Source organism: Caballeronia sp. J97 (genome assembly GCF_905220305.1).
Lineage (GTDB): Bacteria > Pseudomonadota > Gammaproteobacteria > Burkholderiales > Burkholderiaceae > Caballeronia.
Genome location: NZ_CAJMZL010000012.1, coordinates 1 through 56792 on the forward strand (window position 1 = coordinate 1; position 56792 = coordinate 56792).

The following is a 56792-nucleotide window of genomic DNA, read 5'->3' on the forward strand; positions in this document are numbered from 1 at the left end:
GCGCGAAAACATCTTCGTGACGGATCTGGCCGGCGTGGTCTACAAGGGCCGCGCGGAACTGATGGACCCGGACAAGGAGTTGTTCGCGCGCGAGACCAACGCGCGCACGCTCGCCGAAGTGATGGAAGGCGCGGACGTGTTCCTCGGTTTGTCCGCGGGCGGCGTGCTCAAGCAGGACATGGTCAAGCAAATGGCCGCGAAGCCGCTGATTCTCGCGCTCGCGAATCCGACGCCGGAAATCCTGCCGGAGCTCGCGCTCGAAGTGCGTCCCGACGCCGTGCTCGCCACCGGTCGCACGGACTACCCGAACCAGGTCAACAACGTCCTGTGCTTTCCGTTCATCTTCCGTGGCGCGCTCGACGTGGGCGCGACCGTCATCACAAAGGAAATGGAAATCGCGGCGGTTAATGCGATCGCTGAACTCGCGCGTCAGGAGCAGAGCGATATCGTCGCCACCGCTTACGGCATTCAGGATTTGTCGTTCGGCCCGGAATATCTGATTCCGAAGCCCTTCGATCCGCGCCTGATCGTGAAGATCGCGCCGGCCGTCGCGAAGGCCGCGATGGATTGCGGCGTGGCCACGCGTCCGATCGAGGACATGGAGGCCTACGAGCAGCATCTGCAGCAGTTCGTCTACCACAGCGGCACGACGATGAAGCCCGTGTTCCAGCTCGCGCGCAGCGTGGAGCCGGAGAAGAAGCGCATCGTGTTCGCGGAAGGCGAGGAGGAGCGCGTGCTGCGCGCGGTGCAGATCGCCGTCGATGAAAAGATCGCGAAGCCGATTCTCATCGGCCGTCCGGCGGTGATTCAGCAGCGCATCCAGAAGTTCGGCCTGCGTCTCGCGCCGGGCGTCGATTTCAGCGTGGTCGACACGGATCACGACGAGCGCTATCGCGATTTCTGGCAGTCGTACGCGAAGATGATGGCGCGCAAGGGCATCAGCCAGCAGATGGCGAAGCTCGAAATGCGCCGCCGCACGACGCTGATCGGCGCGATGCTGGTGCAGAAGGGCGAGGCCGACGGCATGATCTGCGGCACGGTGAGCACGACGCATCGTCATCTGCACTTCATCGATCAGGTGATCGGCAAGAAGGAAGGCGCGAAGGTCTACGCGGCGATGAACGCGCTCGTATTGCCGGGGCGTCAGATTTTCCTCGTCGATACGCACGTGAACGTCGATCCGACGCCCGAGCAGCTCGCCGAAATCACGATGCTGGCGGCCGAAGAGGTGAAGCGCTTCGGCATCGCGCCGAAGATCGCGCTGTTGTCGCACTCGAACTTCGGCACGAGCAACGCGCCGACCGCGCAGAAGATGCGCGACGTGCTCGCGATCCTGAAGGAGCGCGCGCCCGATCTCGACGTGGACGGCGAAATGCACGGGGACGTCGCGCTCGATTCGCGGCTTCGCAAGGAAGTGCTGCCCGAATCGACGCTGGAAGGCGACGCGAACCTGCTGATCCTGCCGAACATCGATGCGGCGAACATCTCGTACAACCTGCTGAAGACGGCGGCGGGAAGCGGCATCGCGATCGGGCCGATCCTGCTCGGCGCGGCGAAGCCGGTTCACGTGCTGACGTCGTCGGCGACGGTGCGGCGCATCGTCAACATGACGGCGTTGCTGGTGGCGGATGCGTCGGCGGCGCGCTGATCGCGGCTTTCCGGGTCACGCTGAAACGCGGCGGTTTCCGCCGCGTTTTTTTTGCGCAAAAAAAAAGCGTGCCGTGGGTACACGGCACGCCCGAGAAAAAGCAAGAAGGAATGTCTGCTTTTACCCGCAAAACGCAGGATCGCCGGCGAGCGCGATGCCGTGAAGCTGGCGACCAGTGAGGCGGCTGGTCCAGAGGCTTCGAGATCCCACGAGCCAATTATTATCCCGTGCGAGATAAAAATCCCTCAGATTAAGGCTAATTCATCAGATCATAGTCGTATCGGAATTTGCTCGTTTTCGACAGACTGAGAAAAAATTTCCGATTTTCCGCCGAACGTTGCTTCGCCCTGTCATTAGCGATACCCTTACATCTTTCATGGTCGTCGAATTCTGGTGTAACGCGAGGACAACCGCCCGGTGACACGCGCGAGCGCTTTCTCCTTTTTCGTCGCCTTTTGCGTCCTGCTGGGCGCGTGTGGCAAGGATGAACCTCGAGGCGGCGTTCAGGAAACGGTTGCTTCGGCGAGTCCCGCGCCGGTCTTGCCGGCGGAACCGGTCCGCGAGGCGCAGATGCGTCCGCGCGACGCGACCGGCGGGCAGGCGCGCGACGGGCTGGCCACCGTCCACATTGCGCAACTGCCCAGGCAGGCGGTCGCGACACTGCGGCTGATCGAAGCGGGCGGCCCTTTCCCTTTCGAGAAGGACGGCGTCGTGTTCGGCAATCGCGAGCGTCTGCTACCGCGGCAAGCGCGCGGCTACTACCACGAATACACCGTTCCCACGCCTCGCGCGAGGGATCGCGGCGCGCGCCGGATCGTGTGCGGCGGCCCGAAGAAGCAGCTTGGCGACTGCTACTACACGGACGATCATTACGCCAGTTTCAAACGCATTGCGGACTAACCACGGGATTAACGGCATGAGCGACAACATCTACGCGCACGACCACAGCGTCGCGAGTGATCTTTTCGCCACCGGCGATGGCAACCTGTTTCAGCGAGTATTGCGGCTACGCATGACAGAACACGACAACAGACCCGACGACGAGACCAGGCCCGAGGAGCTGCACCCGCAAGAGGATCCGGAAGCGCTGTTCGCCACCGTGAGGCCGAACATCGTGCAGTCGATCCGCGCTTTTCGCGTGCAGGAGCTCGCCGACGAGGCCAATCGTCTGGGCCAGCATTTTCTCTACGCCTATCTCGGCCAGGCGCAGAGCAAGCAGGAAGTGCTCGAGACCATCGCCACGTCGTTTCTGTTTCCCAAGCACTTTGGCAAGAACTACGACGCGCTCTACGATTCGCTCACCGATCTCGTCCATAAGGCGGGCTCGCAACCGGGCTTTGTGATCGTGCTCGAACAACTGCCGATCGCGCAGAAATTCGACAAGGAAGGCCGCGAGGTGTTGCTCGACGTATTCCGCGACGCGGCGGAATTCTGGGGAGAGAGAAAGGTGGCCTTCCGCGTGTTCTACTCGTTCGTTTGAATCAGCGCGGCCCGCGCGAAGCCGGGTCAGTCAAGATCAGCAACAGCCCGATGTGCGTGTCCGGAAGGCGCGTTAATCGGGCTGTTTTCGTTCGTGTTCGCTGACTGATCTGCGGGCGTTACCAGCCGCCCCAGCGCGCAGCCAGCGCCGCGAGCACCGCGATGCCGGCCGTCTCCGTGCGCAGCACGCGCGGGCCGAGCCCGAGTGCTGCAAACCCCGCATCGATGATTGCGCTTTCTTCGGCGGGCGAGAAACCCGCCTCCGGTCCGATCAGCAAGGTGACGGGGTGCGCCGGCGGATCGACGGGCAGCGACGCGAAGCTCACTTCGGCGCGAGGCGAAAGAAGCAGCCGTAGCTCGCCATCGGCGGCGGCGGGCAGATCGGCGAGCCACGCGTCGAGATCGCGCGGTGGTGCGACCTCGGGCACGCGATTGCGTCCGCATTGCTCGCATGCCGCGCGCGTGAGCGCCTGCCAGTGCGCTTGCCGCTTCAGCGCGCGGTCGCCGGCGAGACGCACGACGCCGCGCTCGGCCGTGATCGGCGCAATGCCCGACACGCCGAGCTCCACGGCCTTCTCGATGAGCCAGTCCATCTTGTCGCCGCCGGCCACCCCTTGCGCGACCGTCACGCGATAAGGCGGCTCGGCTTCGCGCTCGCTGTGCTCGTCGATGCGCGCGGTCGCGGCACGTTTGGCGATGTCGACGAGTTCGCCGCGATATTCGCCGCCGCGGCCGTCGAACAGCGTGATCGCATCGCCTGTTTGGAGGCGTAAAACGTGCACGTGACGCACGACGTCATCGGGGAGGGGAAGGGTTTGGCCCACGCGAAGCGGGCCGTCGACATGAAAACGTGGCATGAATGGTCGATCGCGAACGTTCTGTCCGCGGATAGTGGTGATGCCTGACGGCGATGCTGCGCGTCAGCGCAGATGCCGCGCGATTGCCCAGCGATAACCGTCCGGGTCCTCGAACTGCGCGAAGCGGTCGCCCCAGAACTGGTCCTGCGGCTCGATGAGCGCCTTCGCGCCGACCGCGAGCGCCTGCTGGAAAGCGGTGTCGACGTCGTCGACATACAGATAGAACGACTGCGGCGCCATCTGCCCCGCGCTCTTCGGCGTGCGCGCCTGTGAGCCGTAGGCGCCTTCGGGCGCGAACATCACGATCAACTGTCCGCGATACATCATCTCGACGTGGATGATCGTGCCGTCGTCGTTCACGCTGTCGCGCACCGCGAAGCCCAGCGCCTTTTCATAGAACGCGATGCTCACGCGCGCGTCGCGCACGGTGAGGTACGGAGTCAACCAGGGCACGTCGGCTGGGCGAGGGTCGGTCATCGAAAGCACTCCTTGAAGCCTTGCTGCTGCACAGTGGGGAACATTTTGCCATGAAGCCGTACGAACAATGGGCCGGCAAGAAACTTGCAAAAAAGGCCGCGCGCCGGACGGATTTCGACGGATGAACGTCCGTTGCCGGCGCGCGATACCGTGTAACGTCGAGGGTTGTCACGCTGTCGTGACACTGTGGTACCGATTGCGACGCACGCGGCGCGGCGCGGTTCCCGCAGATCGCCGACGCGTGAATTGCACGGAACATGCCCGCGTCCGGGACGCCTGGCCGCAGCGGACTCGCTCCTTACAGGCGCGTGTCAATCGGACCGGTCTGTTAGAATGACGGCCTCCCGATCCTCGTCGTTTCTCGTCGCTCCGGTCCTGAAAACGTTGTGTCCCGCGGGTCCGGCTCGAGTGAGAAGTACTGCAAGAGAAGCACCGCGGATCATTTCAGGACCTGCCCCAGACTCGACATGACGACCCCGACCTCCAGCCAGACCGCCCCCATGGCCAACGCAATCCGCGCGCTTGCCATGGACGCCGTTCAACAAGCCAATTCCGGTCACCCCGGCATGCCGATGGGCATGGCCGAAATCGGCGTCGCGCTGTGGTCGCGCCATCTGAAGCACAATCCGACGAACCCGCACTGGTTCGATCGCGACCGTTTCGTTTTGTCGAACGGTCACGGCTCGATGCTGCTGTACTCGCTCCTGCATCTCACCGGCTACGACCTGCCGCTGAGCGAACTCAAGAACTTCCGCCAGCTGCATTCGAAGACGCCGGGCCACCCGGAAGTCGGCATGACGCCGGGCGTCGAGACGACCACCGGCCCGCTCGGCCAAGGTGTCGGCAATGCGGTCGGCATGGCGCTCGCCGAAGCGCTGCTCGCCGCCGAATTCAACAAGGCCGACGCGAAGATCGTCGATCACTACACGTATGTGTTTCTCGGCGACGGCTGCCTGATGGAAGGCATTTCGCACGAAGCCTGTTCGCTCGCGGGAACGCTCAAGCTGAATAAGCTGATCGCGCTGTACGACGACAACGGCATTTCGATCGACGGGCACGTCGAGCACTGGTTCCACGACGACACGCCGAAGCGCTTCGAAGCATACGGCTGGAACGTGATCCGCGCGGTGGACGGCCACAACGTCGACGCAGTCGACGCAGCCATCGCCGCTGCCAAGAAGTCGGACAAGCCGACGCTGATCTGCTGCCGCACGGTGATCGGCAAGGGCGCGCCGACGAAGGCGGGCGGTCACGACGCGCACGGCGCGCCGCTCGGCGACAAGGAAATCGCGGCGACGCGCGCGGCCATCGGCTGGAACTATGGTCCGTTCGAAATTCCGCAGGAAGTGTACGCGGCGTGGGACGCGAAGGAACAAGGCACGCACGCCGAAGCCGAGTGGAACAAGGCGTTCGATGCCTACCGCGCGAAGTACGCGAGCGAAGGCGCCGAATTCGCGCGCCGCATGAGCGGCGAATTGCCGGCGAACTGGGCGGAAAGCGCCGCGAAGATCATCGAGGACGCAAATCAGAAGGCCGAAACCGTCGCGACGCGCAAGGCATCGCAGAACACCATCGAAGGGCTGGCGGCGGCGTTGCCGGAACTGCTCGGCGGCTCGGCTGATCTGACGGGTTCGAATCTGACCAACTGGAAGGCGTCGAAGGCCGTTCGCGCTGCCGGAGATGCGGAAAACGCAAATCCCTCGGGCATCCAGTGGGGCAATCACATCAACTACGGCGTGCGCGAGTTCGGCATGAGCGCGGCCATCAACGGCATCGCGCTGCACGGCGGCTATCGTCCGTTCGGCGGCACGTTCCTCACGTTCTCCGATTACAGCCGCAACGCGCTGCGCGTCGCCGCGCTGATGAAGTCGCGCTCGATCTTCGTGTTCACGCACGATTCCATCGGCCTCGGTGAAGACGGCCCGACGCACCAGTCGATCGAGCACGTGTCGAGCCTGCGCCTGATCCCGAACCTGCAGACGTGGCGTCCGGCCGATACGGTCGAAACGGCCGTCGCATGGACGCACGCGATTGCGCATCACGGTCCGTCGACGCTGATCTTCAGCCGTCAGAATCTGCAATTCTCGACGCGCAACGATATCCAGATCGCCAATATCGCGAAGGGCGGCTATGTGCTGCGCGACTGGAACGACGACATCCCCGCGCGCAAGATCATCCTCATCGCAACGGGCTCGGAAGTGCAGCTCGCAATGGAAGCGATCGAGGCGCTGGCGAAGGAAGGCATCGGCGCACGCGTCGTGTCGATGCCCTGCACGAACGTGTTCGACAAGCAGGACGCCGAGTACCGCGAGCGCGTATTGCCCAAGGGCGTGGCGCGCGTGGCGATCGAGGCGGGCGTGACGGATTTCTGGCGCAAGTATGTGGGCCTCGAAGGCGGCGTGGTCGGCATCGACACGTTCGGCGAGTCGGCCCCGGCAGGCGCGCTGTTCAAGCACTTCGGCTTCACGGTTGAGAACGTCGTCAAGACGGCGAAGGCCGTTCTCGCCGCGTAAGGACTGACGTCAGCGAAGCAAGGTTTTTTTTAGCCACAGGAGATAGACCATGACGATTCGCGTTGCAATCAACGGCTACGGCCGGATCGGCCGCAACACGCTGCGCGCCCTCTATGAGAACGGCAAGAAGCACGATATCGAGATCGTCGCCATCAACGACTTGGGCGATGCCAAGACCAACGCGCACCTGACGCAATACGACACGGCGCACGGCAAGTTCCCGGGCGAAGTGTCGGTGGACGGCGATTACCTCGTCGTCAACGGCGACAAGATCCGCGTGCTGGCGAACCGCAACCCGGCCGAACTGCCGTGGGGCGAGCTGAAGGTCGACGTGGTGATGGAGTGCACGGGCTTCTTCACGACGAAGGAAAAGGCGAGCGCGCACATCAAGGGCGGCGCGAAGAAGGTGATCATTTCGGCGCCGGGCGGCAAGGACGTGGACGCGACCATCGTGTACGGCGTGAACCACAATGTGCTGAAGGCGTCGGACACGGTCATCTCGAACGCATCGTGCACGACGAACTGTCTGGCTCCGCTCGTCAAGCCGCTGAACGACAAGATCGGTCTGGTGAATGGTCTGATGACCACGATCCACGCATACACGAACGACCAGGTTCTGACGGACGTGTATCACGAAGACCTGCGCCGCGCGCGCTCGGCCACGCACAGCCAGATTCCGACGAAGACCGGCGCTGCATCGGCAGTCGGCCTCGTGCTGCCGGAACTGAACGGCAAGCTGGATGGCTACGCGATCCGTGTCCCGACGATCAACGTGTCGGTTGTCGATCTGTCGTTCATCGCCGCGCGCGACACGACCGTGGAAGAAATCAACAAGATCATGAAGGAAGCGTCGCAGGGCGAGCTGAAGGGCGTGCTCGGCTACAACGACGCGCCGCTCGTGTCGATCGACTACAACCACAACCCGGCTTCGTCGACGTTCGATTCGACGCTCACCAAGGTGTCGGGCCGTCTCGTGAAGGTGTCGAGCTGGTACGACAACGAGTGGGGCTTCTCGAACCGCATGCTGGACACGGCCGTGGCCCTCGCCAATGCCAAGTAAGGCGAAATAAGTTTCAGGCGCCTCTCGAAATGAACAAAGCCGCTCCTCGGAGCGGCTTTGTTTTTTGGTGCTTCGGTTTGTCTTACGCGAGCTTTTCGCGCAGGAACGAAACGACGTAAGGCGTAGCCGCCGCCGCGACCGTCGATGCGGTGGCGGGGTCCATGCCCATGCGCGCGGCGATCGATTCGGCGATGCGTCCGGTGAGGATGCCTTCGCCGCCTTCTTCCATCGATTTCAGAAAACCGTCGCCTCGAACGAGACCCGCGGCGAACGCGGCGAAAAAGCTCTTGCCGGGGTGATCGCCGAGCAAGCCCTGGTTCTGCTCTTCGGCATGCGCGTGCGCCGTCTCCGCGGCGGTGCTGAGCATCTGTTGACTATCTTCGGGGGTGAAGCCCTGATCGGTCAGTGCCTGCGTCGCTTGCGCGCCGTGCTCCGACGATAGAAATTCCGAAACGAGTTGTTGCATGTCCATCGACGCTGCTCCTCTTGATGTTCGCTGATTGCAGGGCAGCGCAAGCGGATAGAAATCTCCATCACGCACGGCCCTTGCTGAGACTGCGAACGATTCGAGAAGTGCCGGACTTTACTTGTTCGGGATCGGAAAATGCACGCCCGCGCGCTGCGCCGCATTGACGATGTGACCTTCGATCGCGCGGCCGGCCTTTTCGCCGTCGCGCGCCTTCAACGCCTCGATGATCACCGCGTGCTCGTGATACGTCGACAACACCAGTTCACGCCGATAAAACGGCAGACGCTGGCTTTCCTTCATGATGTCGGCGCTGCCGCGCAGGATTGATTCGATCGCCGCGTTGCCCGCGAGACTCACGATGCGCATATGGAACGCAAAGTCGAGCTGCGCCGCTTCCTCGAGCGCCGATTCCGTCAGCGCCGCGTGGAGCGAGTCGAGATTGTCGTCGAGCCAGTCGATATCCGCATCGCCGATCGAATGGGCCGCCAGGCGTGCGACGAATCCTTCCAGCGCGAAGCGCATCTGATACGTGTCAGGCAGCGACGCCTGATCCGCGAAACGCCACGGATGCGCGGTGCTCGCCTGCGCGCTGTTGACATACACCCCCTTGCCCGGGCGGATGTGCAGCATGCCGAGTGCTTCGAGTGTCGAGAGCGCCTCGCGCAGCGACGCCCGGCTGATCGCCAATTCTTCGGATAATTGCCGCTGCGCCGGCAGCAGGCTCCCGACCGGATACATGCTCGATTCGATGCGTTCTCGAATGGTCGCGATCGCGGCGTCGGTCACAGTGTGCGGGACGTTTTTCATAAGAAGAAAACAGTATTGGCCGGTCTGACCGCCATTGTATGCGCGGGCCGAACGCCCGTGTGAAGCTCAGTTTTCCGTCCAATTTCGTGCCCGCCTCGAACAGGGTAAACCGCTACGAACGCTTTCTTGACGGCGCTATATCGGTTTTCTAATATTCCCCATCACAGCACTGGTCCGACCAGTCGGAACAGTTGCTCGGTTCTTGAAACATTACACGAGGAGACGGTCGTGTCGAGATTTCTGAATTCGCTGTTCGGCAGGGTGATGATCGCGCTGGTCATCGGCGTCGTGGTGGGCGCGCTATTTCCGCATTTCGGGCAGTCGTTGCGGCCTCTGGGCGACGGCTTTCTGAAGCTCATCAAGATGGTGATCGGGCCGATCGTGTTCTGCGTCGTCGTTAGCGGCATGGCGAGCGCGGGCGATCTGAAGAAAGTGGGCCGCGTCGGGCTGAAGGCGGTCGTCTACTTCGAGATCATGACCACGCTCGCGTTGGTGATCGGCGCGATTCTCGCGTGGGTCACGCGCCCGGGTGTCGGCATGAACATCGACCTGCATACGCTCAACGCCGCTTCTCTCTCGACCTACACGGAGCACGCGAAGAGCCTGAAGGACACCGCGGGCTTTCTGCTGAAGATCATCCCCGATACCGCGGTCGACGCCTTCGCGAAAGGCGACATCCTGCAGGTGCTCGTGTTCGCCATCCTGTTCGGCTCGGCGCTCTCGATGCTCGGCGACAAGGCGCAACGCGTGACGGTCTTCATCGACGAACTGTCGCACGTGTTCTTCCGCATCATGGCGTTCATCATCAAGCTCGCGCCGCTCGGCGTGCTCGGCGCGATCGCGTTCACGACCGGCCAGTACGGCGTCGCGTCGCTCAAGCAGCTCGGTCTGCTCGTGGTCGTCTTCTATGCGAGCTGCTTCCTGTTCGTGTTCGTCGTGCTGGGCGTCGTGATGCGCCTCGCGGGCTTCTCGATCTTCAAGCTCGTGCGGTATTTGCGCGAAGAACTGTCGATCGTGCTCGGCACCGCGTCGTCGGACGCCGTGCTGCCGCAAATCATGCGCAAGCTCGAATGGATGGGCGTGAAGGATTCGACCGTCGGTCTCGTGATTCCGACCGGCTATTCGTTCAACCTCGACGGCTTTTCGATCTATCTCACGCTCGCGGTGATTTTCATCGCCCAGGCGACCAACACGCCGCTGTCGCTGCATGACCTGATCGTCGTCGTGCTCGTGTCGCTGGTGACGTCGAAGGGCGCGCACGGCATTCCCGGCTCGGCCATCGTGATTCTCGCCGCGACGCTCTCCGCCATTCCCGCGATTCCCGTGCTCGGCCTCGTGCTGATCCTGCCGGTGGACTGGTTCGTCGGCATCGCCCGTGCGGTGACCAATCTGATCGGCAACTGCGTGGCGACGGTGATCGTCGCGGTATGGGAGAACGACATCGACCGGGCGCGCGCCAAGCGCGTGCTCGACCAGGATGCCGAATATCGCTTCGTGCCCGCCGCGCCGCAGTCGGCGCACGACGACGCGCACGGCAACGAACACGCCCACGCAATCTGACTCAACGCAACCGAAGGAATTTGAAATGGCCAACCCGATTCTCGACGCCGACGCTCCCGCATTCGCCCGCCGCTACATGAACCTCGCGGACCCGCGGCTCGGCGCGCAGGCGCTCTTCGCCACCGACGAGTTCTTCGCACCGAAGGAGCGCATGCTCGAGCCGCAGCCGGCAGTGTTCATTCCCGGCAAGTACGACGAGCATGGCAAGTGGATGGACGGCTGGGAGACGCGCCGCAAGCGCACGACCGGCTACGACTACTGCATCGTCAAACTGGCGCGCGCGGGCGTGATTCACGGCATCGACATCGACACGAGTCACTTCACCGGCAATTTCCCGCCGGCGGCGTCGATCGAAGCGTGCACGAGCGAAAGCGGCAATCCCCAGGAAGACGGCGACTGGCGCGAGATCGTGCCGTCGACGACACTGCAGGGCAACCATCATCACTATCTCGAGATCGCCGACACGCGCGCTTACACCCATCTGCGCGTGAATATCTATCCCGATGGCGGCATCGCGCGGTTGCGGGTGTACGGCCAGCCGAAGACAGATTTCTCGCGCGTCGAGCGCGGCACGCTGCTGGATCTCGCGGCCATCGAGAACGGTGCGTATCTCGTCGCGGCGAACAATCAGCACTTCGGTCCGGCTTCGCAAATGCTGATGCCGGGACGCGGCGTGAACATGGGCGACGGCTGGGAAACGCGCCGGCGACGCGAGCCGGGCAACGACTGGGCGATCGTCGCCCTGGCGAATCCGGGCGTGATTCGCGCGATCGAAGTGGACACGGCGCATTTCAAGGGCAACTATCCGGACCGCTGTTCGCTGCAGGCGGCGCGGGTGGAAGGCGGCACGGACGAATCGCTCGTTACGCAGGCGATGTTCTGGCCCGTCCTGCTCGACGAACAGAAGCTGTCGATGGACAGCGTGCATCGCTTCGAGAAGGAGATCGCGGCGCTCGGGGCGGTGACGCACGTGCGCTTCAACATCTATCCGGATGGCGGCGTGTCGCGGCTGCGCATCTTCGGAGAAATCGAATGAAGACGCTGACACTCGAACCGCTGACGCGCGAAGCCTTCGCCCGGTTCGGCGACGTGATCGAACTCGAAGGCGCGCGTCACTTTCCGATCAACGCGGGCACGACCGAGCGCTTCCACGATCTCGCCAACGTGGAAGTGGGCTTCGAGAGCGGCGGGCGGCCGCTCATCAATGTGTTTCGCGGCCAGCCGCGTCCGCAGCCGGTCGTGATCTCGATGATGGAGCGGCATCCGCTCGGCAGTCAGGCCTTCGTGCCGCTCGCGGACGTGCGCTATCTCGTGGTCGTGGCGCCCGCGGGCGAGTTCGATGCTTCCGGTCTGCGGGCGTTCTACGCACGGGGCTGGCAAGGCGTGAACTACGGCCGCGGCGTGTGGCATCACCCGTTGATCGTGCTCGACAGGGCGGGGGATTTCATCGTCGTCGATCGCGGCGGCGATTTGCCGAATTGCGACGAGATCGATTTGCCCGAGCGATACACGCTGATCGAAGCCGCCGCGCGCGCCGCCTGATCTCACGTCACGCAAATCGAAATGCAACTGCGAATCGATCGCAGATGCAAATCGCAAAACGTGCAGGCGAAACAAAACCGCCGTTCATCGTGAGATGGACGGCGGTTTTGTCATGCGCGCGCCGAAGTCCGGCGCGTGAACCTCAGTGCTTGCGGTGCGGGCAGTTTTCCTTCGTGCAGGTGCCATACAGCGCGAGCGCATGCTCGTGAAGCTTGAAGCCGCGCTCTTTCGCGATCGATTGCTGGCGGCGTTCGATCTCCGCATCGAAGAACTCTTCGACGCGGCCGCAGTCGATGCACACGAGGTGATCGTGATGCGAACCCTCGTTGAGCTCGAATACGGCCTTGCCCGATTCGAAATTGCTACGCGACAGCAGGCCGGCCTGCTCGAACTGCGTGAGCACGCGATACACCGTCGCGAGACCGATATCGAGCTCTTCGTTGAGCAGGCTTCGATACACGTCTTCGGCAGTCAGATGGCGCACCGGACTATGCTGGAAAATTTCAAGAATCTTGAGGCGGGGCAGGGTCGCCTTGAGCCCGATATTTTTGAGATCGGCGGGATTGGTCATGGCTAGGCATCCCTAGAGTACAATTCAAGGTTCTCATAGTAATGCGTTTTTTCGATTCCCGACATCCCGAACGGTGACAAGGCGAATAGGACGAAAAGAGCGCGGCCTTGGAGCGCCTCGCGTGAAAGGTGAAATGTTTTCCAAATCTTTATCGAATTGCAGGGAGAGCCGTCGCATGCGGGGAACCGTGATAGCAGCAACCTTGGCCGCATTGCTCGCCGGCTGCTCGGCGTACGACAGCGCTACGCAGAAGATCGCGCAAAGCATCACACCGTATCGGATCACGGTCGTGCAAGGCAACTTCGTTTCGGCAGAAGCGGCAGCGCAGATGCAGGTCGGCATGTCGCGCGATCAGGTGAAGCAGCTCCTCGGCACGCCGCTTCTGACGGACATGTTCCACGCCGATCGGTGGGACTACGTGTTCTACTTTAAGCGCGGGTCGACGTCCATCGTTCAGCAGCGTGACTTCGTCGTGAATTTCGCGAGCGATCGCGTCGTGAGTTGGTCGGGCGGCGAGAATCTCCCGTCGAACCTCGAGTTGCTCGCGGAAATCGACGGTGACAAGGGCGTCAAGGTCGCGAAGCCTGCCGCGCCCGCGGCGTCGGCGCCGGTAGCGTCGACTGCGGCGGTGACCGCGCCGGTCGGCGAGCCGTCGACGCAACCGAATGCGGCCGCCGCATTCGCCGGCGATGCGAACCAGGAAGCCGCGCAGGCCGCTAACCGCGCAACGGCGCAAGTCGAAATGCCGACGGGGCGTCAGCGCTCCTCGGCGTTCAGCAGCGCGCCGACGAGTTCGGGGGGCGCGCCGGGTTCCACCAACAACTCTGGCAGCAACTCGCAGATCCAATTGCAGCGCCGCCCGCAGACGATCAACATTCCGGACAGCAGCGCGGTAGGCCCGGCGGGTTCGTCGCCGACGCCGGCCAACGCGAGCGGTCAGGCGCAGTTCTATCTGCCGCAGCAGAGCCAGTAAGCAGTTCAGCCGTTCGAGGGTGAAGCCGCGCCGCGCGTTGGGTCGCCGCGCCGCTTCATCCGCACAGCCAATCCGCATCATCCGCCGCGCGTGCCGCGCGCGGTTCAACACGAGACTGCCATGAAGATCGCCATTGCCGGCGCATCGGGCCGCATGGGCCGGATGCTGATCGAAACCGTTCTCAACGATTCCGACGCGCAACTGGTCGGCGCGCTCGACCGGCCCGGCGTGCCGCAACTCGGGCAGGACGCGGGCGCGTTCCTCGGCAAGACCACGGGCGTGCTGCTGACGGACGACATCGAGCGCGTGTTCGCCGACGCCGATTACCTGATCGACTTCACACGCCCCGAAGGCACGATGGCGCATCTCGAAGCCGCACTGCGCCACAACGTGAAGATGATCATCGGCACGACCGGTTTCTCGGACGAGCAGAAGGCGCAACTGAAGCAGGCGGGCGAGAAGATCGGCGTCGTGTTCGCGCCGAACATGAGCGTCGGCGTGAACGTCACGATGAAGCTGCTCGAATTCGCCGCGAAGCACTTCGCCACCGGCTACGACATCGAGATCATCGAGGCGCATCACCGTCACAAGGTCGATGCGCCGTCGGGCACCGCGCTCGGCATGGGCGAGGTGATCGCCCGCGCGCTCGGCCGCGACCTGAAGGACTGCGCCGTGTATGCGCGTGAAGGCGTGACGGGCGAGCGCGATCCGTCGACCATCGGCTTCTCCGCGATTCGCGGCGGCGATATCGTCGGCGATCACACGGTGCTCTTCGCGGGCATCGGCGAGCGCATCGAGATCACGCACAAGTCGGCGAGCCGTCTGTCCTATGCGCAAGGCGCGCTGCGCGCCGCACGCTTCCTGCAAGGGCACGACAAGGGCTTCTTCGACATGCAGGACGTGCTCGGCCTGCGCTGATTATTTCCTTCGACGATGGCGGCAACAGGCGTTCTTCACTATCTGCAATCCGGCGATGCCGTGACGCACGCGGTCGCGGGCCTGCTGCTCGCGATGTCGCTCGCGAGCTGGTGTTTTCTGCTCGTGAAGGCGTGGATTCTCGCGCGCGCCAAATGGCAAGGGCCGCGCGCATTGCAGCGTTTCTGGCAGGCGGCAAGTCTGAAAGACGGCATCGGCGCACTGCAGCGCGCCGATCGCGAGCGTGTGTTTCTGCCGCTCGCCGAGGCCGCGTGGCGCGCGTCGGAAACCGAAATGCCCGGCGCGATGCTTGCGCGCGTCGAACGCAGCGAGCGCGTGCTGCGCGCGCTGCGTCATGCGTTGCTGCGTTCGCAACGCAGGCTCGAATTCGGGCAGGTCTTGCTCGCGTCGGTGGGCAGCACGGCGCCGTTCGTCGGCTTGCTCGGCACCGTGTGGGGCATTTATCACGCGCTTTCGAGCATCGCGTCGAGCGGACAGGCGATGATCGAAAACGTCGCCGGGCCGGTCGGCGAGGCGCTCATCATGACGGCGTTCGGGCTCGTCGTCGCGATTCCCGCCGTGCTGGCGTACAACATTCTCGGCCGCTACGTGCGGCAGATTTCCGAGGAGCTCGACGGCTTCGCGCACGATCTGCACACGTTCGTCTGCGGTCCGGCCGAATAGGCGCGCGCGGCGATGGCCTTCGGCGGACTCGACAAGAAATCCAACGGCGCGCCGATGGCGGACATCAACATGACGCCGCTCATCGACGTCATGCTCGTTCTGCTGGTCATTTTCATCATCACCGCGCCGCTTTTCACGCATGCGATCCGGCTGGATCTGCCGAAAGTCGCGTCGAAGCCCGCGCGCGAGACGCCGCAAACCATCACGCTTTCCATCGACGACGCCGGCAAGCTCTTCTGGAACGACACGCCCGTCACGTTCGATCAGATGCGCGCGCGTTTCGCCGACGCGGGCAAGAGCGCGCAGAAGCCGGAACTGCATCTGCGGGCATCGAGCGCGACGCGCTACGAGGTCATCGCGCAGGTGATGGGCGCGGCGCAGCAGGCAGGTGTCGAGCGCATCGGCTTCGTCACGCAGCCGGCGCGCCCGCAGGCGCTCGCGCAATAAGCGCGCGAGTTGCCGCGCAGCGAACGGTATAATCGCGATTTCCCCGTTCGGCGGGCCTTGCAGGAGCCAGCAGGCCCGAATTCCGACGCCGCGCCGTGCCGGCAAGCCGCACAGCGCCGGGACCTGTCGCTCGCATCGAGAGCGTCCGGTCCTGAAGTCCGTTCCCAGCATTTGCCGAAAGCCAAACCACACCATGCACGATAAATACGTACCCGCCGACGTCGAATCCGCCGCGCAGAGTAACTGGCGCGCGAACGACGTCTACCGGACGACCGAGACGTCGGCCAAGCCCAAGTTCTATTGCGTCTCGATGCTGCCGTATCCGTCGGGCAAGCTGCATATGGGGCACGTGCGCAACTACACCATCAACGACGTGATGTACCGTTATCTGCGCATGAACGGTCACAACACGCTGATGCCGATGGGCTGGGACGCGTTCGGCATGCCCGCCGAGAACGCGGCGATGGCGAACAACGTGCCGCCGGCGAAATGGACGTACGAGAACATCGCGTACATGAAAAAGCAGATGCAGTCGATGGGCCTCGCCATCGACTGGTCGCGCGAAGTCGCCACCTGCTCGCCCGACTACTACAAGTGGAACCAGTGGCTGTTCCTGAAGATGCTGGAAAAAGGCATCGCGTACAAGAAGACCGGCACGGTCAACTGGGATCCGGTCGATCAGACCGTGCTCGCGAACGAGCAGGTCATCGACGGGCGCGGCTGGCGCTCGGGCGCGCTCGTCGAAAAGCGCGAAATCCCGATGTACTACCTGCGCATCACCGATTACGCGGACCAACTGCTCGACGATCTCGACGGCCTCGGCTGGCCCGAGCGCGTCAAGATCATGCAGCAGAACTGGATCGGCAAGAGCTTCGGCGTGAACTTCGGCTTTCCGTATGAAATCGACGGCGCAGCGTTGCTCCTGCGCGTGTTCACCACGCGCGCCGACACGATCATGGGCGTGACCTTCGCGGCGGTCGCGGCGGAGCATCCGCTCGCCACGCGCCTCGCGCGCGACAACGCCGATCTGCAGGCGTTCATCGACGAATGCAAGCGCGGCGGCGTGGCCGAGGCCGATGTCGCCACGATGGAAAAGAAAGGCGTGCCGACCGGCTTCTTCGTCACGCATCCGCTGACGGGCGCGCAAGTCGAAGTATGGATCGGCAATTACGTGCTCATGTCCTACGGCGAAGGCGCGGTGATGGGCGTGCCGTCGCACGACGAGCGCGATTTCGCGTTCGCGAAGAAATACGGTTTGCCGATCAACCAGGTGATCGACGTCGAGGGCAAAACGTATTCGACCGACGCTTGGGAAGAGTGGTACGGCGACAAGACCGCGGGCAAGCTCGTCAACAGCGGCAAGTACGACGGCATGACCACCGGGCAGGCCATCGACGCGATCGCCGCCGACCTGAAAGCGAAAGACCTCGGCGACAAGCAGATCACCTGGCGTCTGCGCGACTGGGGCATTTCGCGTCAGCGCTACTGGGGCACGCCGATCCCGATCATCCACTGCCCGAGTTGCGGCGATGTTCCCGTGCCGGAAAAGGATCTGCCCGTCGTGCTGCCGGAAGACCTCGTGCCGGACGGCTCGGGCAATCCGCTCGCGAAGTCCGAAGCGTTCCTGAACTGCGCGTGTCCGAAGTGCGGCGCGGCGGCGAAGCGCGAGACCGACACGATGGACACTTTCGTCGATTCGTCCTGGTATTTCTCGCGCTACAGCGCGCCGGACGCGCAGACGATGGTCGACGAGCGCACCGATTACTGGATGCCGATGGATCAGTACATCGGCGGCATCGAGCACGCCATTCTGCACCTGTTGTACTCGCGCTTCTGGACCAAGGTCATGCGCGACATGGGCCTCGTCAAGTTCGGCGAGCCCGCGAAAAACCTGCTCACGCAGGGCATGGTGCTGAACGAAACGTTCTATCGCGAGGACGCGTCCGGCAAGAAGACCTGGTACAACCCGCTCGAAGTCACCGTCGCGCACGACGACAAGGGCCGTCCGAGCGGCGCCACGCTGAACGCAGACGGTCGGCCGGTCGTGCTCGGCGGCGTCGAGAAGATGTCGAAGTCGAAGAACAACGGTGTCGATCCTCAGACGCTGATCGACCAGTACGGCGCCGACACCGCGCGTCTTTTCGTCATGTTCGCCGCGCCTCCGGAGCAGTCGCTCGAATGGTCGGGCGCGGGCGTGGAGGGCGCGAGCCGCTTCCTGCGCCGCGTGTGGCACTTCGCGCACGACAACGCCGAAGCGCTGCGCCAGCACGCGAAGCTCGATGCATCGAAGCTCGGCGACGCCGACAAGACGCTGCGCCGCGAAATCTACACCGTGCTGAAGCAAGCCGATTTCGACTACGGTCGTCTGCAGTACAACACGGTCGTGTCCGCCGCGATGAAGATGCTCAACGCGGTCGAGGGCGCGAAGAGCGCGGGCGCGGGTGTGCTGAACGAAACGTTCGGCGTGCTGTTGCGCGTGCTGTATCCGGTCGTGCCGCACATCACGTTCCAGTTGTGGTCGGAGCTCGGCTACGAGGCCGAATTCGGTCCGCTGCTCGATGCGCCCTGGCCGAAGGTGGACGAAGCGGCGCTCGAGCAGTCGGAAATCGAGCTGGTGCTGCAGGTCAACGGCAAGGTGCGCGGCGCGCTGACGGTCGCGAAGGACGCCTCGCGCGAAGCCATCGAAAAGGCCGCGGTCGCGCACGAAATGTTCGCGAAATTCTCCGAAGGCCGCGCGCCGAAGAAGGTGATCGTGGTGCCGGGGCGTCTCGTCAACGTGGTCGTCTGATGCGCAAAACCAGGGGAGTCGATGTGACCGGGAAACCCGTCGATAAAGGCGTAAGCAGGCGTTCGTTCCTCGCGCTGGTGGGCGGCGCGGCCGCGCTGTCCGCGTGCGGCTTCCAGTTGCGCGGACAGCAGGACTACGCGTTCAAGCGGCTCGCGATCACGGGCGGCGCGCCGCAGATGGTCGCGCGTCTGGAGCGGATGGTTCAGGGCGGCAGCGACACGGTGATCGTCAAGCCCTACGAGAAGCCGGACGCGACGCTCAATCTGTCCGAAGGCAACGGAATGCGCACGCTCAGCCTGAATGCGCAGGGCGCCATTCAGGAATACGAGCTCGTTTTCACGCTGAGCTATTCCCTGTTGGGCGCGGACGGAACCTTGCTGATTCCGCCGAGCGCCATCGTGCTGAACCGTTCGATGACCTATAGCGACCAATACACGCTCGCAAAAGGCCAGGAAGCAACGCTGCTCTACAACGACATGCGCAACGACGCCGTCGATCAGTTGACGCGCCGGCTCGCCACGGTGCGCTCGCTGCATCCGGCGCCGGGCGAGCAGACACCGGGCGTCGCGCCGCGCGCGCCGCTGCCGGTGCCGCCGCTCTGATCGGCCGCCTTCGACGGGCATCATGCAACTGAAACTCGACGCGCTCGAAGCGCATCTCGCAAAAGGCCCGAAGGGTCTGTACGTCGTCTACGGCGACGAGCATCTGCTCGCGCAGGAAGCGTGCGACCGCATTCGGGCGAGCGCGCGCGCGGGCGGGTTCACCGATCGCACGGTATTCACCGTCGAGCGCGGATTCGACTGGAGCGCGCTCATCGGCGCGACGCAATCGATGTCGCTTTTCGGCGACCGTCAGTTGATCGAACTGCGCATTCCCACGGGCAAGCCGGGCAAGGAAGGCGCAGAAGCGTTGAAGACGCTCGCCGCCGCCGACAACCCCGACGTCGTGACGCTCGTCACGCTGCCGCGTCTCGACGGCGCGACGCAGAAATCGGGCTGGTTCACGGCGTTGCTCGGCGCAGGCGTCGCGTTGAAAATCGACCCGATCGAGCGCGCGCAATTGCCGATGTGGGTCGGCCAGCGGCTCGCGCAGCAAGGCCAGCGTGTGGCGCCCGGCGAGGAAGGGCGGCGCGCGCTGTCGTTCATCGCGGAGCGGGTGGAGGGCAATCTGCTCGCCGCGCATCAGGAAATCCAGAAGCTCGGATTGTTGTATCCCGAGGGCGTGCTCACGTTCGAGCAGATTCACGACGCCGTGCTGAATGTCGCGCGCTACGACGTGTTCAAGCTCAACGAAGCCATGCTGACCGGCGATGTCGGCCGGCTCGCGCGCATGCTCGATGGTCTCAAGGGCGAGGGCGAGGCGGCGGTGCTCGTGCTGTGGGCGCTCGTCGAGGAAGTGCGCACGCTGTTGCGCATCAAGCGCGGTGTTGCATCGGGCAAGCCGCTCGCCACGCTCATGCGCGAAAACCGCGTTTGGGGACCGCGCGAACGGCTGATCGGCCCGGCGCTTGCGCGCGTGACCGACGACGCGCTGGAGAAGGCGCTGTCGCTCGCAGCGCGGCTCGATCGGCAGGTCAAAGGCTTGTCCGGCAGCACCGGCAAGCGCGGCAGCGAGCCGCCGCCCGATCCATGGGCCGGCATGTTCGAACTGGCGATGGCCGTCGCGGGTGGCGGCAAGCCGGCGCAGACGGCGCCAGCGCCGCGACCGCGTCGCTAGAACGCTTCTGTCACGCGCTGTTGCAATTCACGCAACGGCTTAGAATGAATGCATCGACGCTCGGGCCATGAGAGCGGCCCAGGAAAGCGGATCACGGAAGAGACCCACGATGAACATCGATCAATACATGACCGACCTCGGCCGCCGCGCCCGCACGGCGTCGCGCGCCATGGCGCGGGCATCGACGGCGGCGAAGAACGCGGCGCTTCTCGCCGTGGCGGAGGCCATCGAACGCGAGCGCGATGCGCTCAAAGAGGCGAACGCGCGCGATCTCGCCCGGGCGCGCGAAAAGGGCCACGATGCGGCGTTCATCGACCGCCTGACGCTCTCGGACAAGGCGCTGAACACGATGGTCGAAGGCTTGCGGCAGGTCGCCGCGCTGGCCGATCCGATCGGCGAGATCAGCGGGCTCAAGTTTCGCCCGAGCGGCATTCAGGTCGGTCAGATGCGCGTGCCGCTCGGCGTGATCGGCATCATCTACGAATCGCGGCCTAACGTGACGATCGACGCCGCCGCGCTCTGCCTCAAATCGGGCAACGCCGCCATTCTGCGCGGCGGCTCCGAGGCGCTCGAATGCAACACGGCGCTCGCGAAGTTGATCGGTGTCGGGCTGGAAGCGGCGGGATTGCCGCACGATGCCGTCCAGGTCGTCGAGACCGCGGATCGCGCGGCAGTCGGCAAGCTGATCACGATGACCGAATTCGTCGATGTGATCGTGCCGCGCGGCGGCAAGAGCCTGATTGCGCGCCTGATGGAAGAGGCGCGCGTGCCGATGATCAAGCACCTCGACGGCATCTGTCATGTCTACGTCGACGATCGCGCGGACCTCGCGAAGGCGGCGGTCATTTGCGACAACGCGAAGACGCATCGGTACGGCACCTGCAACACGATGGAAACGCTGCTCGTCGCGCGCGGTATCGCGGCGCGGGCGTTGCCGGAACTCGCGCGCGCGTTCCAGGCGAAGGAAGTGGAATTGCGCGTGGATGCCGACGCGCGCGCCGTGCTCGAAGCAGCCAGAATCGGCGGGCTCGTCGATGCGACGGAAGCAGACTGGAGCACGGAATACCTTGCGCCGGTTCTGGCGATCAAGGTTGTCGCCGGGCTCGACGAGGCGATCGAGCATATCAATGACTACGGCTCGCATCACACCGACGCCATCGTCACCGAAGACCACGACCGCGCGATGCGCTTCCTGCGTGAAGTGGATTCGGCGAGCGTGATGGTGAACGCGTCGACGCGCTTCGCCGATGGCTTCGAATTCGGCCTCGGCGCGGAAATCGGCATTTCGAACGACAAGCTGCACGCGCGCGGCCCGGTCGGGCTGGAAGGGCTGACCTCGCTCAAATACGTGGTGCTCGGCCGCGGCGAAGTGCGTCAATAAGCACACTCGAACAAGAAGAACGATGCTCTGGATCAAATCGCTGCATATCGTGCTGGTGGCCTCGTGGTTCGCGGGGCTTTTTTATCTGCCGCGCATTTTCGTGAACCTCGCGATGGAGACGGACCCCGCCGCCATCGCGCGCCTGCTGCTGATGGCGCGCAAGCTCTTTCGGTTCATGACGTTCATCGCCGTGCCCGCGCTCGCGTGCGGGCTGTGGCTGTGGCTCGTCGTCGGCATCGGCGCGGGGCAAGGCTGGCTTCATGCGAAGCTGACGATCGTCGTGCTGCTGATCGCCTATCACGCGTATTGCGGGCGCCTGCTGCACACGTTTCAACGCGGCGAGAACCGGCGCTCGGACAAGTGGTACCGGATGTACAACGAACTGCCGGTGCTCGGGCTGCTCGGCGCGACGCTGCTCGTGGTGATCAAGCCGTTTTGATGGTTTCCGTTCAACCGCCGCAGGTCCGCGGCGGGCTCCCTGAATGCCGCTCGTTCACGAGTTCCAGCACCATTTCGCCGAAGACTTCCGGGCGTCCCCCGAATAGACGCTGAACGATGTTTCGTTCGAGCATGCTCGAACGCAACGATTCGCGTTCGTTGCGATTCTTCGCCAGCCGTACGGCCGCTTCGACATACTCTTCCACCGTGTCCGCCACCAGCCAGCCCGGCAGCCACGCGCGAGCGAACAGGGCGCCGTCGATACGTTCGAACACTTCCGCGCCGGTTTTGCAGACGCCGGGCAGCCCGACCGTGAACGCGTCCACGATTCCATTGGTGTTGCCGAACGGAAACGGACTCAGGAACATGTCCATGCCGTTCAGGCTGTTCATGTATTCGGGATACGGCTCGAAGCCATGAACCGTGTAGGTTCCCGCACGCAGCGTCTGATCGAGGATGCGGCTCAGATGCATGAGAGTGAGAATCGAACTGCCGCTCGTGAGGAAATGCAGATGCACGGCGCCGCCGAGTCGCTCAGCGATGGTGCTGCATGCTTCGAGGAAGCCGGGATTCAGTTTCATCATGCTTGCCGCGATGGCGACGTGCGTGCACGGACGGGCGGAGGGAATACGTGGCGTGATCGCGCTCAGACGCGCGGAAGGCTGGTAGGGCTGTCCGTCCTTCGGCAGACACAGAAGCTTTTCGCTGAAACAAGAAGGATCGCCCACGAAGTCCTCCTCGACACTGACGTAGTCGATGCGCTCAGCGTGGGTCGTCGCGGGGTGGCCTAATCCGGCAATTTGAAGCGGCGCCACACGAAGGTTCGACAAAAATAGCGTCAATGCTGACATACCCACGCTCGGCATATAGAGCACATCCGGGCGCTCTTGCGCGGCGAAATCGCTGATGTACCGGACGCACCCGGGAATGTCCCCGATCGAAGGCAGATCGTAGGTGCGGTCGAAGAGACTGCGCCCCTCGTCATCGATCGAATCGGGCGGGCACAATGCGACCAATTCGAAATGCTTTCGCGCGGCGGACAGCGTGCGTGAATGTGTCCGCACGATCGAATGCCCCGCGATGAAGCTCTCAGCGACGACAAGCATGCGTGGCCGTTCCCCTTGAGCGTGACGCTTACCGGCGTCGGGAACGAGATCGGTGAATCCGAATTGATCGAGCTTGGCGCGAACCAGTGCGTTGATCCCGCGCTTGACCGCATGCCGCCGGGCTGTCCCGGCATAGGTGCAATGCATGTAAAGCGCCCAAAGCCCGCTCACCTCTACACGGCTCAAATCACCGATCTCCTCGATATGGACGGAAAGCCACTCCAGCCATTCCGCGCGTCTCGCGTGCGCTGAGGCGCTGCCCGGAAACAATTCTCCCGCGATACCGATGCAAAGGTTCGCCGCCGCGTGCAGGTCCAGTTTCCACAGTGTGCGAATGTCGAGCGCCAGCCGCGATTCAGGATTGAAGAGGAGGCAAAGGCGCTTCGCCGCGTCGGCGTGGGGTAGCGCTGGACTTTCGAACTCGGACGCTGAAGGGAGAAACTTGCTCGTGGCGTAGTCGACATTGCCCGATGGCGTTGCGGCAAAAATGCGCCAGATGAGCGGGCGCAACGCGAGCAATTGCTGCATGCGCGAGTCAGTCAATTCGAGCCGGGCATCGGAGAGCCATGTTGCCAACGTCGCGGACGCCCGTCCGACGAAGTCTTCGGGGCGTGCGGGTACGGGCAGCGCGGCCGCAACAGGGCCAGACATGAGCGCGCCGAGATCCGAGTAAGGCCAGCGACCCAACAAGGCGTCCAGATCGAACAGCATCGCTATCGCATGGTCATGCGCGCCGTCTTTGATGCAGGATTCGAAACGATCGAGGGAAAAACCGTGCATATCTCGTCATACTAAGGAATCGGTCAAAAGGACCGTACGCCATAGTATCAATTGCCACGGCATCCGTAATTGCGCGCGAGCTTCGAGGCTCGCGGCCTTCTCACGCTCCCACTCTCCGGCTTTCCAGCACGTCCTTCGCTTCGGCGAGCTTTTCGGCCAGTTCCGGCCCCCGAGCCAGCGCCAGCCCCACCGCCAGAATGTCGCCGATCGCGAGATGCGAGACGCGCGACGTCATCGGCGAAAAAATATCCGTGTCTTCATCGACATTCGCAAACAGGCCGACCGTCGCCAGGCGCGCGAGCGGCGAATTGCCGTGCGTGATCGCGATGACTTTGGCGCCGCCGTTCAGCGCCGATTTGCACGCGTCGAGAATGTCCTTCGTGCGGCCCGTGTTCGAGATCGCGACGACCACGTCGCCCGCACCCAGCAGCGCGGCGGACGTCGTGTACGTGTGCGGATCGGAATACGCAACCGACGGCACGTCCAGCTTGAAGAACTTGTGCTGCATGTCGAGCGCGGCGATGCCCGAACCGCCCGCGCCGTAGAACTCGATGCGCCGCGCGCCCGCCAGAATCGCGATCGCCGCGGCCACGCTGTCCGACGACAGGCTGTTGCGCACCTGGATCAGCGCGCCGATGGTCCGGTCGAGCACCTTCGCGGCCACACCCGCCGGCGGCTCGTCGCTGCGCACGTCGCGGTAAACCGTGGGAACGTCCGCTGCTACGCTTTGCGCGAGGCGGATCTTGAATTCGCGGAAGCCCGAAAAGCCGAGCGCCTGACAGAACCGCGCGATGGTCGGCTGGCTGACGCCCGCGCGCGCCGCGAAGTCCGTCATCGACAGATCGAGCACTTCTCGCGGCGCTTCGAGCACGTAGTCGGCCAGTTTGCGCTCCGAGGGGCGCAACTGCTCGCGCATCGCTTCGACTTGGGACAGCAACATCGGAAATCTCGCCTATGCTGGAAATTGCCTGCGACTATAGCCGATGAACAGACATGTACAAATACTACACATTCAAAACGATGTTTCTAAGGGATTTCCCTGAATTCGTTGCTGGAAAAGGTTTACAAGTGAGCGTCCATTTAACTGTCCGGGCTCAGAAACGCGTTGTCAGCATGTAGTTTTTCTACTAATATTTCGTGCATCGGCGGAATGACAGTTGGACGACAAGACCGCCGTTCCCCGCGATACCCAACACCAACCTCGACGGCAGGCGCGCCGGAGTGAGACGAAGGAGCTTCGATGGTTTCCCCGCATTCGCAACTCAAAAAAGTCACTGACCGCATCATCGAGCGCAGCAAGCCGACGCGCTCCGCCTATCTCGCGCGCATCGATGCGGCACACGGCAAGTTTCCCGCGCGCGGGGCGTTGTCGTGCGCGAACCTGGCGCACGGCTTCGCCGGGCTCGAGGGCCAGGAAAAGATCGCGATCAAGGCGGTGCGCGAGCCGAACATCGGCATCGTGTCGTCGTATAACGAAATGCTTTCGGCGCACGCGCCGTACAAGAGCTTCCCGGACATCATCAAGCAGGCGGCGCGCGAGCATGGCGGCATCGCGCAATTCGCGGGCGGCGTGCCGGCGATGTGCGACGGCATCACGCAGGGCAACGCCGGCATGGAGCTGTCGCTGTTTTCGCGCGAAGTGATCGCGATGAGCACGGCCGTCGCGCTCACGCACAACATGTTCGACGCGGCGCTCTGTCTCGGCGTATGCGACAAGATCGTGCCGGGACTGGCGATCGGAGCGCTTCAATTCGGCCATCTGCCGACCATTTTCGTGCCGGCCGGCCCGATGACGAGCGGTCTCACCAACGATGAAAAGGCAAAGGTGCGTCAGGAGTTCGCGACCGGCAAGTGCGATCGCGGCGCGCTGCTCGAAGCGGAGGCGGCCGCGTACCACGGCCACGGCACCTGCACGTTCTACGGCACCGCCAACAGCAACCAGATGCTGATGGAGGTGATGGGCCTGCATCTGCCGAGTTCGGCGTTCGTGCACCCGCACACGCCGCTGCGCGATGCGCTGACGGCGGAAGCCGCGCGCCGCGTGCTCGATCTGACCTTCGAGCGCGGCAACTACACGCCGATCGGTCATGTCGTCGACGAAAAGGCGATCGTGAACGGCATCGTTGCGCTGCTGTCGACCGGCGGCTCGACCAATCACACGCTGCATCTCGTCGCGATCGCGCGGGCGGCCGGCGTCCTGATCGACTGGAACGATTTCGACGAGCTCTCGCAAGTCGTCCCGCTGCTCGCGAAGATCTACCCGAACGGCAAGGCCGACGTGAATCACTTCCAGGCGGCGGGCGGCGTCGCGTTCCTCGTGCGCAATCTGCTCGAAGGCGGCCTGTTGCACGAGGACGTGCAGACGGTTGTCGGCAAAGGGCTGTCGCATTACACGAAGGAGCCGAAGCTCATCGACGGTAAGCTGCAGTGGGTCGACGGCGCGCAGGAAACGCTCGATGCCAAGGTGCTGCGCGGCATCGGCGAACCGTTCCAGCCGGACGGCGGTCTGCGCCTGATGCAGGGCCGTCTCGGGCGCGGCGTCATCAAGATTTCGGCGGTCGCGCCGGAGCATCGTGTGGTGAAAGCGCCGGCCATCGTCTTCAATTCGCAGGAGGAAGTGCAGGAAGCGTTCGACAAAGGTGAGCTGAAGCGCGATTTCGTCGCGGTGGTGCGCTTCCAGGGCGCGCGGGCGAACGGCATGCCGGAGCTGCATCGATTGACGCCGCTTCTCGGCGTATTGCAGGATCAAGGCTTCCATGTCGCGCTCGTGACGGACGGGCGTATGTCGGGTGCGTCGGGCAAGGTGCCGGCGGTCATTCACGTGTCGCCCGAGACGCTGCTGCAAGGGCCGCTCGGCAAAGTGCGCACCGGCGACATGCTGGTGATCGACGCGCCCGCGGGCGTGCTCGATGTCGAAATCGACGCTGCGGAATGGGACGCACGGGAAGTCGCGGCGCCGCTGCATCAGGCTGAGAACGAAGCCGGCTTCGGCCGCGAGCTTTTTGGCGTGTTCCGCAGCGCGGCGTTGCCGGCGGAAGAGGGCGCGTCGGTATTCGGCGCGTTGATCGGGGCGACGTCCGCGCACGCCGGAGAGACCGGCGGCACGGAGGCCGCGCGCGAGCGAAACCCGTTGCGCGACAATGCGCGCGCGGCGGCATCGGCGCTGAACAAGGCGCACGCCACGCATCACTGATTGTCGGAACGAAGGACGAACCGCTCGGACCTGAGAGAAACCCGCGGACAGACCAACAGGCGCCGCACAAAAACCAGGAGTCGCATCAAATGAAAACGGTAAGCGAAATCGTGCGTCTGGGACCGGTGATTCCGGTGCTGGCCTTCGATTCGGTGGAGCAGGGCGAAAACGTGTCGCGCGCGCTGCATGCGGGCGGCGTGAAGGTGCTCGAGATCACGTTGCGCACGCCGGCGGGCATCGGCGCGATCGAGCGTGCGAGTCAACTGGCGGACGATATCGTCGTCGGCGTGGGCACGATCACGAAGCCCGAGCATTGCGCGCAGGCGAAGAAGGCCGGCGCCCAGTTCGGCGTGTCGCCGGGCCTGACGAAAGACATGCACAAGGCCGCTCAGGATGCCGGCTTGCCGCTGTTGCCGGGCGTGATGACGCCGAGCGACATCATCGCGGCGATGGAACTGGGCTATGAGATCGTCAAGTTTTTCCCGGCGCAGCAGGCGGGCGGCATCCCGATGCTGCAGGCTTTCTACGGACCGTTTCCGAATCTGAAATTCTGTCCGACGGGTGGCATCACTGCCGAAACCGCGTCGAGCTTCCTCGCGCAGCCGAACGTCGTGTGCGTGGGCGGCTCGTGGCTCACGCCCAAGACGGCACTCGCCGCGCAGAATTGGGAAGAGGTCACGCGTCTCGCGCGCGCCGCAAGCGAGTTGGCGCCGCACAAATAATGCTTTCAGGGCGCGTGCGCATGGCGTGACGCGATCCCACCTGGTTTGTCTCCCTCCGGCCGGTGCGCTCTCGCCCGGCCGCTTTCATTTCCGAGCCGCGCCTGCTGCTCCGGCACGCCCCGCACTCCGATATCCCACGGCCCGGCATCAGTTACGGATGCCCACTCGAACACCGCCCGTCGCGCGCTTCGGATTTCTCTCGATTTTCAGATCAAAATTTGAAACGCTTCAAATCGCATTCCGAAAAATCCGAATGTGTTTGATATTACGAAACTCCATCTTAATAAGAGTATTCTCAATAAATCACAAATTTCTGTGAAATCTCAAAAAGATTTTATATATTTGATTGCGTAACAAAACTTCATGGGAGACGGCGAGTATTCTCGAACGTTTGCTTATTGGCGGCGTAGGCTGTCAGCGTCTCCTGGTCTTGTGCGCCGGCGTTTCCGGACGTTACAGGGCACCTACCGCGTGGAGGGCGCGCATTGCCCTTCGGAAGTGTCATTTCGTTATTTCAGGATATAACTCCGATGACCATTAAAATCGGAATTTCAGTTGTCACGCATCAAGGTCAAAACATCTGGCAAAACGGTCTTGGCCAGAATGTGATTTTCCTCGCAGAAGCGCTTCAGAAGCTGCCTTTTGTCGAAACGGTTTCATTGATCGATGTCGGCGATCAGAACGCAATGCCGCCGCAGGTGGACACCGTGTCCAAGGGTCTGCGCATCATGCGCATTCAGGACGCGACGGACGCCGTGGATGTGGTGTTCGAAATGGGCGGCGCACTCGACACGCAATGGGTCGATCTGATGCGCGCTCGTGGCCGCAAGGTCGTGTACTACTGCTGCGGCCAGCCGTATGTAGGCCTGGTCGAGGCGCCCGTGTTCGACAAGCCTGTGCATTTCATGCGTCCCGATCGCTACGACGAGGTCTGGCTGATGTCGAAGGACCGTCTCTCGGTCCCGATGATGCGCACGCTGCATCGTTGCGATGTGCATCTCGTGCCGTTCATCTGGCATCCGCAGTTTCTCGAAGAGCGCATTGCCGAAGTGAGCGAGCACGGCTTGCACTACGGCTACCAGCCGCGCATGGACGCATCGATGCAGCCGCCTGCGCCGGCGCAGGGTTTGCGCGTCTCCATGTTCGAGCCGAACATTTCGGTGGTGAAGACGTCGAGCATTCCGATGCTGATCTGCGAGGAGGCGTATCGCGCGGACAAGTCGAGCGTGTCGCACATGCACGCGCTCAACACGGTGCACATGAAAGATCACCCGACGCTCACCCACATGGCCAATTCGCTCGATATCGTGAAGGACGGCAAGGCCACGTTCCACGGGCGCAACGACATTGCGGGCTTCATGTCGCAGTTCAGCGATGCCGTGGTGTCCCATCAATGGGGCAACGATCAGAACTACCTCTATCTCGACGTGCTGTACGGCGGCTAACCTCGTTGTCCACCGGGGTCAGTACCACGAATAGCAGTGTGAATAGTCTGTCGACGAGCCTCAGTTCGTTGTCGACATCTACGTCTACGGGTCTGAGCAGCCTGTCCACATCTGCGTCAAGCGGAATCGGGTCCTTGTCGACCGGCCTGAGCAGCACGAACAGCGCGGTAAGCAGCGTGTCGACTGGCCTGAGCAGCACGAACGGCGCCGTAAGCAGCCTGTCTACGGGCTTGAGCACCACCAACAGCATGGTGATCAGCCTGTCTTCCGGCGTGAGTTCCATGAGCACGACGATCAGCAGCGTGTCGACGGGCCTGAGCAGCACGAACAGCGCGGTAAGCAGTCTGTCGACGGGCCTGAGCAGCATGAACAGCACGGTAAGCAGTCTGTCGACGGGCCTGAGCACCACCAACAGCACCGTGAGCAGCCTCTCGACGGGCCTGAGCACGACGAATAGCAACATCAATTCGCTTTCGACAGGCGTGAGCACGACCGGCAGCATGGTCAACAGCCTCTCGAGCGGCCTAAGCACGACGAACAGCTCGATCGGCAGCTTGTCCACCGGCCTGAGCACGACGAGCAGCACTGTCGACACGTTGTCTGTCGGGCTGAGCACCACGAATAGTACGGTAAGCAGTCTTTCCAGCGGCCTGAGCACGACCAACAGCACAGTCGGGAGTCTCTCCACGGGTCTGAGCACGATGTCGCAACTATCGGTCAGTTGAAGTCGACCGGCCTGTACGGCAACGGAACGACGAAGACGGCTGTGACCTTCGACACCAATGCCGATGGTTCGACCGACTACAGCAACATCACGCTGGCTAACGGCTCGCATGGTACGGTCATTCACGATGTCGCCAATGGCGTCGCTCCGACCGATCTGGCCAACAAATCGCAGTTGGATGCGCTGGCTAACCAGATCCAGAACGTGACTGCTGGCGACAATCCGTTGTTTGCTGCGAATGGCGACCGGTCGACCGAGGCGGCGGTAGCCAGCGGTCCGCATGCGGTGGCAAGCGGTGCAAATGCCAAGGCAACGGGCATGAGTACGATCGCTCACGGTGCGAACGCACTCGCAAGCGGCAACTACGCTGCAGCGATCGGTGCGGGAAGCCAGGCAACGGCCGACAACTCCGTCGCCCTGGGTGCAAGTTCCGTTGCGGATCTCGCAAACACGGTGTCGGTCGGCGCAAGAGGCAGTGAGCGTCAGATCACCAACGTGGCCGCCGGTACGCAGGACACCGATCTCGTCAATGTCGGCCAGTTGAATCAGGCAGTTGCTGATTCCAACAGCTACACCGATAGCGTGGTGAACAGCATGCAGAGCAACGTCTCGAATGTCGGCCGTACTGCCTACTCGGGTATTGCAGCAGCTGCGGCCATGGCGATGATTCCGAACATCGACCAGGACAAGACCATGTCGATCGGTGTCGGCGGTGCGTCGTACCAAGGTTATGCGGCTGCGGCTGTTGCTCTGAACCTGCGCGTCACTCAGAATCTGGTGATGAAGGCGGGGGCAGGTACGAGCCGTAACGGAACCGTGTACGGAGCGAACGCTTCCTATCGTTGGTAACGGGAAAGCAGGGCCCGCGCTCTGTAGCGTCCGGGGGTCGAGAATCTTTCGATCGCTCGGACGCGTCGTTTCCCTTCGCTCTGATTTCGCTAGAAGCCACTATGTCAAGACTCCTCATTGCTGTTCTCGCTACTATCGGCTTCGTATCTGCCTGTTCGACAGATACAGGCCTGACTGGCACAACGAGCAAGCTAAATCTTGCCGGTCAAAAGGATGCCTATCGCGTCACGTGTTCCGGTATCTTCGAAACGCAAAAGTCGTGTATGGCACGAGCAGCCAAGATTTGCCAAGATCGTCAGGTTGTCATGGTTCAACCTGCTGACGCCGCGCCTCAAACTCGACCCGGCGGCAGTAGTGCACGTGAACTCAATTTCGCGTGTGCCGCAACCTCGACGCAGCCTAATCCAGCGCCTTAGCGCTTGGTGCCTCCCTCCAGAAAAAAACCGGCGTTCGACAGAGCGTCGGTTTTTTGCTTTTAGGTACTTGTCGCTTCCATCGCGACGGGAAAACCGTCCGCGAGTCCACTGAGTCGGCATCGCAGCCGATTTCCCCGCCGTTTTTCTCGCTTACAAGTAAAATTCCATGACCCAGCGCCGTGCGCGCGCTTGCCGGGTGCTGCCAATGTGTGCACTGCAGCGACGGCAAACGCATGCATAGCGAAAAATCCCAACAAAATCAAAGGAGGCGTTATGCCAGCCGTCCACGGGAGCATGCTGTTGCTCTACGCGGTGATCGCGATCGCGGTTCTGATCCTGATGATCGCGCGCTACAAGGTTTATCCGTTCCTCGTTCTGATGATCGTGTCCGTGCTGCTGGCCCTCGCGGTCGGCATGCCGATGGACAAAATCGTGAAGTCGTTCGAAACCGGCAACGGCAATACGCTAGGCCACATTGCTGTCGTCGTGGGTCTCGGCACGATGCTCGGCAAGATGATGGCCGAATCGGGCGGCGCCGAGCGCATCGCGAATACGCTGATCAATCTGTTCGGTGAAAAGAACATCCACTGGGCGATGATGGTCGTCGCGATCATCGTCGGCTTGCCGGTGTTCTTTGAAGTGGGCTTTGTGCTGCTGATTCCGATCGCGTTCAACGTCGCGAAGCGCACCGGAAAATCGCTGCTGCTGATCGGTCTGCCGATGGTCGCGGGCCTCTCGGTCGTGCACGGCCTGATCCCGCCGCACCCGGCCGCGCTGCTCGCCGTGCAGGCGTATCACGCCGATATCGGCAAGACGATTGCCTATGGTCTGCTCGTCGGCGTGCCGACGGCGATTGTCGCGGGTCCGCTGTTCGCGCTGCTGATCCACAAGTACGTCAAGCTGCCCGACGCCAACGCGCTCGCCGACCAGTTCACCCAAAAGCACGGCGACACCGAGAAAAAGCACGATCTGCCGAGTTTCGGCGTCACGCTGTTCACCATTCTGCTGCCGGTCATTCTGATGCTGGTCGGGAGTTGGGCGGACCTCGTCTTCACGCCGAAAACGCTACCGAACGATCTGCTGCGCTTCATCGGACAGTCGGACATGGCGCTGCTGATCGCCGTGCTGGTCAGCTTCTGGACCTTCGGCGCGAAGCAAGGCTTCAACCGTGAGCAGATCCAGAAGTTCTGCGGCGAGTGTCTGGCACCGATCGCGGGTATCACGCTTATCGTCGGCGCGGGTGGCGGTTTCGGCCAGGTTCTGCGCGATAGCGGCATTTCTCAGCAGATCGTCGCGACGGCCTCGTCCGCGAGCCTGTCGCCGCTGTTGCTCGGTTGGTTCGTCGCCGCTCTGATCCGTCTTGCCACGGGCTCGGCCACGGTCGCGATGACGACCGCGTGCGGCATCGTCGCGCCCATCGCTGCCGCAGCGGGCGGTCACACAAGCCCGGAATTGTTGGTGCTCGCCACCGGCTCAGGCTCGCTGATCTTCTCGCACGTGAACGATGGTGGCTTCTGGCTGATCAAAGAGTATTTCGGGATGACGGTCGGGCAGACGTTCAAGACCTGGTCGTTGCTCGAGACCATCATTTCTCTGATGGGTCTGGGTTTGACCTTCGTGCTTGCGGCATTCGTGTAAGGAGAGTTCGATGATTCTGATCGCGATGGGCGTGTCGGGCGCCGGCAAGTCTCTCATCGGCGAAATGCTGGCGGAGCGCTTGCACTGCTCGTTCACCGATGGCGACGCTTTTCACAGCGCTGCCAACAAGGAAAAGATGCACAAGGGTATCCCGCTGACCGACGATGACCGCTGGCCGTGGCTCAAAACCATTCGCGCCGCGATCGAGGAAAAGCAGCGCGCGGGCGAGACGGCGGTGTTCACGTGCTCGTCGCTGAAACGGTCGTATCGGGATGTGTTGCGCGACGGCGACCGCGATGTGTGCTTCGTCTATCTGCACGGCACGATGGAAGTGCTTCGCGAGCGTCTAGGCTCGCGCACAGGACACTTCTTCGATCCGTCGCTGTTGCAGAGCCAACTGGACACGCTGGAAGAGCCCGGCGATGACGAGGCGATCACGGAAAGCATCGAACTCACGCCTGAGCAGATCGTCGATAATGTGCTCGAAAAATTGAAGACGCGTGAATGAAAAAAGCCCCGGAAATTCCGGGGCTTTTCACTTCTGGTTCAAGCAATGCGCTTCGCCAGCTCCACGGCCTTGCCGATATACGAGCCCGGCGTCATCTCCAGCAGCAGCTTCTTCGCGTCGGCCGGAATCGCCAGCCCGCCGATGAACGTCTGCAGCGCCTCGCGCGTGATGCCCTTGCCGCGCGTGAGTTCCTTCAACTGTTCATACGGATTCTCGATGCCATAGCGCCGCATCACGGTCTGCACCGGCTCGGCGAGCACTTCCCACGTATTGTCGAGATCTTCGTTGAGGCGCGCCGCGTTCACTTCGAGCTTGTCCAGGCCGCGGATCAGCGCGTCGTAAGCGAGCAGCGAATAACCGAACGCAACGCCGATATTGCGCAGCACGGTCGAATCGGTCAGGTCGCGCTGCCAGCGCGAGACCGGCAGCTTGTCGGCGAGATGGCGCAGCGTCGCGTTCGCGAGGCCGAGGTTGCCTTCCGAATTCTCGAAGTCGATCGGATTGACCTTGTGCGGCATCGTCGACGAACCGATTTCGCCGGCCTTCGTCCGCTGCTTGAAGTAGCCGAGCGAGATGTAGCCCCACACGTCGCGATCGAGGTCGAGCAGGATCGTGTTCGCGCGCGCGACGGCGTCGAACAGCTCGGCCATGTAGTCGTGCGGCTCGATCTGGATCGTGTACGGATTGAAGGTGAGCTTCAGTCGATTTTCGACGACATCCTTCGAGAACGCTTCCCAGTCGAATTCCGGGTACGCCGACAGATGGGCGTTGAAATTGCCGACAGCGCCGTTCATCTTGCCGAGCAACTCGACCTTCTCGATACGCTGGATCGCGCGCGACAGACGCGCCGCGACGTTGGCGATTTCCTTGCCGAGCGTCGTCGGGCTGGCGGGCTGGCCGTGCGTGCGCGACAGCATCGGCTGTTCGGCGTGCGCGTGCGCGAGCTTCACGAGGCGCGCATGCACCGAACGCAGCGCGGGCAGGATCACGCGTTCGCGCGCGCCCGCGAGCATCAGGCCGTGCGACGTGTTGTTGATGTCTTCCGACGTGCACGCGAAATGGATGAACTCGCTCGCGCGCTCCAGTTCCGGCTGGCCCTTGACCGATTCCTTGAGCCAGTATTCGACCGCCTTCACGTCATGATTCGTGACGCGCTCGATGTCCTTGATGCGCGCCGCGTCGTGCGCGGTGAAGCGCTCGGCGAGGCCCAGCAGGAACTGCTCGGAAGCCTCGGAGAAGCGCGGAACTTCGTCGAATCCGGCGCGCGACAGCGCGATCAGCCAGTGAATCTCGACCGTCACGCGATGGCGCATGAACGCGGCTTCGGAGAGCCAGTCGCGCAGGGCTTCGGTCTTGGCGGCGTAGCGGCCGTCGAGCGGCGAGAGCGCGGTGAGCGCAAAGAGGGTATCGGGACGGGTATCGGACATGATTGCGTGTCGCAACGGAAGGAAAAGACGGGAGAACCGCGCATTTTACCATCGGATGCGTCCCAATCCCCGGCGCTCAGCCCGCCCGCAGTTCCTCGTCGAGTGCGCGCAGTTGTGCGGGCGTGCCGACGTTTTCCCATCGGCCCGCGTAGAGCTCACCGCTCGCGCGCCCGGCCGCGATGGTTTCGCGGTAGTAGGGCGTCAGCGCGCGGCGCGTGCCGGGCGCGAGATCGTGAAACATGCGCGTGTCATAAAGCCCGATGTTGCCGAAGGTGTAGCGCGGCGCGCCGTCGAGCGCGAGCGTGCCATCTTCGAGCGCGAAATCGCCTTTCGGATGAAACGGCGGATTCGGCACCATCACGAGATGCATGCCGGGCGCGTCCATCGAAGCGAGCTTTGAAGCACGGTGGCGCAAGGTGGAATAGTCGAAATCGCAGGACACATCGCCGCTGACCGCGATGAACACGCCGTTCCCGATCAGTTGCCGCGCCTGCGCGATGCCGCCTGCGGTCTCCAGCGCCTCGGTCTCGGGCGAGTACCGCAATTCGACGTCCCATCGTGAACCGTCGCCGAGCGCCGCCTCGATCTGCTCGCCGAGCCACGCATGATTGATGACGATCGTCGCGACGCCCGCCGCCGCAAGCCGCTCGATCTGCCACACGATGAGCGGCTTGCCGCCGACCTCGAGCAACGGTTTCGGGCAGGTATCGGTGAGCGGGCGCATGCGTTCGCCCCGGCCGGCGGCGAAGATCATCGCCGTTTTCAAAGCGTGCGTCATCGTGAACTCAGAAGGTATAGCCGACTTCGATCGCGCGGCCTTCGAGCGAATCGAGCAGGCGCGCGAACGGCCAGAGCGGCGCGTAGCGTTCCGCGACCTTGCGCGCGTAGCCGATGAAACGCGGCAGATCGGCGAGATAACGCGGCTTGCCATCGCGATAGTGAATGCGCGCGAAGAGGCCGAGCACCTTGATGTGCCGCTGCAGGCCCATCCATTCGAGCTGACGGTAGAACTCGCCGAAATCCTCATCGACGGGAAGACCGGCTTTCTTCGCGCGTTCCCAGTAGTAGGCGACGCAATCGAGCTGAAATTCCTCGTCCCAGCTGATGAACGCATCGCGCATCAGCGACGCCATGTCGTAGGTGATCGGGCCGTACACCGCGTCCTGAAAATCCAGCACGCCCGGATTGGGCTCGCATACCATCAGGTTGCGCGGCATGTAATCGCGCAGCATGAAGGTTTGCGGCTGCGCGAGCGCGCTTTGCACGAGCAGCGCGAAGGTTGCGTCGAGCGTCTTGCGTTCGTCCGCGGTGACCTCGCGACCCAGATGGCGGCCGATGAACCACTCGGGCATCAACTCCATCTCGCGGCGCAAAAACGCCTCGTCGAAGGCCGGCAGCACGCCTTCGCGCGCGGTTTGCTGAAAGCGGATCAGCGTGTCGATCGCGGAGCGCATCAATGGCCGCGCGTTCTTTTCGTCGAGAACGGAAATGTAAGTCGTGGTGCCGAGATCCGTCACGAGCATGAAACCCGCTTCGAAATCCATTTCCAAAACTTTCGGCACGTGCACGTCCGCCGCTTCGAGCAACCCGGCAACCTGCACGAACTCTCGACATTTCTCCGGCGGCGGCGCATCGACGGCGATGAGCGTTTTGCCGAACGCCGAATCGCTTTCCATCCGGAAATAGCGGCGAAAGCTTGCATCGGCGGAAGCGGGGGCGAGACTCGCGAGATTCAGCCGGTAGAGTCCGGTGAAGTTTTCAAGCCACGCGCGGAGCTGATTCAGGCGGGCGTCGGAAGGAATGTGCGTCATAAATTCGAGGGGCGAAACATCTTGCCATATAATACCCCACGACTTTTTTAAGCGATCCGTTTCACGCCTGGCGCCAGGCCCCCGACGACTGTGAGCGTCACCGTTCGATCGAGTGTCGTCCCTGCATAGCAACGGACCGTCAAGTTCGTGACCGCGGAAAGGGCGCGGCCGCCTGCCCGGCGGCATCGGGCGCGTGGGACGCGAACGGGATCGAACCGCCACCCATACATGCCGCCACGACAGTTTCCCGTATCGAAAATTCAAGGCGACGCTCAGCCACGCAGGCGGCGGCTCGTCGTCGCGCTTCTATCCGTTCCGGGCCTGATGCCGGCCCTTGCGCACGCCCAACTCGCCGGTCCTGCAGCCGACGCCCAGCCCCTCGACGGCCCCGGCAGTCTGCGTTTCGCGCCGCAACTCGAAGAGCGCCCGCTGCAAAACGGCCAGCAGCCTTCGACGTTCCTCCTGAGCGACAAGGCGACGGGCACGACCGACGAAGACATGGCGGCGAAAGGCTCGGCCGAGATCCGGCGCACGGTGACGGTCATCAAGGGCGACGCGCTGCATTACGACCAGGATACCGACATGGCCGATGCTTTCGGCAATGTCAGGCTGATCAACAACGGCGTGTCGTTCGTCGGTCCGGAAGCGCATCTGAAGGTGGAGGCCAACGAAGGGTTCATGACGAACCCGAAGTACCGCTTCAACCTGACGGGCGGCTCGGGCAGCGCCGAGCGCGCCGACATGATCGACAACGAGCGGGCTCGCATCGATCACGGCACCTATACGGCATGCCAGTGCGAGTCCGATCCGGCCTGGTACATCAAGGGCACGTCGTTCGATTTCGATACCGGCGCCGAAGAGGGCATCGCGCATAACGGCGTGTTGTTCTTCCAGGGCGTGCCGGTGTTCGGCAGCCCGTGGCTGTCGTTTCCGCTGACGGGCGATCGTCGCAGCGGCCTGTTGCCGCCGACCTTCGCGCTCAGCTCGACGACCGGCTTCGAAGCGACGATTCCGTACTATTTCAATATCGCGCCCAATCGCGATCTGACGGTCACGCCGCGCATCATGACGAAGCGCGGCGTGCTCGGCGAGGCGACGTACCGCTATCTGTCGCCTACGTATTCGGGCTCGCTCGACGTCAACTATCTGCCGAACGACCGCGAGACGCACACGAATCGCTATGCGATCTTCTGGCAGCATCGCCAGAATTTCGGCAACGGCTTCGGCGGCTACGTCAATTACAACAAGGTTTCGGACGATCAATATCCGGAAGACCTGGGCAACGCGTCGAATCAGTTCCTGAACGGCACGCAGTTGCTGTATCAGCAGGAAGCGGGGCTCACGTACAACAACGGCCCGTGGTCGGTGCTCGCGCGCGAGCAGCGCTGGCAGACGCTGCAACCTTCGACGCCGCCGTACGCCCGCGAGCCGCAGGTGAACGTTCAGTACAACAAGTACAACGTCGGCGGCTTCGATTACGGCGCGGAACTGGACGCCACGCGCTTCACGATCACCACCGATGGCGCGACCGACGGCAACCGGCTGTATTTCAATCCGTACCTGAGCTACGGAATCAATGCGCCGGGCTATTTCGTCACGCCGAAGGTGCAGTGGCACTTCGCGTCATACGACCTGAGCCACATCGCGACGAGCCAGGTCGCGGGTTCGTCGCCGCCGGTCGCGGGGCAGCCGAAGAACTTCACCGAGTCGATTCCGACGCTCAGCTTCGACACGGGTCTCGTGTTCGACCGTTCGGTGCGGCTTTTCGGGCAGGATTACATTCAGACGCTGGAGCCACGGCTCTATTACGTCTACACGCCGTATCACAATCAGGACTTCGCGCCGATCTTCGATACCGCCGAAGCCGACTTCGGCCTCGCCGAGATCTACTCGCCGAACACGTTCGTCGGCAACGACCGCATCGCGGACGCGAACCGTCTGACGGCCGGCCTGACCACGCGCTTCATCAACCCGGCGACGGGCGACGAGCGCGCGCGTTTTGTCATCGCGCAGCAATATTATTTCCAGAGCCAGCGTGTCACGATCACGCCGGGTCAACTGCCCGAGCAGGCGAAGCACTCGGACCTGATCGCGGGCGCGGCCATCAAGCTCGGCGCTGGTTTCGCTTCGGAAACCGCGTTCCAATATAATGTGGACAACAATCAGCTCGTGCGTTCGAGCATCGGTTTCGCGTTCAGTCCCGGAGAACGCAGGGTCATCAACGTCGGTTATCGCTACACGCGTTCGAACCAGACCACGCTGGTGAACGAGCCGATCAACCAGATCCTGTTGTCGGGCGAGTGGCCGCTCACGAACCGTCTCTATGCCGTCGGCCGCGTGAATTACGATCTCGCGAGCCATCGTCTCGTCGACGGGCTTCTGGGCTTCCAGTACGATGCCGACTGCTGGGCGTTCGGCTTCGGCATGCAGCGCTACGCCAACGGCGTGAACACGCAGGGTCAGCCTTCGTCAGGCACGCGCGTGCTCGCGCAATTGACGTTCAAGGGATTGTCGAACGTCGACAACGGACTCGTCAGCGCGTTCCGCGCGAGCGTTCAGGGTTATCAGCCGCCGCCGCCAGCGGCGCCGCCGCTCTCCCGGTACAGCGATTACGAGTAAGGCCGGAACGGGCGCGCGCGGTATCCAATGACAGGCAGTGAAGAGCGGCGCCGGTGGCCGCGCAGGGCAGTGCATACAAGCAGGACACGAACGGGTGAAGTCCGTATTTGATGGAGTATCTGTGGCAAACGTGAATATGTTTCGATCGACGGCAATCGCGGCGGGCGTGCTCGTCGGCGCGCTGATCCTGAGTTCGCCGGCCGGTGCGCAGGCGTTGTCGAATCGCAATACGCAGGTCGCCGATTCCGTCGTTGCGGTGGTGAACGACGGCGTCATCACGCAACGCGAACTGCGAGACCGCACGACGCTCATCGTCAAGCGCCTGCAGCAGCAGAATGCGCCGGTGCCGCCCGCGGACCAGATGCAGCGGCAAGTGCTCGATCAGATGGTGCTCGAGCGCATCCAGCTCCAGAAGGCGAAGGAAGACGGCATCGTCATCGACGACGCCACCGTCAACCGCACGCTCGCGCGTCTCGCGCAGCAAAACCAGATGTCGCTCGACGTCTACCGTTCGCGTATCGAGGCGCAGGGCGTGCCCTGGTCCACTTTCACGCGCGACGCGCGCACGGAGCTCACGCTCTCGAAGCTGCGCGAGAAGGAAGTCGACAGCAAGATCACGGTGTCGGACGGCGAGGTGGCGAACTACATCGCCAGCCAGCGCGGTCCGGGTGCGCGCAACACGAGCGATCTGCGTCTTCAGCACATCATGTTCAAGCTGCCGTCGGACGCGCCGGCAAGCGAAGTCACCAAGGTGCAGACGCAAGCCGACGCCGTGCTCAAGCAGGCGCAAGGCGGCGAGGACTTCGCCAAGCTGGCGAAGCAGAATTCGCAGGACACGGACGCCGGCAAGGGCGGCGATCTCGGCTACCGCACGCCCGCCTCGCTGCCGGCGGGCATCGTGAACGCGGTGTCGACGCTGCGCCCGGGCCAGGTCGTACCGACGCTGCTGCGCACCGACGGCGGCTTCGAGATCATCAGGCTGGTGGATCGCCGCGCGAGCCAAGGCACCGCGGGCGATGCGCCCAAGCTCGTGCAGACGCATGTGCGCCATATTCTGCTGCGCGTGTCGGACGGCATGTCGGAACAGGCCGCGCGCCAGAGACTGCTCGATATCAAGCAGCAAGTCGCGAACGGCGGCGATTTCGCCAATTTCGCGCGTACGTATTCGCAAGACGGTTCGGCGTCGCAAGGCGGCGATCTCGGCTGGATCAGCCCGGGCGAAACCGTGCCGGAATTCGAGCGCGCGATGAACAATCTGCAGGACGGCGCCGTCAGCGATCCGGTGCGAAGCGAATACGGCTATCACCTGATCCAGGTGCTCGGCCGCCGCGATGCGGAAGGATCGGCGGCGCAGCAGCTCGATATCGCACGTCAGGCGATCGGCCAGCGCAAGGCCGAGCAGGCGTATTCCGACTGGCTGCGCGAACTGCGCGACACCGCGTACGTGCAGTACAAGGGCGTCGCTGCCCAGCCGCAGTAACAGCATGAGCGCCGCCGACGTCCGACCGCTCGCCATCGCCATTACGACTGGCGAACCGGCCGGCGTTGGTCCGGAACTGACGGCGGCGGCGCTGATGCAGGCGCGCGAGCGCTGGCCGTCGGCGCATTTCACGGTGCTCGGCGACCGCAACTTGCTGGCGTCGCGCGCTGCGCAAGACTGGCCCGACGCGGTCGATATCGAACATCACGCGCTTGCCGTGCCTGCCGAGGCCGGCAAACTGAATGCCGCGAACGGGCGCTATGTGCTCGGTCTGCTCGATGCCGCGATCGACGGCGCGGTTTCCGGCCGATTCGACGCCATCGTCACCGCGCCGCTGCAAAAGAGCACGATCAACGATGCCGGCGTGCCTTTCACCGGCCACACCGAATATCTCGCCGAGCGCACGAACACGCCGCGCGTCGTGATGATGCTGGCGGGTTCGGGCGAGCGCCCGTTGCGCGTCGCGCTCGCGACCACGCATTTGCCGCTGAAGGACGTGTCCGCGGCGCTCAGCATCGATGGCCTCGTCGAAACGCTCACCATCGTCGATCACGATCTGCGCGCGCATTTCGGTTTGCCCGCGCCGCGCATTCTCGTCACCGGGCTCAATCCGCATGCGGGCGAGAACGGCTATCTCGGCCGCGAGGAAATCGATGTCATCACGCCCGCGCTCGAACGCGCACGCGCACTCGGCATCGATGCGCCCGGCCCGTATCCCGCTGACACGCTGTTTCAGCCGCGCTATCTGAAAGACGCCGACTGCGTGCTCGCGATGTTCCACGACCAGGGCTTGCCGGTGCTGAAATACGCGACCTTCGGCGAGGGCATCAACGTGACGCTCGGCTTGCCGATCATCCGCACGTCGGTGGATCACGGCACCGCGCTCGATCTCGCCGGCACGGGCCGTGCCGATCCGGGCAGCATGATCGCCGCCATCGACGCCGCCGTCACGATGGCGCGTCACAAACGCGCGGCGGCGTAGAGCCAGTCGCGCGGCCGCTTCTTTCGAACGAGTATGTCGACCAAACACCAAGGCCATTTCGCGCGCAAGCGCTTCGGGCAAAACTTTCTCGTCGATCAGGGCGTGATCGATTCCATCGTCGATGTGATCGCGCCGAAGCGCGGTGAGCGCATGGTCGAGATTGGGCCGGGGCTCGCGGCGCTGACTGAGCCGCTGATCGAGCGCGTGGCCACGCCCGAGTCGCCGCTGCATGCGGTGGAACTGGACCGCGATCTGATCGGCCGTCTGGAAAAGCGCTTCGGCGACAAGCTCGTCGTGCATTCCGCGGATGCGCTCGACTTCGATTTCGCCTCGCTCGCGCTCGAAGGCGAGGGCAACGAAAAGCCGACATTGCGCATCGTCGGCAATCTGCCGTACAACATTTCGAGTCCGCTCCTGTTTCACCTGACGACGTTCGCGCACAAAGTCATCGATCAGCATTTCATGCTGCAGGACGAAGTGGTCGAACGCATGATCGCCGAGCCCGCGACCAAGGATTACGGGCGCCTCTCGGTGATGCTGCAATACCGCTACGTGATGGACAAGCTGATCGACGTGCCGCCCGAGTCGTTCAATCCGCCGCCGAAGGTGAATTCCGCGATCGTGCGCATGATTCCGTTCGCGCCGCATGAGCTGCCAGAAGTCGACGAAGCCGTCTTGAGCGACGTCGTGAAGGCCGCGTTCGCGCAGCGCCGCAAGGTGTTGCGAAACAACCTGAGCGCGTACCGCGACACGATCGATTTCGACGCGCTCGGCTTCGATCTCGCGCGCCGCGCCGAGGAAGTGCCGGTCGCGGAATTCGTCGCGCTGGCGCAGGCGGTTCAGCGCTCGAAAGCCTGAAAGCAGCCGGCATCCGAGAGCAATCTCATCAGCCGTTCCAGTCGCGCGCGCTGCTCGCGAAGCAGGCCGCGCGTTGCGCTCACCTGCTGCACGCGCGTCCGCCAGTACGTCTGGCCGAACAGCGAGTTCGCGCCTTCCGCAGACAGCACGCGCTCCAGATGCCCGATCGCGGCATCGACGTTCCCGGGCGTGTACGGGCTCGTGATCGCGGCATGCCGCTCGAGTGTTTCGTTCATCGTGGTCCTCGTGTCGCGTTGAATCCGAGCGTCTGATTCTCCGAGCTGCGCGGGACATTCGACGTCCCGAAACGTGCGTTCTCGATCGGGACGCGATGTGTCCGGATCGGCTGCTATGATCGTCGTCCCCATCGATGCGGGGCAGAAAGACATCCTTCAAGGGAGAGAGCGCATGCGCTTCATACACGCGGCGGACATCCATCTCGACAGCCCGTTGCACGGCCTGTCCGCCTACGCGGACGCACCCGCCGACATGCTGCGCAACGCCACGCGCGAGGCGTTCTCGAAGCTCGTGTCGGTGGCGGTCGACGAACAGGTCGATTTCATGGTGATCGCCGGCGATCTCTACGACGGCACCTGGCGCGATCACAACACCGGCATCTTTTTTTGCCGCGAGATGGGGCGGCTGCGTCGCGCGGGCATTCCGGTCTACGTGCTCTTCGGCAATCACGACGCCGAAAGCGAAATGACGAGCCAGCTTCAATTGCCCGACAACGTCCATACGTTCTCGACGCGAAAGCCGCAGACGTTTCGCATCGACGAGCTGAAGGTCGCCTTGCACGGCCACAGTTTCAAGGAAAAAGCGGTCACGACGAATCTGGTCACCGCGTATCCATTGCCGGTCGCGGGATACTTCAACATCGGCGTGCTGCATACCGCGCTCGAAGGCGGCTCGATTCACGCGAGCTACGCGCCGTGCTCCGTCGCCGAACTGCACGCGAAGGAATATCACTACTGGGCGCTCGGTCACGTGCACGAGTACGCGATCTGGCAGGAAGCGTCGACCATCGTGTTTCCGGGCAATCTGCAGGGACGCAACATTCGCGAGACGGGCAGGCGCGGCGCGGTGATCGTGACGGTGTCGGATGCGCAAGAGGTGAGCGTCGAGCGGCTTTTCATCGACGTGCTGCGCTGGGAAGCCGTCACGGTGGATGCATCGCAGGCGGGCACGCTCGATGAGGTCGCGCTCGCGGTCGGACGCGCGCTCGAAGCGCTCGTCGAATCTTCTGCGTCGTCGGCGCCGCACGCCGTGCGCGTGACGATCACCGGCGCGACTCAGGCACACGGCGAACTCTTCGGCCTGGAAACGCAACTGCGCGCGGAAGTGCTCGCGCAGATCGCAGCGATCAGCCACGACCGGCTCTGGCTCGAAAAAGTGAAGATCGCGACCGAGCCGCTCGCGCACAGTGAACCCTCGACCGGCCGCACCGATGCGCTCGCCGATCTGCACGGCCTTCTGATCGAAGCCGAGTCCGACCCGGAATTCCTGAACATGCTCAAGGAAAGACTCATCGCGCTCGCATCGCAGGCGCCGAGCGAATTGCAGAAGTCCGTGCCCGAGCTGGAGCACGTGCGAAATGGCGAGCTCGCGAAGCTCGTCGCAGAAGTTCGGTCGGGCCTGATCGCGCAGTTGTCGGACGCGGAGTAAGACATGCGCATCGGCAAGCTCGAACTCATCCGCTATGGCAAGTTCACCGATCACACCGTCGACTTTCCGTCGGCGGAACATGACTTCCATTTCGTCGTCGGCCCGAACGAGGCCGGCAAATCGACCATCAGGAATGCGATTTCCGAGTTGCTCTTCGGCATGCCGCACAGCTCGTCGCTCGCGTTCGTGCATCCGCAAAGCGACCTGCGGCTCGGTGCGTCGATCGAAACGGGCGGCGAAGCGTTCGCGTTTCATCGCACGAAGAGCCGCAAAACATCGCTTTGCGCGCCAAACGGCGATGCGCTGGCCGCCGATGCATTGACGACGTTCCTCGGCGCCGCCGACAAGAGCTTCTTCGAGCAGATGTACTGCCTGAATCACGAGGCGCTTCGCCGGGGCGGAGAGGCGATTCTCGATGCATCGAGCGATGTCGGACAGGTGCTGTTCCAGTCGGCGGCGGGCATCGCGAGTCTCGGCGACGTGCGCCAGCGTCTCGCGGAGGAAGCCGAAAGCCTGTGGGCGAAGCGCAAGTCGGGCTGCATGTACAACATCGGCCGGAAGCAATACGACGAAGCGACGGACGAACTGAAAGCCGCCAGCGTGCGAACCGCGAAGTGGACGCGCGCGCATGTCGCCTTCGAAGAGAACGAGGAGAAAAGCCGCGAACAGGACGCGCGCCGCGCGGAGCTCGAAGCGCAGCGGGGCAAGCTCGAACGCGTGAGGCGCATCGCGCCGTATTTGAACGTGTGGCGCGAGAAGGCGGCGCAATTGCGCGAATTGGGCGATGTCGTCGATCTGCCCGCGAACGCCGAAGCAACATTGCAAAGCGCGCTGAAGCGCCTCGCGGCGGCGCAAAGTGCGCTCGACGTGCATGCGAAGACGGCGGAGCAGTTGCAGTCGGATTCGGGCGCGATCCGTATCGATGACGCGCTGCTCGCCGCGCAAGCGCGCATTCGCGCGCTCGAGGCCGCGCGACAGCGCTGCGCGAATCACGCGAGCGAAATCGCGCGGCTCGAACAGGAAGTCGCGATGCGCCTGCGCCAGATCGCGCAGGACGGCGCGCAACTCGGCTGGCCGCAGGACGAAGCCGGAGCACGCCTTTCGATGCCCGGCACGCTCGCCCTGCAAACCGTCACGAGCCTGATGTTCGAGCGCGGTGAGCTCGAGCTTGCCGCGCGCAATGCGGAACAGGCGGCCGACGAATGCGCGGCGCACATCGACGGGCTGAAGTCGAAGCTCGCGGCGATCGCGAGCGGCGACGTGTCGCCAGGTCTGCGCGCCGCGTTGCGTGCCGCGCAGAAATATCGTGACGCGAGCGCCGCGCATCAGCGCCTCGACCACGCGAAACGCGACGCGCAGCAGTTGCTCGAAGCGGGCATGGCGGCGCTCGGCCGATGGTCCCGCCCGATTGCCGATCTGAAGGCGATGACGCTGCCGGCCGCGGAGCGCATCGCTGCATTGCGCGCGGAGCGACAGGAACTCGTGTCTCGCCTGTCGCTCGCGGCCGATCGCGCGAAAGAAACACGGGACACGTTCCACGCCACGCGATCCGAACTCGACGATCTGGTCGACACGCACGATGTCGTGACGGGCGATCAGGTGCACGAAGCGCGCGCCTCGCGCGATGCGGCATGGCGTGCGATCAGGTCCGGCGACGTCGCGCTCGATGACGGCGCGTCCGGCTTCGAAACGGCGATGGACATGGCGGACGATCTGGCCGATCGTCAGCTCAACTCGGTCGGTCATGCGACCCAGCTCGCGGCGCTGAAGCGGCGCGTCGCGAACGAAGAAGCGACGCTCGCGCGACGCGAAGAAGGCGTGCGCGAAGCCGAATCGACGCTCACGAAGTTCGATGAAGCATGGCGCGCACTCGCCGCGCAATCGCAGATCGCGGACATGTCGCTCGACGATGCGCCATCGTGGATCGCATCGCGCGACAAGGCGCTGGCCGCGGCGCAGACGCTCGACGCGCGCGCCGAAGAACTCGCGCGCGAATCCGCCGATTCCGACGCACGCCGCGACGAACTCGCGCGGCACCTCGAGGACACGGGCGCGCGAATCGACGCGCAGTCCGATCTCGACACGTTGTGCGACGTGGCTCAGACGCACATCGGCGCCGTCGACGAGGCGGCGGTGACGCGGCGTCACGTCTCGACGCAACTCGATGAAGCGCAAGCCGATCGCATCGCAAGGCAAGGCGTGGCGAAAGCAGCCCGCGAAACATTCGAGCGCTGGCAACGCGAGTGGTCGGCCGCGCTCGCGAAAGCGGGCCTTTCGAACGCGGCGGATTCGCAGGCGGCGGCCGAAGCGGCCATCGACATCGTGAAGAAGATCGGCGAGCAACTGACGCAGATCGATGCCATCCGAACCGGACAGATCGACGCAATGCGCGCGACGCTCGCCGCATTCGAGGGCGATGCATCGCAACTCGTGCGCGAGCTCGACGAATCGCTCGCGACGCTCGGCGCGAATGCGATCGCAACAGAGTTGTCGGCGCGCCTCGACCGCGCGTCTGCCGCGCATGCCGAGCGGGATCGGTTGAAGAAGGCGCATGCGTCGGCGAGCGAGCAAGTGAGCCATGCCAGGGCCGAGGTGGAAGAGGCGAACGCCACGGTGCGTCCGCTCTACACGCTCGCCTGTGTCGATACGCCGGACGTGCTTCAGGCGCTCATCGCGCAATCGCAGAAGAAGCGCGAGCTGATCGCCGCCGTGGACGACGCGCGCGCCGCGCTCATCAAAGGCGGCGATGGCCTGACGCTCGACGAACTCGTTGCGGAAGTAGAGGGCGCGGATATGCCGAACGTGCAGGCCGAGTTGTCGCGCATCGGCACGGCGCTGTCAGAGTCGGTAAGAATCGCGAGCGAAACGGCGACGGCGCTCGACGCCGCGCGCCGCGAACTCCATGCGATCTCGGGCGAAGCGAATGCCGCGCGCGCAGAAGCGAAGCGTCAGGAAGCGCTCGCCGCGATGGCCGATGCAGCCGAACGTTTCGTGAAGGTCGAAACGGCGTCGACTTTGCTCAAGTGGGCGATCGACCGCTATCGCGAGCGGCGTCAGGGTCCGATGCTTGCGCGCGCGAGCACGATTTTCTCGGCGCTCACGCTCGGCACCTTCTCGCGGCTGGTCGTCGATTACGATCGTCAGCCGATGGCGCTGTCAGCGATTCGCGCGAGCGGCGAGCACGTCGACATCGCGGGCATGAGCGAAGGCACGCGCGATCAGTTGTATCTCGCGCTGCGCCTTGCGGCGCTGGAAGAACACGCTGAAAAGGCGTCGGCGCTCCCGTTCGTCGCCGACGATCTCTTCATCAATTTCGACGACGGCCGCGCGCGCGCCGGCCTGCGTGTGCTCGCGCAGATCGCGAAACGCACCCAGGTGATCTTTCTGAGCCATCACGATCATCTGGTCGATATCGTGCGCGACGTGTTCGGGCCGCACGTCAACGTGCGTTACATGGGCTGATGCAGCATACGGTCGAGCCGCTCTAGCGTCTCGCGCGCGCCGCCCGCGATGCCGATGCCGGCGCCCGGTGCAATCGCGTGTTCGCGCGGATTGATGCGGATGACGCGCGGCCCGTTGCGCTCGCTGAAACGCCTGACAGTGGGCAGCGCGCGACCCGCGCCGAGTTCGACGACCACGCGCTTTTCGACGCCATGCAACCACGTCGCGAGCCTGCGCTCCTGCAGCGCCGAACGCGTGTCGATCCAGTTCCAGTCCCCGAACATGAGGATGTTCGGGCGCGCGAGCGCGTGGCAATGCGGACAGCGCGGCATCGCGTTGACGAGCTCGCAGCGCGTCTCGTCGACGATCGGATCGAATCCGTCGGCGGACCAGATGTCGTTCGTGCAGGCGTCGATGCATTGCAACGAGCCGATGGCGCCGTGGCACTCGGCCACGCGCTCGGGCGCGAAGCCCGAGCGCTGGAACTGGCCGTCGACATTGCTCGTGAAGACGAACGCACCGTGCGGCATGCGCGCGGCCCAGCGCTTCAGCACGCGAAAGCCTTCATGCGGCGCGGTCGCGCGATACAGCGCGAGCCGATGCCCGTAAAAGCCCCACGCGAGCCGCGGATGACGAACGAAGCCTTCGGGATTCGCCATCTCCTCGAATGAATAGCCGCGATTCCGTAACGCCGGATAGGCACGCCAGAAGCCATCCGGCCCGCGAAAATCCGGCAGTCCCGAATCGACGCCCATGCCCGCGCCCGCGGTGATCAGCAGGCCATCGGCATGGCGAATCCATTCGGCCGCCTGCTCGAAAAGCGCGGCGTCGTTCATCGCGCGCCTTCCTGACGATACCGGCTCGCGAGCTTGCGATAGTCTTCGGCGAACTCATCGCGCAAGGCTTGCGGCGCGAGAATCTCGACGCCCGCGCCCAGCGCACGCAGCCACCAACGCAGCTTGAGACTGGGCGTGACGGTGCCCGTGACTTTCATGCGGCCATCGGGGAGGGTATCGATTTGCTGATCCTTCGACATCGGCGATTCGCGCAACTGATTGCCCGCATTACCTTCGAAGGCGAGTTCGAGCAGCACCGGCGGCTCGGGCAAGAAGTCGAACACCTGCTGCGTCTCGATATATTTACGCAGCTTGAAATCCTCAGGGTAGGTGAACGATTCGCCCGATTCAGACACCGAACGAATGCGATCGAGCCGATAGAGCGTGCGCATCCATTCCGTTTCGCCTTTCTCCGGACGCGGCGCGCGATTCGGGTCCTGCGCGACCATGTACATCACGCCCGCCGATTCGACCAGCGCGAGCGGCCAAAGCGTTTTCGTCTTCGGATCGCTGCCTTGGTCGCGCGTTTGCTCCGCTTTGTACGCGGCGCGATATTGCACGAGCAACTCGCGCTCGAAGAACGTGGCCGTCGCGACCGTCTGGAAGATCTCCGGCCGCAGCTTCGGACGAATCAGCGTGAAGGCGCCATCGACGGAATCGATCTTGTCGGCCCACGCGCGATAGATGCGGCTGTCCGCTTTTTCCTGCGACAGCCGCGATTCGGCGGCTTTGAAGAGCGGATCGATGTCACGCGTCACGGCGTTCGGCAGTTTGTTTCCGGCGAAGCGCTGAAGGATGTGGAAGGCGACCGCTTCCGACGCACTCATCAGGCCGCTCACGCCTTCCTGCAAGCCGTGCAGCCACGGCTTGCGCTGCCAGAGCAGTTCGCGGCCGTTGATCATCGAGACGACGCGCGCATCGGCTTCGAGCGCGGTCAGATGGCGCTGCACCTTCTTGGTATAGCCGACGCGATGGCCGCGCTCTTCGAGACGCCTGCGCACTTCGGGCGTCGAAAGCCACGCGGTCGCGTCCCGCTCGGTGGGCAGCACGCGGAGGATGGCTTCGTCGAGACTGGAGGTCATGGCGCGAAAAGTGTGTCGGCGATGACTCCGATTATATGAATCGATGAGACGTTTTGTGTCTCGATGGAGGAGGCGCGGTGCGAGGGAATCTGGCGTGCACAAAGCAAAAAGCCCAGTCGCAATGACTGGGCTTTTTGTTTGATACTCTTGGTAGGCCGTACGGGATTCGAACCTGTGACCAACGGATTAAAAGTCCGCTGCTCTACCAGCTGAGCTAACGACCCGAAAGAGGCAAAATTATAATTTCAGATTCCAGAGTCTGTCAACTTGTTTCATCGAAGATCGCGTGAATCATCGAAAGAAAAATGCCTGCGGCGTCAATGCCCGCCGGCATTCTCCTCGAGAGGCGCGAAACTCGAACGAACCGCGCGAAGCTTCGCTTACTTCACTTGCGACATCTTGCTCTGCGCGGTCTGCGCGACTTCCGTGCCGGCGTACTGCGAGATGATCTGCTGAAGGGTCTGCTTGGCAGCCGCCTTCTGACCTTGCTCGATCTGGTTGTTCGCGATTGCGAGCAATGCTTCGGGCGCTCGCGGATGCGTCGGATAACTCTTCACCAGATCCTGCCAGATCGCAGTCGACCCCTTGTAATCGCGCTGCGCATAGAGCGCATTGCCGAGCCAGTATCGCGCCGTCGGCTGATACGGGCTTTGCGGATACTTCGCCACGAACGCCTTGAACGACGCCGCGGCGTTCTTGTAGTCGCCGTTACGGAACTGAGTCGACGCTGCGTTGAACGCTTCCGTCTCGCCGGGCTGCACCGAGCCGGTCATGCCGTCGATCGTCTCTTGCTGCGGCTCGAACTTCTTCAAGCGCGAATCGAGATCGGCGTAGTAGTCCTTTTGCTGCTTTTGCAGCGTCGCGACCTGGTTGGCCAGATCCTCGTTCTGTCCGCGAACCGTCGCGACCTGCTGATTGAGCTGGTCGATGCGATTCTGCTGATCGAGGATCGTGCGCTGCGCAGCCTGCAACTGATTGGACAGGCTATCGGTCTTCGTGCGCAGGTCGAGCACGGCTTTACGCGCTTCGTTGTCGTCGAAGACGCCGGCGTGCGCGGGCGCACTCAGTATCGTCGAACCAACCACACACGCGGCTGCGGCCACGCGCAGCAAGGGAAAGCGATACAACATAGGGCGACTCACCCGTAACTGGTTACGTTAAGCAAATTACTGCTGGTACACGAGATCCGCGCGGCGGTTCTGTGCCCACGACGATTCGTCGTGACCCGTCGCCATCGGCTTTTCCTTGCCGAGGCTCACAGCTTCCATCTGCGAATCGGCGACGCCCATCAGGGACATCGCACGACGCACGGCTTCTGCACGCTTCTGGCCGAGCGCCAGGTTGTATTCGCTCGTGCCGCGCTCGTCGGTGTTGCCCTGGATCAGGACGTGACGCTCCGGATGGCTCTTCAGGTACGACGAGTGTTGCTGCAGCAGCGGCTGATAGTCGTCCTTCACGGCGTAGCTGTCGAAGTCGAAATAGATGCTGCGCTTGGCGAGCGGGCTGTTCGGATCGTTCAGCGGGTCGATGTTGACCTGCTTCACGTCCGTCGGGTTCGGCTGCGTGCCGACTGCACCCTTGTTCTGGCCTTCGTCGAGCTTCACGCCCGAGTGACACGCCGCCAATGCGCCGACCATCGCAACTGCCAGGCCGATACGAAGTTTCGACATCATGGTACCTCTCCTTGTGTTGTAGCTGAACGTTGTATGTGAAACGTTATTGCTGGACTTATTGCATGAACGGACCCCAGGACGGCTCGCGCACCACACCGCCCTGAACTGACAAGACTTGCCGCGTGCGACCGTCGGTCGAAACGGCTGCCAACACGCCACGTCCGTTCACTTGGGTGGCGTAGAGGATGTACTGACCATTCGCCGCGAAGCTCGGCGATTCGTCATGCGTCGTGTCGGTCAGCCCCGTCGCCGTGCCGGACGCGAGGTCCTGCAGGTACAGCTTGAAGCCGCCGCCAGTGCGCGAAATGTACGCGAGTTGCTTGCCGTCCGGACTCACGCGCGGGCTCGTGTTGTACGCGCCTGCAAACGTGACCCGCTGGGCCGCGCCGGCGCTTTCACCCGCCGCCGGCATCTTGTAGATCTGCGGTTGGCCGCCGCGATCGCTCGTGAAATAAATCCAGTTGCCATCGGGAGAGAAGTACGGCTCGGTGTCGATGGAACTGCCTTGCGTCAGACGGCGCAGGCCGGAGCCGTCTGCATTGACTTCGAAAATCTGCGTGTTGCCGGTGCGCGAGAGCGCGACCGCGAGCTTGCGGCCATCAGGCGACCACGCCGGGGCACTGTTGTTGCCCTTCTGGTTCGACACGACCACACGACGTCCCGTCGGCAGATCGTGGATGTACACCACCGGCTTCTTCTTCTCGAACGACACGTAGGCGACCTTCGTGCCGTCCGGCGACCACGCCGGAGAAATGATCGGTTCCGGGCTGGAGAGCGCGATCTTTGCGTCCTGACCGTCCGAATCCGAAATCTGCAATTGATAGCGGCCGCCCGTCTGAATGACGTAGGACAGACGCGTTGCGAACACACCGCGGCCGCCGAGCAGCTTCGCGTAGATGTAGTCCGCGATCTTGTGCGCGCTCATGCGCAGGCCACTTTCGGCGCTGACGAGCGACAGGCCACCGAGGTTCTGTTGCTTGACGGTGTCGTAGAGGCGGAAGCGCACTTCGTACTGGCCGTTCGGCAGCTTGTTCACGCTGCCCGACACGAACGCGTCCGCTCCTTTTGCCTTCCACGCGCCGAGGTCGACCGAATCAGCTTCCCCGACCGGCGCGCTGCCGGCGTCGATATTGGTGAACTTGCCGCTTCTCTGCAGATCCTGGCGAATGATCGCGCTGACCTGCTGCGGCGAACTCGCTTCATTGGCGAAATTGGCCGTCGCGATCGGAAACTGGGTCGAACCGACGCCGGTCACGAGTACGTTCAACTGGGCGTGTGCGGCAGTGCCGGCTGCGATCAGGCAGGACGCGACTAGCGTTTTCAGGCCAAGCTTCGTCATCAAACTCATGCTGTATAGGTTCCAGATAAAAGCGTTTTCAAGTGTCCGCGGACTGCAGAACAGACCCGCGGTCGCACAATTCGTTCCCGCAGCTTAATACGAGCTTTCACAGGCATTTTCTGCCCCGGATTCACGCGATCAGCCTCCCGCCGGACGCAGCGTGATCGTGAAGCTCGAAGGCGCCTTGCCGTCGATATCCACGGGCATCGGATCGGAGCGTTGCACTGCGCGCAACGCTGCCTGATCCCATTGCTCGTTGCCGCTCGAACGGGTGATGTTTGCCGATAGCAGCGTGCCCGACGGCGAGCAGCGCACCGACACCACGGTCTCGAGGCCGGCGGTTTCGCCCGCCCACACGATGTTCGGCCGCACGCGGCGCTGCACCTTCTCGGCGTAGCCAGGCGAGGTCGCATTGCCGCCCGCGCCCTTGCCGGTTCCGCTCTTCGCCAGTCCCTCGCCGCTGCCCGACGTGCCACCGCCCAACTGACCCTGCAATTGCGAGAGACGAGCCTTGCGTTCGGCATCGAGCCTGGCCTTCGCTTCCGCGTCGGCCTTGGCTTTCGCCTGCGCCTTCGCTTTGGCGTCGGCTTCAGCCTTGGCCTTGGCTTGTGCATCGGCTTTCGCCTTGGCTTCCTGCTGTTCCTTCTGCTCCTTGAGCTGTTCCTGCTTCTGCGCTTCGGCTTGCTGCTGACGCTGCTTGTCCTGCTGCGCTTTCTGCTGCTGCTGCTTTTGCAGTTCGGCCTGGCGCTGCTGCTCGATCTGCTTCTGCTTGTCCTGCATCGCCTTCTGCTGTGCGGCCGCGGCGGCGGCTTGCGCGGCCAGTTGCTGCTGGCGCTTCGCTTCCGCTTCCTGGCGTGCCTGTTCCTGCTGACGGCGTTGCTCGGCGAGCTGCGCCTCGCGCGCGGCGGCTTCCTGTTGCTTGCGCTTCTTTTCCTGCAACGCGATGTCGGCGTCCTCGTCCTTCGCCGGCGGAGGCGCGGGCTGTACCTTCACCGGCGCGGGCGGCGGCGGAGCGGGGCGGGGCGTAGGCGTGGCGGTATCGGGAATTTCGGTCCAGATTTCAGCCTCGGAGCCCGCTGGCGTGTTGTTCTGCCAGTTGATGCCGTGGTACAGCAGCCAGCCGAGCAGCAGGTGCATCAACGCCGCGAGCGCGAACGCCTTGCCCGTGCCGCGCTCACGCGGCGGGCGGATCGGTCGCGCGGACGATGCGCGTGTCTGCCTGTGCAAAAGGGTCATTGCGATTTGACGAGCAATCCGACGCGCTTCACGCCGCGCGCCTTCATATCGGACATCACGTTCATCACGACTTCATACTTCACGGTCTTGTCCGCCGCGATCACGACGGGCTGATCGGGATGCGATTCCTGACGATTGAGCACGAAGGTGTTCAGCTCGTCCTTCGACATTTTCTGCTCCTGCGTCGAGCCGCCTTCTTCCTTGTAGCGCACGTTCATGCTGCCGTCCGCCTTGATGTTGATGACGAGCGGCGGCTGCTGTTCCTGCGGCTGCGCGTTGCCGACGGTCGGCAGGTTGATGATGGACGGCGATACGAGCGGCGCCGTCACCATGAAAATGACGAGCAGCACGAGCATCACGTCGATGTACGGCACGACGTTGATGTCGGACATCGCGCGGCGCGAGCTGCCGCGCATGCTGGAACGAATGGGGCCTGCCATCGCGGACTCCTTCTGTTAGTGCGCCTGGCGTTGCAGGATGTTCGAGAACTCTTCGATGAAAGTCTCGAAGCGGATTGCCAGGCGGTCGATGTCGTGCGCGTAGCGGTTGTACGCGACCACCGCGGGAATTGCGGCGAAGAGGCCGATCGCGGTCGCGACGAGCGCCTCCGCGATGCCCGGCGCCACGTTCGCGAGCGTCGCCTGCTGCACGTTGGCGAGGCCGCGGAACGAATTCATGATCCCCCAGACCGTGCCGAAAAGACCGATGTAAGGACTCACCGAACCGACCGATGCGAGGAACGCGAGGTTCGCCTCGAGCACGTCCATTTCGCGCTGGAAGGCTGCGCGCATCGCGCGTCGGGAACCGTCGAGGATCGCGCCCGGATCGGTGATGCGGCGCTCCTTGCCCTTCAGGAATTCACGCATGCCGGATTCGAAGATACGCTCGAGCGCGCCGATCGTGTGACGGTTGTTCGCCGCGCTCTGATAAAGCGCCTGCAGGTCGCCGCCCGACCAGAAATCGCGCTCGAAGCGCTCGGTTTGCGCGCGCGCGCGGCGAATGGCAAACCACTTGCGGAAGATGAAGGTCCACGACAGGAGCGACAGCAGCAGCAGCAGCGCCATCACGGCCTGCGCGAGCAGGCTCGCGTGAACGACGAGAGAAATGATCGACAGGTCTTGTGTATTGTTCATAAAGGTCCGCTGTTACGTCCCGAAAGGGGCGTCCGGTCAAAGCGTCATGCTTTCGTGAAAAGGATGTGAATCAAACGAAAGCCGTGCCGTGGCCGGCTCATGCTCGTTAATGCTTCCTCTGTTCCCGAAGCCTTGGTTCGCTTCGGGGTGCGATGAGTTCATCGTTCAGGCTCGGTCCGGGTTTGCGCCGCACGGTGCCGGGGCGAGCGCGGCGTGCGGGCCGCGCTTCAATCCGTCGAGCACGGCGTCCGGGATCGCGGCCGGGCGAATCGACGCGCGATCCACCGAGGCGACGCGAATGTCGCCGCTCGCGAGCAGCACGCCGTCGCGCCATGCTTCCTGATGAAAATCCACCGATGCGCGGCCGAGACGCTCGATGCGGCTCACGACGCGAATGACGTCGTCGAGACGCGCCGGCGACGAATAGTCGACGGACGTGCGTCTCACGACGAACACGATGCCGTTCGCATCCGCGAGGCGCTGCTGGTCGATGCCGCACGCGCGCAGCCATTCGGTGCGCGCCCGCTCGAAGAACTTCAGGTAGTTCGCGTAGAAGACGATGCCGCCGGCGTCGGTGTCCTCGTAATACACCCGAATCGGCCACTCGAAAATCAACGGATCACTCACCTTTGCGCCGCTCCGCTCGCGCGAATGCCCTTGAATACGCTCCGGTTCGCGATTTGACAAATATTCATCGGCGGCATTTTACCGGAACCGGGGACACCGCCGCCAAATCCTTAGGCAGATATCAGAATCAGCCGCGGTGAATTTGCAACGGTGCGAACGTCTGGGCGATCGGCATCATCTCGATCGCGTTGATGTTTACGTGCGCGGGACGCGTGGCGATCCAGTAGATCGCGTCGGCGATATCCTCGGGCGTGAGCGCCTGCACGTCCTTGTAAACGGTCGAGGCTTTGCTGTCGTCGCCCTTGAAGCGCACGTTCGAGAATTCGGTGCCGCCCACGAGCCCCGGCTCGATGTCCGTCACGCGAAGGGCGGTGCCGGCTACATCGGCGCGCAGGTTCAGGCTGAACTGCCGCACGAACGCCTTGGTCGCGCCGTACACGTTGCCGCCGGCGTACGGGTAGGTGCCCGCCACCGAGCCGATGTTGAACACGTGCCCGCGATCGCGCTCGATCATGCCCGGCAGGATCGCATGCGTGACGGTCACGAGCCCTGTGCAGTTCGTGTCGATCATGCTTTTCCAGTCGTCGAGATTCGCACGTTGCGCGGGTTCCAGACCGAGTGCGAGACCAGCGTTGTTCACGAGCACGTCGATCTGCGCGAACGCATCGGGCAGCGCCGCGACGGCGTTGCGGACCGCACTTTCGTCGCGCACGTCGAGCTCGACCGGCAGGAGCGCGTCGCCGAGCTCGTTCGAGAGCGCAACCAGCCGTTCCTTGCGCCGCGCCGCCGCGATCACGCGATGTCCGCCTTTGACGAAGGTGCGGGCGATGGCGGCGCCGAATCCGGCAGACGCGCCGGTGACAAAAACGATCATGAG

The 56792-nt window shown here is 63.4% G+C and carries 51 protein-coding genes and 1 tRNA gene; 29 read left to right on the top strand and 23 right to left on the bottom strand.

All coding sequences use genetic code 11. The features are described 5' to 3' along the window. From U4Y90_RS16915 to U4Y90_RS16925, 3 genes are all read left to right on the top strand, one after another. On the top strand, positions 1-1648 hold a 1648-nt coding region (locus U4Y90_RS16915; RefSeq protein WP_321796157.1), incomplete at its 5' end, for a phosphate acyltransferase. A gap of 417 nt (positions 1649-2065) precedes the next feature. Continuing rightward, a complete protein-coding gene (locus tag U4Y90_RS16920; protein WP_321796158.1) occupies positions 2066-2548 on the top strand; it encodes a ribonuclease in 483 nt (160 codons plus the stop codon). A 16-nt stretch (positions 2549-2564) separates the two neighbouring features. Then, the gene (locus tag U4Y90_RS16925; protein WP_321796435.1) at positions 2565-3128 is read left to right on the top strand and encodes a barstar family protein; all 564 of its coding nucleotides are present in this window, start codon (positions 2565-2567) and stop codon (positions 3126-3128) included. Positions 3129-3246: 118 nt separating this feature from the next. Here the strand turns inward: U4Y90_RS16925 and U4Y90_RS16930 are convergent, their stop codons facing one another. Together U4Y90_RS16930 and U4Y90_RS16935 are read right to left on the bottom strand one after the other, a co-directional pair. Next, on the bottom strand, positions 3247-3984 hold the full coding sequence (locus U4Y90_RS16930; protein WP_321796160.1) for a 16S rRNA (uracil(1498)-N(3))-methyltransferase: 738 nt from the start codon (positions 3982-3984) through the stop codon (positions 3247-3249). A 63-nt stretch (positions 3985-4047) separates the two neighbouring features. Then, complete coding sequence (locus U4Y90_RS16935; protein WP_321796161.1) at positions 4048-4461, bottom strand: VOC family protein; 414 nt, start codon at positions 4459-4461, stop codon at positions 4048-4050. A gap of 467 nt (positions 4462-4928) precedes the next feature. On the opposite strand from U4Y90_RS16935, the gene tkt reads away from it, so the two are divergent. After that, on the top strand, positions 4929-6974 hold the full coding sequence (gene tkt / locus U4Y90_RS16940; RefSeq protein WP_321796163.1) for a transketolase: 2046 nt from the start codon (positions 4929-4931) through the stop codon (positions 6972-6974). A gap of 49 nt (positions 6975-7023) precedes the next feature. Then, positions 7024-8034, top strand: coding sequence for a type I glyceraldehyde-3-phosphate dehydrogenase (gap, locus tag U4Y90_RS16945; protein WP_321796165.1), 1011 nt, complete (start codon positions 7024-7026; stop codon positions 8032-8034). 82 nt (positions 8035-8116) lie between these two features. Here the strand turns inward: gap and U4Y90_RS16950 are convergent, their stop codons facing one another. Continuing rightward, a complete protein-coding gene (locus tag U4Y90_RS16950) occupies positions 8117-8506 on the bottom strand; it encodes a hypothetical protein (protein ID WP_321796166.1) in 390 nt (129 codons plus the stop codon). Positions 8507-8617: 111 nt separating this feature from the next. Beyond that, positions 8618-9310 carry a FadR/GntR family transcriptional regulator gene (locus U4Y90_RS16955; protein ID WP_321796168.1) on the bottom strand — a complete coding sequence of 231 codons (693 nt, stop codon included), beginning with the start codon at positions 9308-9310 and terminating at the stop codon, positions 8618-8620. Positions 9311-9538: 228 nt separating this feature from the next. On the opposite strand from U4Y90_RS16955, the gene U4Y90_RS16960 reads away from it, so the two are divergent. From U4Y90_RS16960 to U4Y90_RS16970, 3 genes are read left to right on the top strand one after another with little or no spacing between them, the layout of a single operon-like run. Then, the gene (locus tag U4Y90_RS16960; protein WP_321796169.1) at positions 9539-10870 is read left to right on the top strand and encodes a C4-dicarboxylate transporter DctA; all 1332 of its coding nucleotides are present in this window, start codon (positions 9539-9541) and stop codon (positions 10868-10870) included. Positions 10871-10895: 25 nt separating this feature from the next. Beyond that, the gene (gene alc / locus U4Y90_RS16965; protein ID WP_321796171.1) at positions 10896-11906 is read left to right on the top strand and encodes an allantoicase; all 1011 of its coding nucleotides are present in this window, start codon (positions 10896-10898) and stop codon (positions 11904-11906) included. Continuing rightward, positions 11903-12412: an ureidoglycolate lyase gene (locus tag U4Y90_RS16970; RefSeq protein ID WP_321796173.1), complete on the top strand. Its 510-nt coding sequence runs from the start codon at positions 11903-11905 to the stop codon at positions 12410-12412. Before alc ends, U4Y90_RS16970 begins: the two co-directional genes overlap by 4 nt. A gap of 142 nt (positions 12413-12554) precedes the next feature. Here the strand turns inward: U4Y90_RS16970 and fur are convergent, their stop codons facing one another. Then, positions 12555-12983, bottom strand: coding sequence for a ferric iron uptake transcriptional regulator (fur, locus tag U4Y90_RS16975; RefSeq protein ID WP_014192256.1), 429 nt, complete (start codon positions 12981-12983; stop codon positions 12555-12557). Between the two features lie 175 nt (positions 12984-13158). Between fur and U4Y90_RS16980 the strand changes: the two genes are divergently transcribed. The 9 genes from U4Y90_RS16980 (at position 13159) to U4Y90_RS17020 (ending at position 22326) form a co-directional block, all read left to right on the top strand. Continuing rightward, a complete protein-coding gene (locus tag U4Y90_RS16980) occupies positions 13159-13956 on the top strand; it encodes an outer membrane protein assembly factor BamE (protein ID WP_321796176.1) in 798 nt (265 codons plus the stop codon). A gap of 120 nt (positions 13957-14076) precedes the next feature. Next, a complete protein-coding gene (gene dapB, locus U4Y90_RS16985; RefSeq protein ID WP_321796178.1) occupies positions 14077-14874 on the top strand; it encodes a 4-hydroxy-tetrahydrodipicolinate reductase in 798 nt (265 codons plus the stop codon). Between the two features lie 15 nt (positions 14875-14889). Continuing rightward, the gene (locus U4Y90_RS16990) at positions 14890-15555 is read left to right on the top strand and encodes a MotA/TolQ/ExbB proton channel family protein (protein WP_321796180.1); all 666 of its coding nucleotides are present in this window, start codon (positions 14890-14892) and stop codon (positions 15553-15555) included. Positions 15556-15567: 12 nt separating this feature from the next. Next, on the top strand, positions 15568-16002 hold the full coding sequence (locus tag U4Y90_RS16995) for a biopolymer transporter ExbD (protein ID WP_321796182.1): 435 nt from the start codon (positions 15568-15570) through the stop codon (positions 16000-16002). A 193-nt stretch (positions 16003-16195) separates the two neighbouring features. Further along, positions 16196-18790 (top strand): leucine--tRNA ligase, encoded by a 2595-nt coding sequence (gene leuS, locus U4Y90_RS17000; RefSeq protein WP_321796184.1) that lies wholly within the window; start codon positions 16196-16198, stop codon positions 18788-18790. Continuing rightward, positions 18790-19392: an LPS assembly lipoprotein LptE gene (gene lptE / locus U4Y90_RS17005; RefSeq protein ID WP_321796186.1), complete on the top strand. Its 603-nt coding sequence runs from the start codon at positions 18790-18792 to the stop codon at positions 19390-19392. Before leuS ends, lptE begins: the two co-directional genes overlap by 1 nt. 22 nt (positions 19393-19414) lie before the next feature. Beyond that, entirely contained in the window at positions 19415-20506 is a 1092-nt protein-coding gene (gene holA / locus U4Y90_RS17010; protein ID WP_321796187.1) for a DNA polymerase III subunit delta, read from the top strand. A 109-nt stretch (positions 20507-20615) separates the two neighbouring features. Then, positions 20616-21887, top strand: coding sequence for a glutamate-5-semialdehyde dehydrogenase (locus tag U4Y90_RS17015; RefSeq protein WP_321796189.1), 1272 nt, complete (start codon positions 20616-20618; stop codon positions 21885-21887). A 22-nt stretch (positions 21888-21909) separates the two neighbouring features. Then, entirely contained in the window at positions 21910-22326 is a 417-nt protein-coding gene (locus tag U4Y90_RS17020; RefSeq protein ID WP_321796190.1) for a CopD family protein, read from the top strand. Between the two features lie 10 nt (positions 22327-22336). Here the strand turns inward: U4Y90_RS17020 and U4Y90_RS17025 are convergent, their stop codons facing one another. Together U4Y90_RS17025 and U4Y90_RS17030 are read right to left on the bottom strand one after the other, a co-directional pair. Next, complete coding sequence (locus tag U4Y90_RS17025; RefSeq protein WP_321796192.1) at positions 22337-24082, bottom strand: glycosyl transferase family 1; 1746 nt, start codon at positions 24080-24082, stop codon at positions 22337-22339. 229 nt (positions 24083-24311) lie between these two features. Then, positions 24312-25151 (bottom strand): MurR/RpiR family transcriptional regulator, encoded by an 840-nt coding sequence (locus U4Y90_RS17030; protein ID WP_321796194.1) that lies wholly within the window; start codon positions 25149-25151, stop codon positions 24312-24314. Between the two features lie 300 nt (positions 25152-25451). Here U4Y90_RS17030 and edd point away from each other — a divergent pair, with 300 nt between their 5' ends. The 3 genes from edd to U4Y90_RS17045 all read left to right on the top strand — a co-directional run bounded on the left by edd (position 25452) and on the right by U4Y90_RS17045 (position 29571). Continuing rightward, the gene (edd, locus tag U4Y90_RS17035; protein ID WP_321796195.1) at positions 25452-27404 is read left to right on the top strand and encodes a phosphogluconate dehydratase; all 1953 of its coding nucleotides are present in this window, start codon (positions 25452-25454) and stop codon (positions 27402-27404) included. Between the two features lie 89 nt (positions 27405-27493). Beyond that, a complete protein-coding gene (gene eda / locus U4Y90_RS17040; RefSeq protein ID WP_321796197.1) occupies positions 27494-28126 on the top strand; it encodes a bifunctional 4-hydroxy-2-oxoglutarate aldolase/2-dehydro-3-deoxy-phosphogluconate aldolase in 633 nt (210 codons plus the stop codon). 530 nt (positions 28127-28656) lie between these two features. Beyond that, the gene (locus tag U4Y90_RS17045) at positions 28657-29571 is read left to right on the top strand and encodes a DUF2827 family protein (RefSeq protein ID WP_321796198.1); all 915 of its coding nucleotides are present in this window, start codon (positions 28657-28659) and stop codon (positions 29569-29571) included. On the opposite strand, the gene U4Y90_RS17050 is transcribed toward U4Y90_RS17045, so the two are convergent. Then, a complete protein-coding gene (locus U4Y90_RS17050) occupies positions 29495-30271 on the bottom strand; it encodes a hypothetical protein (RefSeq protein WP_321796199.1) in 777 nt (258 codons plus the stop codon). The genes U4Y90_RS17045 and U4Y90_RS17050 overlap by 77 nt on opposite strands. Before the next feature lie 66 nt (positions 30272-30337). On the opposite strand from U4Y90_RS17050, the gene U4Y90_RS17055 reads away from it, so the two are divergent. From U4Y90_RS17055 to U4Y90_RS17065, 3 genes are all read left to right on the top strand, one after another. Beyond that, complete coding sequence (locus tag U4Y90_RS17055; RefSeq protein ID WP_321796201.1) at positions 30338-31144, top strand: YadA family autotransporter adhesin; 807 nt, start codon at positions 30338-30340, stop codon at positions 31142-31144. A 689-nt stretch (positions 31145-31833) separates the two neighbouring features. Further along, positions 31834-33198, top strand: coding sequence for a GntP family permease (locus U4Y90_RS17060; protein ID WP_321796203.1), 1365 nt, complete (start codon positions 31834-31836; stop codon positions 33196-33198). Positions 33199-33208: 10 nt separating this feature from the next. Continuing rightward, the gene (locus U4Y90_RS17065) at positions 33209-33706 is read left to right on the top strand and encodes a gluconokinase (RefSeq protein WP_321796205.1); all 498 of its coding nucleotides are present in this window, start codon (positions 33209-33211) and stop codon (positions 33704-33706) included. 38 nt (positions 33707-33744) lie between these two features. Here the strand turns inward: U4Y90_RS17065 and purB are convergent, their stop codons facing one another. From purB to U4Y90_RS17080, 3 genes are all read right to left on the bottom strand, one after another. After that, positions 33745-35133, bottom strand: a complete 1389-nt coding sequence (gene purB / locus U4Y90_RS17070) for an adenylosuccinate lyase (RefSeq protein ID WP_321796206.1) — start codon at positions 35131-35133, stop codon at positions 33745-33747. 76 nt (positions 35134-35209) lie between these two features. Beyond that, positions 35210-35911 carry an N-acetylmuramate alpha-1-phosphate uridylyltransferase MurU gene (gene murU, locus U4Y90_RS17075; RefSeq protein ID WP_321796208.1) on the bottom strand — a complete coding sequence of 234 codons (702 nt, stop codon included), beginning with the start codon at positions 35909-35911 and terminating at the stop codon, positions 35210-35212. 7 nt (positions 35912-35918) lie between these two features. Further along, complete coding sequence (locus tag U4Y90_RS17080) at positions 35919-36944, bottom strand: aminoglycoside phosphotransferase family protein (protein ID WP_321796209.1); 1026 nt, start codon at positions 36942-36944, stop codon at positions 35919-35921. Positions 36945-37172: 228 nt separating this feature from the next. Between U4Y90_RS17080 and U4Y90_RS17085 the strand changes: the two genes are divergently transcribed. The 4 genes from U4Y90_RS17085 to rsmA all read left to right on the top strand — a co-directional run bounded on the left by U4Y90_RS17085 (position 37173) and on the right by rsmA (position 42883). Then, entirely contained in the window at positions 37173-39563 is a 2391-nt protein-coding gene (locus U4Y90_RS17085) for an LPS-assembly protein LptD (RefSeq protein ID WP_321796210.1), read from the top strand. Between the two features lie 121 nt (positions 39564-39684). Beyond that, positions 39685-41043: a peptidylprolyl isomerase gene (locus tag U4Y90_RS17090; protein WP_415749371.1), complete on the top strand. Its 1359-nt coding sequence runs from the start codon at positions 39685-39687 to the stop codon at positions 41041-41043. Between the two features lie 4 nt (positions 41044-41047). Further along, complete coding sequence (pdxA, locus tag U4Y90_RS17095; protein ID WP_321796211.1) at positions 41048-42025, top strand: 4-hydroxythreonine-4-phosphate dehydrogenase PdxA; 978 nt, start codon at positions 41048-41050, stop codon at positions 42023-42025. Between the two features lie 33 nt (positions 42026-42058). After that, entirely contained in the window at positions 42059-42883 is an 825-nt protein-coding gene (gene rsmA, locus U4Y90_RS17100; protein WP_321796212.1) for a 16S rRNA (adenine(1518)-N(6)/adenine(1519)-N(6))-dimethyltransferase RsmA, read from the top strand. Here rsmA and U4Y90_RS17105 read toward each other — a convergent pair. Continuing rightward, positions 42865-43119 carry a hypothetical protein gene (locus U4Y90_RS17105; RefSeq protein WP_321796214.1) on the bottom strand — a complete coding sequence of 85 codons (255 nt, stop codon included), beginning with the start codon at positions 43117-43119 and terminating at the stop codon, positions 42865-42867. The two genes, rsmA and U4Y90_RS17105, sit on opposite strands and share 19 nt — an antisense overlap. A gap of 172 nt (positions 43120-43291) precedes the next feature. Between U4Y90_RS17105 and U4Y90_RS17110 the strand changes: the two genes are divergently transcribed. Together U4Y90_RS17110 and U4Y90_RS17115 are read left to right on the top strand one after the other, a co-directional pair. Next, entirely contained in the window at positions 43292-44548 is a 1257-nt protein-coding gene (locus tag U4Y90_RS17110; protein WP_321796215.1) for a DNA repair exonuclease, read from the top strand. 3 nt (positions 44549-44551) lie between these two features. Further along, on the top strand, positions 44552-48010 hold the full coding sequence (locus U4Y90_RS17115) for an ATP-binding protein (protein WP_321796217.1): 3459 nt from the start codon (positions 44552-44554) through the stop codon (positions 48008-48010). Here U4Y90_RS17115 and U4Y90_RS17120 read toward each other — a convergent pair. The 11 genes from U4Y90_RS17120 to ydfG form a co-directional block, all read right to left on the bottom strand. Further along, on the bottom strand, positions 47998-48825 hold the full coding sequence (locus U4Y90_RS17120; protein ID WP_321796219.1) for an SIR2 family NAD-dependent protein deacylase: 828 nt from the start codon (positions 48823-48825) through the stop codon (positions 47998-48000). The genes U4Y90_RS17115 and U4Y90_RS17120 overlap by 13 nt on opposite strands. Continuing rightward, entirely contained in the window at positions 48822-49907 is a 1086-nt protein-coding gene (locus U4Y90_RS17125; RefSeq protein ID WP_321796220.1) for a WYL domain-containing protein, read from the bottom strand. Before U4Y90_RS17125 ends, U4Y90_RS17120 begins: the two co-directional genes overlap by 4 nt. 148 nt (positions 49908-50055) lie before the next feature. Beyond that, positions 50056-50131: transfer RNA gene (locus tag U4Y90_RS17130), tRNA-Lys, on the bottom strand. Positions 50132-50287: 156 nt separating this feature from the next. Next, positions 50288-51037 carry a tol-pal system protein YbgF gene (ybgF, locus tag U4Y90_RS17135; protein WP_321796222.1) on the bottom strand — a complete coding sequence of 250 codons (750 nt, stop codon included), beginning with the start codon at positions 51035-51037 and terminating at the stop codon, positions 50288-50290. A gap of 36 nt (positions 51038-51073) precedes the next feature. Continuing rightward, positions 51074-51580 (bottom strand): peptidoglycan-associated lipoprotein Pal, encoded by a 507-nt coding sequence (gene pal, locus U4Y90_RS17140; RefSeq protein WP_014192228.1) that lies wholly within the window; start codon positions 51578-51580, stop codon positions 51074-51076. A gap of 55 nt (positions 51581-51635) precedes the next feature. Continuing rightward, on the bottom strand, positions 51636-52928 hold the full coding sequence (tolB, locus tag U4Y90_RS17145; protein ID WP_321796224.1) for a Tol-Pal system beta propeller repeat protein TolB: 1293 nt from the start codon (positions 52926-52928) through the stop codon (positions 51636-51638). A 129-nt stretch (positions 52929-53057) separates the two neighbouring features. Further along, the gene (tolA, locus tag U4Y90_RS17150; protein WP_321796225.1) at positions 53058-54155 is read right to left on the bottom strand and encodes a cell envelope integrity protein TolA; all 1098 of its coding nucleotides are present in this window, start codon (positions 54153-54155) and stop codon (positions 53058-53060) included. Beyond that, the gene (gene tolR, locus U4Y90_RS17155; protein ID WP_321796227.1) at positions 54152-54595 is read right to left on the bottom strand and encodes a protein TolR; all 444 of its coding nucleotides are present in this window, start codon (positions 54593-54595) and stop codon (positions 54152-54154) included. Before tolR ends, tolA begins: the two co-directional genes overlap by 4 nt. Before the next feature lie 15 nt (positions 54596-54610). Further along, complete coding sequence (gene tolQ / locus U4Y90_RS17160; protein ID WP_008342801.1) at positions 54611-55288, bottom strand: protein TolQ; 678 nt, start codon at positions 55286-55288, stop codon at positions 54611-54613. Between the two features lie 165 nt (positions 55289-55453). Then, positions 55454-55915 (bottom strand): tol-pal system-associated acyl-CoA thioesterase, encoded by a 462-nt coding sequence (gene ybgC, locus U4Y90_RS17165; RefSeq protein ID WP_321796234.1) that lies wholly within the window; start codon positions 55913-55915, stop codon positions 55454-55456. A gap of 127 nt (positions 55916-56042) precedes the next feature. Then, positions 56043-56789 carry a bifunctional NADP-dependent 3-hydroxy acid dehydrogenase/3-hydroxypropionate dehydrogenase YdfG gene (gene ydfG / locus U4Y90_RS17170; RefSeq protein ID WP_321796236.1) on the bottom strand — a complete coding sequence of 249 codons (747 nt, stop codon included), beginning with the start codon at positions 56787-56789 and terminating at the stop codon, positions 56043-56045. Positions 56790-56792 lie beyond the last annotated feature (3 nt).

Bases quoted from the DNA above. Each gene is read 5' to 3' on its own strand.
- U4Y90_RS16925 (WP_321796435.1), top strand. From the start codon at position 2,565: ATGAGCGACAACATCTACGCGCACGACCACAGCGTCGCGAGTGATCTT.
- U4Y90_RS16930 (WP_321796160.1), bottom strand. From the start codon at position 3,984: ATGCCACGTTTTCATGTCGACGGCCCGCTTCGCGTGGGCCAAACCCTT.
- U4Y90_RS16935 (WP_321796161.1), bottom strand. From the start codon at position 4,461: ATGACCGACCCTCGCCCAGCCGACGTGCCCTGGTTGACTCCGTACCTC.
- tkt (WP_321796163.1), top strand. From the start codon at position 4,929: ATGACGACCCCGACCTCCAGCCAGACCGCCCCCATGGCCAACGCAATC.
- gap (WP_321796165.1), top strand. From the start codon at position 7,024: ATGACGATTCGCGTTGCAATCAACGGCTACGGCCGGATCGGCCGCAAC.
- U4Y90_RS16950 (WP_321796166.1), bottom strand. From the start codon at position 8,506: ATGGACATGCAACAACTCGTTTCGGAATTTCTATCGTCGGAGCACGGC.
- U4Y90_RS16955 (WP_321796168.1), bottom strand. From the start codon at position 9,310: ATGAAAAACGTCCCGCACACTGTGACCGACGCCGCGATCGCGACCATT.
- alc (WP_321796171.1), top strand. From the start codon at position 10,896: ATGGCCAACCCGATTCTCGACGCCGACGCTCCCGCATTCGCCCGCCGC.
- U4Y90_RS16970 (WP_321796173.1), top strand. From the start codon at position 11,903: ATGAAGACGCTGACACTCGAACCGCTGACGCGCGAAGCCTTCGCCCGG.
- fur (WP_014192256.1), bottom strand. From the start codon at position 12,983: ATGACCAATCCCGCCGATCTCAAAAATATCGGGCTCAAGGCGACCCTG.
- U4Y90_RS16980 (WP_321796176.1), top strand. From the start codon at position 13,159: ATGCGGGGAACCGTGATAGCAGCAACCTTGGCCGCATTGCTCGCCGGC.
- dapB (WP_321796178.1), top strand. From the start codon at position 14,077: ATGAAGATCGCCATTGCCGGCGCATCGGGCCGCATGGGCCGGATGCTG.
- U4Y90_RS16990 (WP_321796180.1), top strand. From the start codon at position 14,890: ATGGCGGCAACAGGCGTTCTTCACTATCTGCAATCCGGCGATGCCGTG.
- U4Y90_RS16995 (WP_321796182.1), top strand. From the start codon at position 15,568: ATGGCCTTCGGCGGACTCGACAAGAAATCCAACGGCGCGCCGATGGCG.
- leuS (WP_321796184.1), top strand. From the start codon at position 16,196: ATGCACGATAAATACGTACCCGCCGACGTCGAATCCGCCGCGCAGAGT.
- lptE (WP_321796186.1), top strand. From the start codon at position 18,790: ATGCGCAAAACCAGGGGAGTCGATGTGACCGGGAAACCCGTCGATAAA.
- holA (WP_321796187.1), top strand. From the start codon at position 19,415: ATGCAACTGAAACTCGACGCGCTCGAAGCGCATCTCGCAAAAGGCCCG.
- U4Y90_RS17015 (WP_321796189.1), top strand. From the start codon at position 20,616: ATGAACATCGATCAATACATGACCGACCTCGGCCGCCGCGCCCGCACG.
- U4Y90_RS17020 (WP_321796190.1), top strand. From the start codon at position 21,910: ATGCTCTGGATCAAATCGCTGCATATCGTGCTGGTGGCCTCGTGGTTC.
- U4Y90_RS17025 (WP_321796192.1), bottom strand. From the start codon at position 24,082: ATGTCTGGCCCTGTTGCGGCCGCGCTGCCCGTACCCGCACGCCCCGAA.
- U4Y90_RS17030 (WP_321796194.1), bottom strand. From the start codon at position 25,151: ATGTTGCTGTCCCAAGTCGAAGCGATGCGCGAGCAGTTGCGCCCCTCG.
- edd (WP_321796195.1), top strand. From the start codon at position 25,452: ATGGTTTCCCCGCATTCGCAACTCAAAAAAGTCACTGACCGCATCATC.
- eda (WP_321796197.1), top strand. From the start codon at position 27,494: ATGAAAACGGTAAGCGAAATCGTGCGTCTGGGACCGGTGATTCCGGTG.
- U4Y90_RS17045 (WP_321796198.1), top strand. From the start codon at position 28,657: ATGACCATTAAAATCGGAATTTCAGTTGTCACGCATCAAGGTCAAAAC.
- U4Y90_RS17060 (WP_321796203.1), top strand. From the start codon at position 31,834: ATGCCAGCCGTCCACGGGAGCATGCTGTTGCTCTACGCGGTGATCGCG.
- U4Y90_RS17065 (WP_321796205.1), top strand. From the start codon at position 33,209: ATGATTCTGATCGCGATGGGCGTGTCGGGCGCCGGCAAGTCTCTCATC.
- purB (WP_321796206.1), bottom strand. From the start codon at position 35,133: ATGTCCGATACCCGTCCCGATACCCTCTTTGCGCTCACCGCGCTCTCG.
- murU (WP_321796208.1), bottom strand. From the start codon at position 35,911: ATGACGCACGCTTTGAAAACGGCGATGATCTTCGCCGCCGGCCGGGGC.
- U4Y90_RS17080 (WP_321796209.1), bottom strand. From the start codon at position 36,944: ATGACGCACATTCCTTCCGACGCCCGCCTGAATCAGCTCCGCGCGTGG.
- U4Y90_RS17085 (WP_321796210.1), top strand. From the start codon at position 37,173: ATGCCGCCACGACAGTTTCCCGTATCGAAAATTCAAGGCGACGCTCAG.
- pdxA (WP_321796211.1), top strand. From the start codon at position 41,048: ATGAGCGCCGCCGACGTCCGACCGCTCGCCATCGCCATTACGACTGGC.
- rsmA (WP_321796212.1), top strand. From the start codon at position 42,059: ATGTCGACCAAACACCAAGGCCATTTCGCGCGCAAGCGCTTCGGGCAA.
- U4Y90_RS17105 (WP_321796214.1), bottom strand. From the start codon at position 43,119: ATGAACGAAACACTCGAGCGGCATGCCGCGATCACGAGCCCGTACACG.
- U4Y90_RS17110 (WP_321796215.1), top strand. From the start codon at position 43,292: ATGCGCTTCATACACGCGGCGGACATCCATCTCGACAGCCCGTTGCAC.
- U4Y90_RS17115 (WP_321796217.1), top strand. From the start codon at position 44,552: ATGCGCATCGGCAAGCTCGAACTCATCCGCTATGGCAAGTTCACCGAT.
- U4Y90_RS17120 (WP_321796219.1), bottom strand. From the start codon at position 48,825: ATGAACGACGCCGCGCTTTTCGAGCAGGCGGCCGAATGGATTCGCCAT.
- U4Y90_RS17125 (WP_321796220.1), bottom strand. From the start codon at position 49,907: ATGACCTCCAGTCTCGACGAAGCCATCCTCCGCGTGCTGCCCACCGAG.
- ybgF (WP_321796222.1), bottom strand. From the start codon at position 51,037: ATGTTGTATCGCTTTCCCTTGCTGCGCGTGGCCGCAGCCGCGTGTGTG.
- pal (WP_014192228.1), bottom strand. From the start codon at position 51,580: ATGATGTCGAAACTTCGTATCGGCCTGGCAGTTGCGATGGTCGGCGCA.
- tolB (WP_321796224.1), bottom strand. From the start codon at position 52,928: ATGAGTTTGATGACGAAGCTTGGCCTGAAAACGCTAGTCGCGTCCTGC.
- tolA (WP_321796225.1), bottom strand. From the start codon at position 54,155: ATGACCCTTTTGCACAGGCAGACACGCGCATCGTCCGCGCGACCGATC.
- tolR (WP_321796227.1), bottom strand. From the start codon at position 54,595: ATGGCAGGCCCCATTCGTTCCAGCATGCGCGGCAGCTCGCGCCGCGCG.
- tolQ (WP_008342801.1), bottom strand. From the start codon at position 55,288: ATGAACAATACACAAGACCTGTCGATCATTTCTCTCGTCGTTCACGCG.
- ydfG (WP_321796236.1), bottom strand. From the start codon at position 56,789: ATGATCGTTTTTGTCACCGGCGCGTCTGCCGGATTCGGCGCCGCCATC.